General features: G+C 63.7%; 56 protein-coding genes and 1 tRNA gene (1 of these 57 running past the window's edge). 36 read left to right on the forward strand and 21 right to left on the reverse strand.

What is annotated here, in order from left to right; translation table 11 throughout:
- Window positions 1–386: 386 nt before the first annotated feature.
- The 3 genes from AC3WOH_RS14150 (at window position 387) to AC3WOH_RS14160 (ending at window position 3,750) form a co-directional block, all read left to right on the forward strand.
- Window positions 387–1,610, forward strand: a complete 1,224-nt coding sequence (locus AC3WOH_RS14150; protein ID WP_492229947.1) for a tyrosine-type recombinase/integrase — start codon at window positions 387–389, stop codon at window positions 1,608–1,610.
- 187 nt (window positions 1,611–1,797) lie between these two features.
- Window positions 1,798–2,949, forward strand: a complete 1,152-nt coding sequence (locus AC3WOH_RS14155; protein WP_492229948.1) for an AAA family ATPase — start codon at window positions 1,798–1,800, stop codon at window positions 2,947–2,949.
- 6 nt (window positions 2,950–2,955) lie between these two features.
- Window positions 2,956–3,750 (forward strand): DUF3226 domain-containing protein, encoded by a 795-nt coding sequence (locus tag AC3WOH_RS14160; protein WP_492229949.1) that lies wholly within the window; start codon window positions 2,956–2,958, stop codon window positions 3,748–3,750.
- A 276-nt stretch (window positions 3,751–4,026) separates the two neighbouring features.
- On the opposite strand, the gene AC3WOH_RS14165 is transcribed toward AC3WOH_RS14160, so the two are convergent.
- Window positions 4,027–5,226: a hypothetical protein gene (locus tag AC3WOH_RS14165; protein ID WP_492229950.1), complete on the reverse strand. Its 1,200-nt coding sequence runs from the start codon at window positions 5,224–5,226 to the stop codon at window positions 4,027–4,029.
- A 278-nt stretch (window positions 5,227–5,504) separates the two neighbouring features.
- Window positions 5,505–6,203 carry a helix-turn-helix transcriptional regulator gene (locus AC3WOH_RS14170; RefSeq protein ID WP_492229951.1) on the reverse strand — a complete coding sequence of 233 codons (699 nt, stop codon included), beginning with the start codon at window positions 6,201–6,203 and terminating at the stop codon, window positions 5,505–5,507.
- A gap of 117 nt (window positions 6,204–6,320) precedes the next feature.
- Between AC3WOH_RS14170 and AC3WOH_RS14175 the strand changes: the two genes are divergently transcribed.
- The 4 genes from AC3WOH_RS14175 (at window position 6,321) to AC3WOH_RS14190 (ending at window position 9,536) form a co-directional block, all read left to right on the forward strand.
- Window positions 6,321–7,292, forward strand: a complete 972-nt coding sequence (locus AC3WOH_RS14175; RefSeq protein WP_492229952.1) for a hypothetical protein — start codon at window positions 6,321–6,323, stop codon at window positions 7,290–7,292.
- Window positions 7,293–7,424: 132 nt separating this feature from the next.
- The gene (locus tag AC3WOH_RS14180; RefSeq protein ID WP_492229953.1) at window positions 7,425–8,207 is read left to right on the forward strand and encodes a hypothetical protein; all 783 of its coding nucleotides are present in this window, start codon (window positions 7,425–7,427) and stop codon (window positions 8,205–8,207) included.
- Between the two features lie 121 nt (window positions 8,208–8,328).
- Window positions 8,329–9,069, forward strand: a complete 741-nt coding sequence (locus tag AC3WOH_RS14185) for a hypothetical protein (RefSeq protein ID WP_492229954.1) — start codon at window positions 8,329–8,331, stop codon at window positions 9,067–9,069.
- Complete coding sequence (locus AC3WOH_RS14190) at window positions 9,066–9,536, forward strand: hypothetical protein (RefSeq protein ID WP_492229955.1); 471 nt, start codon at window positions 9,066–9,068, stop codon at window positions 9,534–9,536. The genes AC3WOH_RS14185 and AC3WOH_RS14190 overlap by 4 nt, the downstream gene beginning before the upstream one ends.
- A 12-nt stretch (window positions 9,537–9,548) precedes the next feature.
- On the opposite strand, the gene AC3WOH_RS14195 is transcribed toward AC3WOH_RS14190, so the two are convergent.
- Window positions 9,549–9,959, reverse strand: a complete 411-nt coding sequence (locus tag AC3WOH_RS14195; RefSeq protein WP_492229956.1) for a helix-turn-helix domain-containing protein — start codon at window positions 9,957–9,959, stop codon at window positions 9,549–9,551.
- 111 nt (window positions 9,960–10,070) lie between these two features.
- On the opposite strand from AC3WOH_RS14195, the gene AC3WOH_RS14200 reads away from it, so the two are divergent.
- Entirely contained in the window at window positions 10,071–11,210 is a 1,140-nt protein-coding gene (locus AC3WOH_RS14200; RefSeq protein WP_492229957.1) for a hypothetical protein, read from the forward strand.
- Between the two features lie 85 nt (window positions 11,211–11,295).
- On the forward strand, window positions 11,296–12,228 hold the full coding sequence (locus AC3WOH_RS14205) for an alpha/beta fold hydrolase (protein ID WP_492229958.1): 933 nt from the start codon (window positions 11,296–11,298) through the stop codon (window positions 12,226–12,228).
- Between the two features lie 192 nt (window positions 12,229–12,420).
- Here AC3WOH_RS14205 and AC3WOH_RS14210 read toward each other — a convergent pair.
- The 3 genes from AC3WOH_RS14210 to AC3WOH_RS14220 all read right to left on the reverse strand — a co-directional run bounded on the left by AC3WOH_RS14210 (window position 12,421) and on the right by AC3WOH_RS14220 (window position 13,984).
- Window positions 12,421–12,510 (reverse strand) — tRNA-Ser (locus tag AC3WOH_RS14210).
- Window positions 12,511–12,602: 92 nt separating this feature from the next.
- Window positions 12,603–13,526, reverse strand: coding sequence for an SPFH domain-containing protein (locus tag AC3WOH_RS14215; protein ID WP_492229959.1), 924 nt, complete (start codon window positions 13,524–13,526; stop codon window positions 12,603–12,605).
- Window positions 13,527–13,558: 32 nt separating this feature from the next.
- On the reverse strand, window positions 13,559–13,984 hold the full coding sequence (locus tag AC3WOH_RS14220) for an NfeD family protein (RefSeq protein WP_492229960.1): 426 nt from the start codon (window positions 13,982–13,984) through the stop codon (window positions 13,559–13,561).
- A gap of 186 nt (window positions 13,985–14,170) precedes the next feature.
- On the opposite strand from AC3WOH_RS14220, the gene AC3WOH_RS14225 reads away from it, so the two are divergent.
- Together AC3WOH_RS14225 and AC3WOH_RS14230 are read left to right on the forward strand one after the other, a co-directional pair.
- Complete coding sequence (locus tag AC3WOH_RS14225) at window positions 14,171–16,552, forward strand: Orn/Lys/Arg family decarboxylase (protein ID WP_492229961.1); 2,382 nt, start codon at window positions 14,171–14,173, stop codon at window positions 16,550–16,552.
- Between the two features lie 255 nt (window positions 16,553–16,807).
- A complete protein-coding gene (locus AC3WOH_RS14230; RefSeq protein WP_492229962.1) occupies window positions 16,808–17,392 on the forward strand; it encodes a fasciclin domain-containing protein in 585 nt (194 codons plus the stop codon).
- Window positions 17,393–18,193: 801 nt separating this feature from the next.
- Here AC3WOH_RS14230 and AC3WOH_RS14235 read toward each other — a convergent pair.
- Both AC3WOH_RS14235 and AC3WOH_RS14240 read right to left on the reverse strand, forming a co-directional pair.
- Window positions 18,194–18,985, reverse strand: a complete 792-nt coding sequence (locus AC3WOH_RS14235) for a GNAT family N-acetyltransferase (RefSeq protein WP_492229963.1) — start codon at window positions 18,983–18,985, stop codon at window positions 18,194–18,196.
- A 30-nt stretch (window positions 18,986–19,015) separates the two neighbouring features.
- The gene (locus AC3WOH_RS14240; protein ID WP_492229964.1) at window positions 19,016–19,870 is read right to left on the reverse strand and encodes an EamA family transporter; all 855 of its coding nucleotides are present in this window, start codon (window positions 19,868–19,870) and stop codon (window positions 19,016–19,018) included.
- A gap of 70 nt (window positions 19,871–19,940) precedes the next feature.
- Here AC3WOH_RS14240 and AC3WOH_RS14245 point away from each other — a divergent pair, with 70 nt between their 5' ends.
- Window positions 19,941–20,840, forward strand: coding sequence for a LysR family transcriptional regulator (locus AC3WOH_RS14245; protein ID WP_492229965.1), 900 nt, complete (start codon window positions 19,941–19,943; stop codon window positions 20,838–20,840).
- A 2-nt stretch (window positions 20,841–20,842) separates the two neighbouring features.
- Here AC3WOH_RS14245 and AC3WOH_RS14250 read toward each other — a convergent pair whose 3' ends face one another.
- Together AC3WOH_RS14250 and AC3WOH_RS14255 are read right to left on the reverse strand one after the other, a co-directional pair.
- Window positions 20,843–21,385 (reverse strand): GNAT family N-acetyltransferase, encoded by a 543-nt coding sequence (locus tag AC3WOH_RS14250; RefSeq protein ID WP_492229966.1) that lies wholly within the window; start codon window positions 21,383–21,385, stop codon window positions 20,843–20,845.
- The gene (locus AC3WOH_RS14255) at window positions 21,382–21,972 is read right to left on the reverse strand and encodes a helix-turn-helix domain-containing protein (protein WP_492229967.1); all 591 of its coding nucleotides are present in this window, start codon (window positions 21,970–21,972) and stop codon (window positions 21,382–21,384) included. Before AC3WOH_RS14255 ends, AC3WOH_RS14250 begins: the two co-directional genes overlap by 4 nt.
- 101 nt (window positions 21,973–22,073) lie before the next feature.
- On the opposite strand from AC3WOH_RS14255, the gene AC3WOH_RS14260 reads away from it, so the two are divergent.
- From AC3WOH_RS14260 to AC3WOH_RS14270, 3 genes are all read left to right on the forward strand, one after another.
- Window positions 22,074–23,165: a DUF6817 domain-containing protein gene (locus tag AC3WOH_RS14260; RefSeq protein ID WP_492229968.1), complete on the forward strand. Its 1,092-nt coding sequence runs from the start codon at window positions 22,074–22,076 to the stop codon at window positions 23,163–23,165.
- A gap of 111 nt (window positions 23,166–23,276) precedes the next feature.
- Window positions 23,277–24,074, forward strand: a complete 798-nt coding sequence (locus AC3WOH_RS14265) for a MetQ/NlpA family ABC transporter substrate-binding protein (RefSeq protein ID WP_184856226.1) — start codon at window positions 23,277–23,279, stop codon at window positions 24,072–24,074.
- A gap of 103 nt (window positions 24,075–24,177) precedes the next feature.
- On the forward strand, window positions 24,178–25,119 hold the full coding sequence (locus AC3WOH_RS14270) for a CysB family HTH-type transcriptional regulator (RefSeq protein ID WP_492229969.1): 942 nt from the start codon (window positions 24,178–24,180) through the stop codon (window positions 25,117–25,119).
- Between the two features lie 6 nt (window positions 25,120–25,125).
- Here AC3WOH_RS14270 and AC3WOH_RS14275 read toward each other — a convergent pair whose 3' ends face one another.
- Window positions 25,126–25,821, reverse strand: coding sequence for an NUDIX hydrolase (locus AC3WOH_RS14275; protein ID WP_492229970.1), 696 nt, complete (start codon window positions 25,819–25,821; stop codon window positions 25,126–25,128).
- An 89-nt stretch (window positions 25,822–25,910) separates the two neighbouring features.
- Between AC3WOH_RS14275 and AC3WOH_RS14280 the strand changes: the two genes are divergently transcribed.
- From AC3WOH_RS14280 to AC3WOH_RS14320, 9 genes are all read left to right on the forward strand, one after another.
- A complete protein-coding gene (locus tag AC3WOH_RS14280; RefSeq protein WP_492229971.1) occupies window positions 25,911–26,870 on the forward strand; it encodes an ADP-ribosylglycohydrolase family protein in 960 nt (319 codons plus the stop codon).
- Window positions 26,871–27,039: 169 nt separating this feature from the next.
- On the forward strand, window positions 27,040–28,191 hold the full coding sequence (locus tag AC3WOH_RS14285) for a hypothetical protein (RefSeq protein WP_492229972.1): 1,152 nt from the start codon (window positions 27,040–27,042) through the stop codon (window positions 28,189–28,191).
- A gap of 109 nt (window positions 28,192–28,300) precedes the next feature.
- Entirely contained in the window at window positions 28,301–29,512 is a 1,212-nt protein-coding gene (gene solA / locus AC3WOH_RS14290) for an N-methyl-L-tryptophan oxidase (protein WP_492229973.1), read from the forward strand.
- Between the two features lie 139 nt (window positions 29,513–29,651).
- Window positions 29,652–30,134 carry a rhodanese-like domain-containing protein gene (locus tag AC3WOH_RS14295; protein ID WP_492229974.1) on the forward strand — a complete coding sequence of 161 codons (483 nt, stop codon included), beginning with the start codon at window positions 29,652–29,654 and terminating at the stop codon, window positions 30,132–30,134.
- A gap of 49 nt (window positions 30,135–30,183) precedes the next feature.
- Window positions 30,184–31,119 carry a serine O-acetyltransferase EpsC gene (gene epsC / locus AC3WOH_RS14300; protein ID WP_492229975.1) on the forward strand — a complete coding sequence of 312 codons (936 nt, stop codon included), beginning with the start codon at window positions 30,184–30,186 and terminating at the stop codon, window positions 31,117–31,119.
- Window positions 31,116–31,388, forward strand: coding sequence for a helix-turn-helix domain-containing protein (locus AC3WOH_RS14305; RefSeq protein WP_492229977.1), 273 nt, complete (start codon window positions 31,116–31,118; stop codon window positions 31,386–31,388). The genes epsC and AC3WOH_RS14305 overlap by 4 nt, the downstream gene beginning before the upstream one ends.
- A 74-nt stretch (window positions 31,389–31,462) precedes the next feature.
- Complete coding sequence (locus AC3WOH_RS14310) at window positions 31,463–32,395, forward strand: family 2A encapsulin nanocompartment shell protein (RefSeq protein ID WP_492229978.1); 933 nt, start codon at window positions 31,463–31,465, stop codon at window positions 32,393–32,395.
- A 9-nt stretch (window positions 32,396–32,404) separates the two neighbouring features.
- The gene (locus AC3WOH_RS14315; RefSeq protein ID WP_492229979.1) at window positions 32,405–34,453 is read left to right on the forward strand and encodes a family 2A encapsulin nanocompartment cargo protein cysteine desulfurase; all 2,049 of its coding nucleotides are present in this window, start codon (window positions 32,405–32,407) and stop codon (window positions 34,451–34,453) included.
- 174 nt (window positions 34,454–34,627) lie between these two features.
- Complete coding sequence (locus AC3WOH_RS14320) at window positions 34,628–35,176, forward strand: NADPH-dependent FMN reductase (protein ID WP_492229980.1); 549 nt, start codon at window positions 34,628–34,630, stop codon at window positions 35,174–35,176.
- Window positions 35,177–35,245: 69 nt separating this feature from the next.
- Here AC3WOH_RS14320 and AC3WOH_RS14325 read toward each other — a convergent pair whose 3' ends face one another.
- Window positions 35,246–35,890, reverse strand: a complete 645-nt coding sequence (locus tag AC3WOH_RS14325; RefSeq protein WP_184856214.1) for an FMN-dependent NADH-azoreductase — start codon at window positions 35,888–35,890, stop codon at window positions 35,246–35,248.
- Window positions 35,891–36,016: 126 nt separating this feature from the next.
- On the opposite strand from AC3WOH_RS14325, the gene AC3WOH_RS14330 reads away from it, so the two are divergent.
- From AC3WOH_RS14330 to AC3WOH_RS14380, 11 genes are all read left to right on the forward strand, one after another.
- Entirely contained in the window at window positions 36,017–36,964 is a 948-nt protein-coding gene (locus AC3WOH_RS14330; protein WP_492230093.1) for a LysR substrate-binding domain-containing protein, read from the forward strand.
- A gap of 140 nt (window positions 36,965–37,104) precedes the next feature.
- Complete coding sequence (locus AC3WOH_RS14335; protein ID WP_492229981.1) at window positions 37,105–37,974, forward strand: HDOD domain-containing protein; 870 nt, start codon at window positions 37,105–37,107, stop codon at window positions 37,972–37,974.
- A gap of 28 nt (window positions 37,975–38,002) precedes the next feature.
- Window positions 38,003–38,734, forward strand: coding sequence for an AAA family ATPase (locus AC3WOH_RS14340; RefSeq protein WP_492229982.1), 732 nt, complete (start codon window positions 38,003–38,005; stop codon window positions 38,732–38,734).
- Window positions 38,735–38,847: 113 nt separating this feature from the next.
- Window positions 38,848–39,489 (forward strand): peroxiredoxin, encoded by a 642-nt coding sequence (locus tag AC3WOH_RS14345; RefSeq protein WP_492229983.1) that lies wholly within the window; start codon window positions 38,848–38,850, stop codon window positions 39,487–39,489.
- An 87-nt stretch (window positions 39,490–39,576) separates the two neighbouring features.
- The gene (locus AC3WOH_RS14350) at window positions 39,577–40,161 is read left to right on the forward strand and encodes an RBBP9/YdeN family alpha/beta hydrolase (protein ID WP_311773812.1); all 585 of its coding nucleotides are present in this window, start codon (window positions 39,577–39,579) and stop codon (window positions 40,159–40,161) included.
- Window positions 40,162–40,316: 155 nt separating this feature from the next.
- Window positions 40,317–41,321: a sulfate ABC transporter substrate-binding protein gene (locus tag AC3WOH_RS14355; RefSeq protein WP_184856208.1), complete on the forward strand. Its 1,005-nt coding sequence runs from the start codon at window positions 40,317–40,319 to the stop codon at window positions 41,319–41,321.
- 3 nt (window positions 41,322–41,324) lie between these two features.
- The gene (cysT, locus tag AC3WOH_RS14360) at window positions 41,325–42,215 is read left to right on the forward strand and encodes a sulfate ABC transporter permease subunit CysT (RefSeq protein WP_492229984.1); all 891 of its coding nucleotides are present in this window, start codon (window positions 41,325–41,327) and stop codon (window positions 42,213–42,215) included.
- Window positions 42,212–43,123, forward strand: a complete 912-nt coding sequence (gene cysW, locus AC3WOH_RS14365; RefSeq protein WP_184856206.1) for a sulfate ABC transporter permease subunit CysW — start codon at window positions 42,212–42,214, stop codon at window positions 43,121–43,123. Before cysT ends, cysW begins: the two co-directional genes overlap by 4 nt.
- Before the next feature lie 18 nt (window positions 43,124–43,141).
- Window positions 43,142–44,266, forward strand: a complete 1,125-nt coding sequence (locus AC3WOH_RS14370; RefSeq protein WP_492229985.1) for a sulfate/molybdate ABC transporter ATP-binding protein — start codon at window positions 43,142–43,144, stop codon at window positions 44,264–44,266.
- 69 nt (window positions 44,267–44,335) lie between these two features.
- Window positions 44,336–44,872, forward strand: coding sequence for a disulfide bond formation protein B (locus AC3WOH_RS14375; RefSeq protein WP_492230094.1), 537 nt, complete (start codon window positions 44,336–44,338; stop codon window positions 44,870–44,872).
- 235 nt (window positions 44,873–45,107) lie between these two features.
- Window positions 45,108–46,604, forward strand: a complete 1,497-nt coding sequence (locus AC3WOH_RS14380) for a leucine-rich repeat domain-containing protein (RefSeq protein ID WP_492229986.1) — start codon at window positions 45,108–45,110, stop codon at window positions 46,602–46,604.
- Window positions 46,605–46,673: 69 nt separating this feature from the next.
- Here the strand turns inward: AC3WOH_RS14380 and AC3WOH_RS14385 are convergent, their stop codons facing one another.
- From AC3WOH_RS14385 to AC3WOH_RS14415, 7 genes are all read right to left on the reverse strand, one after another.
- A complete protein-coding gene (locus tag AC3WOH_RS14385) occupies window positions 46,674–47,648 on the reverse strand; it encodes a Bug family tripartite tricarboxylate transporter substrate binding protein (protein WP_492229987.1) in 975 nt (324 codons plus the stop codon).
- Between the two features lie 51 nt (window positions 47,649–47,699).
- A complete protein-coding gene (locus AC3WOH_RS14390) occupies window positions 47,700–48,725 on the reverse strand; it encodes a Gfo/Idh/MocA family protein (protein ID WP_492229988.1) in 1,026 nt (341 codons plus the stop codon).
- Entirely contained in the window at window positions 48,722–49,747 is a 1,026-nt protein-coding gene (locus AC3WOH_RS14395; RefSeq protein ID WP_492229989.1) for a Gfo/Idh/MocA family protein, read from the reverse strand. The genes AC3WOH_RS14390 and AC3WOH_RS14395 overlap by 4 nt, the downstream gene beginning before the upstream one ends.
- Window positions 49,744–50,565: an NAD-dependent epimerase/dehydratase family protein gene (locus AC3WOH_RS14400; protein ID WP_492229990.1), complete on the reverse strand. Its 822-nt coding sequence runs from the start codon at window positions 50,563–50,565 to the stop codon at window positions 49,744–49,746. The genes AC3WOH_RS14395 and AC3WOH_RS14400 overlap by 4 nt, the downstream gene beginning before the upstream one ends.
- 114 nt (window positions 50,566–50,679) lie before the next feature.
- The gene (locus AC3WOH_RS14405) at window positions 50,680–51,570 is read right to left on the reverse strand and encodes a LysR substrate-binding domain-containing protein (RefSeq protein WP_492229991.1); all 891 of its coding nucleotides are present in this window, start codon (window positions 51,568–51,570) and stop codon (window positions 50,680–50,682) included.
- A 48-nt stretch (window positions 51,571–51,618) separates the two neighbouring features.
- The gene (locus AC3WOH_RS14410; protein ID WP_492229992.1) at window positions 51,619–52,080 is read right to left on the reverse strand and encodes a hypothetical protein; all 462 of its coding nucleotides are present in this window, start codon (window positions 52,078–52,080) and stop codon (window positions 51,619–51,621) included.
- An 11-nt stretch (window positions 52,081–52,091) separates the two neighbouring features.
- Complete coding sequence (locus tag AC3WOH_RS14415) at window positions 52,092–52,595, reverse strand: LysR family transcriptional regulator (protein WP_492229993.1); 504 nt, start codon at window positions 52,593–52,595, stop codon at window positions 52,092–52,094.
- A gap of 471 nt (window positions 52,596–53,066) precedes the next feature.
- Between AC3WOH_RS14415 and AC3WOH_RS14420 the strand changes: the two genes are divergently transcribed.
- A complete protein-coding gene (locus AC3WOH_RS14420) occupies window positions 53,067–53,906 on the forward strand; it encodes a hypothetical protein (protein WP_492229994.1) in 840 nt (279 codons plus the stop codon).
- A gap of 233 nt (window positions 53,907–54,139) precedes the next feature.
- On the opposite strand, the gene AC3WOH_RS14425 is transcribed toward AC3WOH_RS14420, so the two are convergent.
- Entirely contained in the window at window positions 54,140–54,352 is a 213-nt protein-coding gene (locus AC3WOH_RS14425; protein ID WP_492229995.1) for a hypothetical protein, read from the reverse strand.
- Between the two features lie 79 nt (window positions 54,353–54,431).
- On the reverse strand, window positions 54,432–54,743 hold the 3' portion of the coding sequence (locus tag AC3WOH_RS14430) for an H-NS histone family protein (RefSeq protein ID WP_492229996.1). Its footprint extends 12 nt past the window's final position; only the last 312 of its 324 coding nucleotides appear in the window; the start codon falls outside the window, past its right edge — the gene reads right to left on this strand; its stop codon occupies window positions 54,432–54,434.

The raw sequence follows: 54,743 nt of genomic DNA on the forward strand, positions 1-54,743 counted from the left end.
TTGAGGGAGTCGTCAGTATCTACAACGATGCTCTTGAACGCCAGGTTTTACGGGGATGAAATTCAACAGCCTGCTAAGGCCAGCGACGAGGCCAAGAAAAAACCCCAAGCAGCGTGAGCCACTTGGGGTTGTATCTTTGGCGGAGAGGGCGTCCGCCGGAAATGTCATCCAATAAAGTCCATCCATGTTGATGGATGTGTCATAAGCTATTGATTTGAATTGAAATTTCAGAATTTTTCGTCTATTTACGACGCGCTGTGTTGCGTGAAGTCCAGTCTGTTGAGAATTTTTATGGTAGAAACTATGGTGTAAGTAAACCAACCGCTCTTTGATGAGCTAGCTAACTTTCTTGGCTTGAATCAGGTTGGTCACCATGAATTCATCACATGCCAAAAAAAGCCAAAGACCTGTCGGCGCTTGAAGTCAGTCGCTTGACTGCGCCAGGCCACTATGCTGTCGGCGGCGTGGCCGGACTCTATCTCTACGTGCTCGATACCGGCGCGCGCTCCTGGGTGCTGCGCACCATGGTCGGGATAAAGCGCCGCCACATGGGTCTGGGCGGCTACCCCGACGTGCCGCTGGCGCAAGCCCGAGAAAAGGCGCGAGCCGCCAAGGGCGAAGTCAGCCAGGGCACAGACCCAATCGCGCAACGTGTCGCGTTGGCAAGCCAGTTGAGGGCGCAGCAGGCAACCCAAAAGACTTTCGAGGAAGCCGCCAAGGCATACATGGAAGCCCATGAGAAAGCCTGGAAGAACCCCAAGCACCGTGCCCAATGGGGCAGCACGCTCAAGACCTATGCGTATCCCCACATCGGATCGCTGCTGGTCAAGGATATTGACCAAGAGCATGTGATGAAGGTGCTGGAACCCATCTGGGCAACAAAGACCGAAACGGCCGTGCGACTGCGCGGACGGATCGAAAGCGTTCTGGATTGGGCCACTACACGCAAGTACCGCTCGGGCGAAAATCCAGCCCGCTGGAAAGGCCATCTGGATAACTTGCTACCCGCACCTTCCGACATTAAAAAGGTCGAAAGCCATAGGGCTGTAGGCTACAAAGACATGGCCCAGTTCATGGTCGGGCTGCGTACGAGGGAGGGGCTGGCGGCACGCGCCCTCGAATTCGCCATTCTGTGTGCGTCACGCAGTGGCGAGGTCCGTGGCGCACTCTGGGCAGAAATCAATCGGGAAGAAGCGATCTGGACCATTCCGGCCGAACGAATGAAGGCCGGCAAAGAGCACCGGGTTCCGCTGAGCACGCCAGCGGTCAAACTGCTGGAAGCGTTGCAACGCTCAGACAACAGCGATCTGGTTTTCGCGGGCTCCAAAGGCAAGCCACTGTCCGACATGGCGCTCACGGCAGTGATGCGGCGCATGGAGGTTGATGCGGTTCCCCACGGGTTCAGATCGACCTTCCGCGACTGGGTGGGCGACTGCACCAACCATCCAAAGGATGTAGCGGAATTTGCCCTAGCTCACACCCTGTCGAGCAAAGTGGAGGCGGCCTATCGTCGGGGTGATGCGCTGGAGAAGCGCCGCCAGATGATGGAGGACTGGGCGGGTTTCTGTGCGGGGCCCCAGGCGTTGGGCAGCCCAGGCGGAGCAAGCTGATCGAGAGAGAAGGCATTGTCTCTGCAGGCGGGCAAAGAGCGGTCGCACTCACGCAAGGACTTACCGTGGACGGCCCACGCAACTGCTGTGCCAGTCAAGGCCAGCGACTACACTAGCTAGCGTCAGGCCAGATGGCTTGAGTGCATTAAGGTTATTTACTATGTCATCGTTCCCATTCAGTCATGTCATGGTTGATGGCTTCCGGGGGCTTCGCGCTCTGGAGGTGGCGGATTTGCGCACCATCAATCTGCTGGTTGGTGGCAATAATTCCGGAAAAACAAGCGTTTTGGAAGCGATTGCTCTCATGGCTAGCCCAGCGACTGGCCGCGAGTGGCTGGAGATTGTTCGGCGTCGTGACTATGGTCGCCTGGATGAGTCCATAGTTATGTCCTTGCGCTGGTGCTTTGCTCAGAAGGCGATGGAGCTTGAACGTGAAATAGAAGATATTGAATTTCACTGCAATTTTGGGGCGAAAGGCGCACATCCGCTTCGCACTATGAATTCGGTTTATCGGGAGTTCTTTGCCGAGATTGATCCCAAAGAGCTTGAGATGACAAGGGCACGCTATCTCTCAATGAGGAATGAGCCGATTGAGGGCCCTGTCAGGACGTGTACGATAGATAGCTCTTTGGAACTGATTTCAGATAATTTCACGACCGAGCCTATTCAACAGTTAAATTTGCTTGAAATCCCATCGGCTGCAAGAAGGCTAAAGGTTAACGAGTTTTCGCCCATAATATCTTTTCGCCGGGAACCCGTGCACAGGGGGAAGTATGGCACGAACTATGCAGCGTTGCTTCCCTACTCTTATCAACTCAATAACTGGCAGGTAAGCAGCAGATCGGAGCAACTCTTTCAGAATGACAATTCTCTATTGCTAGACCTCATGAGGCAATTTGACGAAGATATTATGAATGTTGAGGTTGCCTCATTTACGAGTTATCGGCCAGCCATTTATATAAAACATCGCAAGTTGGGGGTGATGCCACTCTCAGTATTTGGCGATGCCATGCGCCGTTGTTTGCTGCTGGCAACTACCATGACGAATTTGGGCCGTGGTGGTGTATTGTTGCTAGATGAAGTAGAGGTGGGTATTCATACGGACGCCTTGCCGAAAGTTTTTAGATGGTTAGCAGATGCCGCACGTCAATTACAAGTGCAGGTAATTGCAACAACACATAGTCTAGAGGTTCTTGATGCGCTTTTGGAATCTGACCTCAGCGAAGATGAATTGGCTGCGTATCAACTAAGACAAGCTGAAGAGCATACGGAATGCAAGCGTTTTTCTGGCTCCGCTCTCAAACGGTTGCGCTATGAGCGTGGACTTGACATTCGCTGAGGTAATATGACAAGACGGCTGGGCTATTTAGTAGTTGAGGGGCCACACGATGTGGAGTTTTCGATCCGCCTTCTCAAGTCACGAGCACCATCGTTATCCCGCATACAAAAGATAGATGACTTGGATGAGGGATTTAAGAGGCTTGTACCCGACAAATTTCCGCATGGAGGCGACTTACTCAAGCGTGTGCCTGTACCTGTATTCTTACAGAGCGATGATCTTGCGATAGCCATACATGCAGCCGGCGGGGACTCACAGATTGCGACCTGTCTAGAGGATACCTCGTTGGTCCTTGAGCCTGGCGCACTCTCGGCTATTGGTGTAGTTCTCGATTCGGACTCAAGAGAAAGTCCAAGCATCCGACACAAAAAACTCTTGGCGAAAATTAATTCTTCAAATATTTCAATTCCAGATCATCCGGGCGAAATATCAAAAAATCAACCTACTACTGGCGTCTACGTTCTCCCGGATAATATTAATCAAGGGACCTTGGAGGATTTATTGCTGGAGTGTGGAGCGGTTGTCTACCCGGAGCAGCTACAGGCGGCTAGTGATTTTTTTAATAATATATTTGCAAGGTGCAATGGAAAGGAATTTTCCGATTTGCGCCTTCCTGCTGGCAGGGGCAAGGTGATTATTGGAGTCGCTGCGGAATTGCTAAAGCCAGGCAAGGCTGTGCAGGTATCTATTCAGGATAACAAGTGGCTGCAAGGACCTGCGTTGCAAATTGAGCGAATAAAAAAAGCAGCGGATTTTCTGGGTGAACTTTTCGGCTTGGCAGAAAATCAGGTGAAAGTTTGATTTGACTGCTGACACTGGTTACCGCCAACCGTAACCGAGTCGATACGACACCATTAAATCGGACATATTTGGACAGTTAATTGGTTTGTTGAGCCGATGATGGCAAAATCGGCCACCGAGCATGCCGCCAGAAGCCGCCAGAACGGTCATGGCTGCGTTTTTTTCATGAAGACATAGCTCGGTATGGCGTAACCGCCAAAGCGGCTCCACCGCGCGATTCTGAGCAGCGGTCTAGACGTTTGGCCAGATCGTCCAAACCACCACTCAGCCAGATTGTCAGCGGACGCCGGTGCGTTCCGTCAACTCTTCCATCAGTCGCAGGAATTTCCACGCCGCCGACTTCTTCAACGTCTCCAGCAGCGACGCCGCGTAATCCTCCGGCTTCCACCAGGGCGCAGCCATGCGGCCCAGGCGCGCCTCGAACTCAGCGATCTGCGCCATCACCTCACGGCCTTCACCGCACTGTGCCTTCCAATGCGCGCGCGCCCCGTGGACGCCACGCAGGCGGACACTGTCCACGTAGCCGCAGAAGCCAGGCTCCCATTTCTTGCCGCTCGCCTTGAGTTGCAGGATGCGGTACTTGCCAAACGGGGTCTTCAAATCCGCCAACCGTGCCAAGGTCACGGGATGGTCGAACACGCGGCGACTCTCCAACTGAATGCGGCCCTGCTTGCGCTCCAACTCCAGCACCAACTCTGCATCCTCGCGCATCTGGGTGCGGCTGGGCTTCTCGCCCACCAAGCGCTTGTACTGGTCGCTGGTGATCTGGTCATAGGCCACGCCATGATGGGCGGACTCGGTGCTACCCATGTAGATGGTCTGCATCTGCCCGTCCCGGTCGGTCTTTAGATAGACCTTGGCGCCGGACATGACGCCGTTCAACTCGATGATGAGATCCTCGATGGCCAGGCCCAGTTGAATGCACACGTCGATACGGCGGATCAGCATAGCGGCTGCGATCTCCCGTGCGTTCAACGGGAACAAGAGCTTGAACATTGCGATGAGATGCCGACAGTCACCGGGCTCCATCTGATTAGGGTTCAGCACCAACTGCATGGGCGCGCCCTTGTCCGGGTTGCTCTGCACCATATGAAAGCAGGCGACGGCTTTGCTGGGCAGTCTGAGAATGAAGATGTTTTTGTAGAACTTGCCCTTCTTCGAGCCCCTGCCCAATTGGCGGTCACGGTACAACTGCCGGGCACGCTCCAGGACGGATGCAAGTTCGTGCTCAGGCATTTGAATGTCCAGCACAAGCTTGTCGATGGCCATGGCACCGATGAGGGGCGCAGCCGCGTGATGTGCGCTTACATCAGTCGGCTTTTTCTTGAACTGGCTGATGGGCTTACTGGACTTGATGGGATTGCTTTTGACATTGGTCTTATTGGGACTATTAACCTCAATATCATCAACATCAGTCACATAGCTCTCACCATCATTACTGTGCTTATATACCATTGGCTTGGTGGTCTTGGTCATTGTCAAATATTTCAAAAAATGCGTTTAGTGCAATACGTTTAGCGTTGTGCGTGATTTCAGGAGCATCGGTGCAGGAGTTGCATGCGCCGAGGTGCCGTCGTTGGCTGTTTTTGAGTTGACGTGGCACTTTTGCGATGGTGCTGATCGCCACAATGAAGAAAAACCCGTAAATCACAGTGTTTTGGCGATTTCGCGCCTTGCTAGGTGCCACGTCTTTTCAATGCGCTGCCGTCGTTGGCTGTTTTTCAAATTAGCGAGCGCAACGACAGCAGCGGCGATTAAGAAGAGGCCTTCTTGGACGTTGCGGGCTGAGGCTTCCATTCGCCCTTGCGGTAAGCCTCGACCAGCGAGAACGGCCAGAAACTGCCGTGGCCGCGTTTGATGGGGTTCGGAAACTGGGGCGGCGTCAGCTTCATCTTGCGGTAGAGGTTGGCGCGAGACTCGCCCAGGTATGGCGCGATGAAGTCGATGCGCACATCCGGGTCCAGCCCGGCGTCCAGGCTCTGGCGGATGCGCTGAAGGTCCTGGCCATAGGTTTCACTGACCGGACGCTTCGCGGCCCGGCGACTCTGGGCTTTGGAGGCAGATGCTTTCGGCGTAGGCCCTGGTGCCTCGGCCGGGGCTGGCATGGCCTGAGGCTGGGCACCGACCGGCGGGACTTTGGGGTTGAACTGCTTCAACGTGCCCGTGAAGCGATACCAACGCTCGTTTTTCATATCCTGGCAAACGATCATCTCGTCCCTGGCCGCGTCAGGCTTGTAGCCGGGCACGACATGCGCCTGCTGATCCGCAAGAGGGCGACGATCTTCGCCACAGACCTCGACTTTGCCAATGCCCAGGTAGCACTGCTGGTCGCGGATGAGTTGCGCTTTGCCCGTCTTCGGGTTGTTGCAATGGAATTTGAACTCGCCCGGCGTTGCTTTGGCCTCGGTGGCGGATGGATCGAGAAGAGTTTGTTGAACTGCGTTGAGGGTCATACGACTAGCTCCAGAAAACACTAGTAAAGCTGCATGCACCACGCATGAAAGCCCTAGCCACCAGTCTTTACAGGGCCTCTGAAATCGCATTGAATGGAGGCATGGAAAGAGGTTTCTATGCCAAAGAATGCAAGCGCGTCTGCGAAGGAAATTTCAAAAATAGGAGGTACCAACGGAGGTTCTGGCTGGTCACAGCCCTGGAGCCGGGCTCAGGCATTGGCCGAACTCTGTGTCCCGCCCAAGGCATACGAGGCCGCCCAGAATCTGCGTCAGCGGATTGAGGTGGAGTTGGACGAAGCCTTGGCGGGGCAGACAGCGCGGCTGGGTGGAGATGGGGAGTTGGGCGAGCACAGGACACCGCTGCTTCAGACCGTCGCACTGGTGCGCCAGAGAATGGAAAAGATGGGGCTGAGTGCGATGCAACGCATGTACCCGGTGCTCTGGGTTCGGTTGCTGCGTAAAGCAGGAGTCAAGCTGGAAGGGCATGTCTACCAGCAGTTGGGCGAATGGCGCTTGCGCTGCGAAGCCGAGGGGGCGGTGGTGTTCGCCCTGGCAGCCCCTTCAGCGAAGAACCCCAGAGCGTTCCGTGAGATCGTTCAAGGGGAGCAGAACCTGGAATATGCCTGCACGGTCGAGGAGCTTTTGCTGCGGCCTACGGTGTGCAAAGGCAGTCCCTATACCCAGACCTGGGCGCTGCATGTGATCCCCAGGTTCCAGCCAGGGGCCGAGGCACCCCCTGCCAAGCCAGCCCCACTGAAGGCAGCAACCGCAGAGGTGAAGAAAAAGCTGCGCCGCAAGCCAAAGACCATGGAGCATTTCAAAAAAATTTGCGGGGCTGGGATTATGGAAAAGCTAGCTATCGCCTTAGAGAAAGAGGCCGGATCGAGCCGTGGCTTGGTAGTGGCCGAAGGCAACGGGCGCTATTTCACCGAATTATCGGCAGACAAACTGTGCAAAGCCCTCAAGCAGTATCAAGGGAAGGTACTGACTGGCTCCGATAGCACCTTGCGCAAAGCGCTGGGGGCATACGTTAAGCTTCCGCGCGGTCGGCCACCACGCCAAAAGCCACTCATCAGAAAACTGCGCTGACAGAAATCGTATTTTCCAGAAAGCCGACTATTCTTGCTGAGTATTGAAAAACTACAGCCAACACACATGCGGTATAATTAAATAAATTGTCGCAAACCGATTTAATGTCTTCATTGATCGAGATTTTCGGAATTGCAGAATCATTCCACGGCCAATAAACTGAGTCCAAGCAATTCAGCCATCGAAATGCTTGCATGTAATCCATATGGTCATGGCAATTCTGCGCATACCAGAGTTAATGCGACCTTTCGTCGCCATCATATGGGACGGCTATTGCATCGTATTGGAGCGCAACTGCCCCGATGGTTGGGTGGGCAAGCGCTAATCCGCGAAGGTCGGAGCATCGAGCGGCTTTGCTGGCATAACCTGGGATATGCAGAGCAGCCTATTTTTGAGGGCGATCTTCCAGCCTTTTTGATGGAGGATGAAAGCGGCGCTCCCCGCGATCTGATGATCCCCACGGTTCCGGTCGAGTTGGCCACCCGGATGGCGGCTGCGAGGCCCTCAGCATTGCCATCGTCTTCACCCCTCGGCACGAACCTGAGCACGATGGAGAGGCTGCTGAATCTCTCGGCGTTCGAGTCCCAATGGCTGACATGGGGGTGCTGTCTCCGGCGCTATGGGCATGCCATCCTGCCGGTGATTCCATTGCGTGATGACCGGCATGCCTGTGAGGTGCTGGCTGTGCTGTGCAAGGTGCCGATGCGCATGGTTCGGCAGGCCATATCATCGCGCAGGCTATACGCCTGGGGCTTTCTCGATGATGGTGGCGCTGAGGCTGCGATGCCGGTGCTCAGCGGCTGGCTGCTGGCCTCCGAGCAGTTTGTTGATTGGATCGAGCAGCCCTATGCCTCGGACGCCGATCTATTGATGGCGCTGTGCAAAGCGCGCGTTTCGTTGTCGGCCTCTTCCTGAGGCCCAGTCCCTTGCCGGCTGCTGCTCTGCGGCCGCGCTGATTTCTTTCTCCCGCGTTTTCTATCCGGTACCTGTTTGCGGAGGTCTACGCGCGTCCCTTGTTTTCTGAAAGTCTTTTACCATGACCAAAGCTGTTTCCTCGAAGCGCTCAGCGCCGTCCTATACGTTCCAGCGTGTCCATGCAGCGCTACAGCCCGGCGCCGTGCTCACGGTGCAGCAGAAGCGCCAGGAGCCCATGCCCTGCTTTATGCAGCAGTCGATGCTTGATGGCGCCTGTGGTGTCCACGTTCTCGCCATGGTGCTGGTGATCCTTGATCTGGCCAAGGCATCGGCTTTGCACAACATGAGCCGCCGCACCTACGGAACGGCCGCCCAGGTGCATCGCGCGTTTGAGCCGACCTATTTCACGGGAATTCATGCGCGCGAATGGACGGCGTTGGTGCAGGGGCTGAACCTACCGCTCGCGCTCAAAGCCAACCACGTCGCGGATGGTGGGGTGGATGGCGCGACCGTGGACTGGCTGATGCGTGGTGATCTGGTAGCTCTAGCCTTCGCGTCGGTCGAGCACCAGCGCACCAAGCATTGGGCTCTAGCGGTGGGTGTCGAAGGGGTTGTCTCAGGCCAGCGGCACCAGCCGCAGCGCATCCTGATGCTGGACCCGAGCGCGCCGGAGCCGGGGTTCCAGGCCGCCTTCAATGCGCTGCTGTCCCTGCCGCAAACTGGATTGGGTAGCCGCCGGGCCAAGTCCATGGAACGTGGCGAGCGGTCACGCAAACCCTGGCTCTGGCGCTATGAGTCCGAGGCATGGCGTCCTGAGACCGTCCATCTGCTCGCCGCCGTGCGGGTGCGGAGAACAGCATGACGATGAGCATGCACCGGCGCCAATGGCTGCAAATACTGGGCCTGGCATGTGTTCCCCATGCACCGATTTGCCTCACACGCCAAGTTCATGAAGACCTGCAGGCAGTCACGGAACCGGACGCCCTGCTGGCCATGGACTGGGGCGATATGGCTCGTATCCGCGAACACTGGGGCCTGTCGCCCTGGTATTGCTCGATTACGGCCCGCCATGGTGATCTGGGCGTCATGCTCACGGACTGCCGCGAAGCGGTGGGTCGGCATCAGCATGCGCGGGGTGCTGCTCCTGCCACGGCCGTCGTGGTGCTGCGCGGCAATGGCGCTGCATTCAGCCTCGTCAAGCACATGAAGGTCTTCGTTGCGGTCCGCAGCGCAGTGAAGGCGTCCACGGAACTGTGGTTCGGCGCGGCGCATGACCCGGCCCTGGTGGAAGCATTGCGGGTGACGGTGGTCATGGATGCCAACACTTGACCGCCCACGTGCTTACGGATTCCCTGGCTTGGCGGTGCCCATGGCGCGCTTGCTGACCTGGGGTTTCTTGTCGAGCACGGCTTGGTTCGCTCGGCGCGGCGTTCCGCCCTCCGTGGTCGGCGGGTGCGCCAGCCGAATGTCTGCGAACAGATCGGCCAGCGTGATGCCCAGCACATGGCAAATGGTGGCGAGCGTCAAAACGCTGGGGTTCACCAAGCCCAACTCCAATTTGGACACCCGAGTTCGCTCCACCTCGGCTGTCATCGCCAATTCCAGTTGCGTCATCCCACGTTCCTCGCGGAAGTGCCGCAGGTTCTTGCCGATGGCCTGGGTGATGGTGTTCGGCATGTGCCGCACCTTGCGGCGGCGCTGAACCAGCGGTTCGCTGGTGGCGTCTTTTTTCTGTGGAGCAGTCTGTGACATGCTCCGCAGGCTCTCGAAATGTGCCTACCAGGGAAACGTCTTAAAAGGGGCATTACATGCCAGAATGTTCCTTGAGAGGCACAACTACTTACAACCCTTAGGAAGAGAAAAATGAGCCATCGGAGAAGTTTTGCAGTGACATTGACCGCAGCCCTTGCAGCCATAGTGGCGGGCTGCGGCGACAAGACGCCCTCTTGCGCGGACCCGGCTACCGTGTCACTCGTCCAGCAGATTTACCAGCAGAGTTTCGACAAGGAACATGTCAGCATGAGCCCGGAGCGGCAGCGCCGTGTGCAGTTCACCAGCAAAGACACCAAAGTCACCCTGGAGACCATCACGACCGCCAGCACTGATGAAGCGACGGGCAAGAAGACATGCGCTGCGGTGTTGACGACGGTGATGCCGCAAGACGCAATCCCCACCGATCAACGCATGCTCAACCATCTGCGCGGCACCTATGAACCGCAAGGGGCCGGGCTGGATGGCAACACGATCAAAGGCAACGTGACCTACACCGTGCAGCGCACGGAAGACAGCAAGGATGTTTTGGTCAAGCTCACAGGGCATCTGCCGTTCATGGGCTTGTTCCACGATCTGGCGATGCTCAGGGTGTTCGACAAGAGCGATGCAGAGTTTGACCAAATGGCTGGTGCTGCACCGAAAGCCATGGAGGCAAAGACCGCAGGCTCGCCGCCGCCCGAACCGGCGCCAATCTCGCAACAGGCTCCGAGCGTTGCGCCACCCGCTGCATCCGTTGCCGCTCCGGTCGTGCAGCCAGCCGCCGCACAGGCACCTGCCGCTGTTGTCGCTGCTGCCCCCTCAGTCAACGTGCCGCACCTGTGCACGGGTTCAGAGACGCCAATCTTTGCTTGCTCTACCGGGAAGAAGCGCGCGTCGGTCTGCAGCAGCCATGGCGGGACGGTACAGCAGTTGGTGTACCGGATCGCACCGCTGGAGGGAGCACCAGAGATGGAGTATCCCAATGCGGGCGCCGCTGCAGGGGCTGCATTCCAGTACGGTGCGCAAGCTACGCCGGATGGCAAACCCATACCCTTCCTGTCATTCGACAAGGGCAACTACCGCTATGTGGTCTATGCCGGTGGCGCGCAGCGCCAGGGCATCGTGGTTGAGCAGCAAGGCAAGCGCATTGCCGACCTACGTTGCCAAGGTGATGCGATGGCAGCATTTGATCCTGCCGCATGGCAGCGCACGGGGATCACGCTAGACGGAAGAGAACTTCAATTGCCGTGACCGCTGCTGCAGCCTTGCTGATCCATTGATACCCATACCCCCCACAAAACCCAGAACTAACCACACCACAGAGAAGAATCGAGTTATGCCCGTCTACAAAAATGCCCTTTTGGTTGCCATTGGCTTGCTGGTTGTGCAACCACTTCTTGTGCAGAGCGCCCATGCCCAGCAAAGTCGCCAAGTGCCGGCTTACGACAAGGCCCAGACCCGGACTGTGCTTGACCGCAGCGTGTTCTATCTCCCGCTGTTCGGTGCGGTGTACCGTGACAAATTCACCGCGTTGTTGCCTCGCCACCCCAGCTTGCGCGGGCTCGTTATCCACAACCACGGCTGCGGCGGCATGTGGGGTTGGGAAACCACGGTGGCGCAGTTCTACTACCGAGAAGGCTTCGCAGTCATCACGCCCGAATTCGTAACCCGCGAGGGGAACAAGCTTGGTTGTCCTGGCGGCACGTCTGAGGAAATGCTCAAGCGCGCGGCCGAGCGCGCCCGCGAGGGCGTGTACCAAGCGATCAACCCGGCACGGCTTGACGCGCGGGGCGATGACATTGCGGAAGTCATCCGCTGGTTCAAGGCCTACTCGAATCTGCCAATTTTTCTGAGCGGCCATAGCGAGGGTTGCCGCACGACCTACCACTGGGACCGTGCCGATCCCCAGGTCGCTGGCGGCATCTGCCACAAGCAGAGCGTGAACAAGCAGTATGAGCACCTGTGGAAATGGGACACGCGGCTACCCATGTGGTCGTCCATCGAAGACGAAGACCCCTGGGCCGGTGGCAGCAAGCAGCGGCCTGCCGTGGGGTTCCAGGAAAAATTCAAGGACCACCCCGACAACCTCACCGAGTTCCGCTACCCCGGCAACAGCCACGATCCGCTGGTGCGCCAGGGCGAAGGGCAAAGCTTGCGTGAGTGGCTCAACAAGCGGGTGACCGCTCCGGCGCAGAAGACGCAGAACGGGTTCAACTACGAAGATGTGTTGCCTGCGGTGCAGGAAGCGGTGAGCCGGTCGGCGCGCTGATCGCGTAGAGTCTTTGCGCCAAGAAAAGTCGCCGAGACTCACCGGGTCTTCGCGGTGGCGCAGTTCCCATCTTCTATGCTGGAATGTCCAATGATGTTCCACCGCGTCCAGTCCAACCGCAAACCGGATGGTAGAAATGATGGTAGATAAAAACAAAAAAGCGCCCCGAGAGGCGCTTGTTTGCTTGCTTACTGGCGGAGAGGGCGGGATTCGAACCCGCGGTGGGGATTAGCCCACACACGCTTTCCAGGCGTGCGACTTAAACCGCTCATCCACCTCTCCGAAGCCCTCGATTATAGCCACAGGTTTTGGCTGTTTTGGAGAAAAGGGCCGATTCGATCAAAAAATCTGCATCGGGTGATGGCCTGCAGCCATCAGGCTGGCTTTTGCAGCTGCACCATCTTCATGGCCGAGCCGATCAGGGCCGAGACCTCGGTCATGTTGCTGGGCACGATGAGGGTGGTGTTGGCATCGGCGGCCACCTTGCCGTAGGCCTCCACAGCCTTTTCTGCCACCTTGAGCTGCACGGCCTGCTCGCCCCCGGGCTGGCGGATGGCGGCGGCCACGCGCTCGATGGCCTGGGCCGTGGCCTCGGCCACGGCCATGATGGCAGCGGCCTCGCCCTGGGCGTTGTTGATCTGGGCCTGCTTCTCGCCTTCGGAGCGCGCGATGTAGGCTTCGCGCTCACCGGTGGCAATGTTGATCTGTTCCTGGCGGCGGCCTTCCGATGCCGCGATCAGCGCGCGTTTCTCGCGCTCGGCGGTGATCTGGGCCTGCATGGAGCGCAGGATTTCGGCCGGCGGCGTCAGGTCCTTGATCTCATAGCGCAGCACCTTCACGCCCCAGTTGAGGGCTGCCTCGTCGATGGCCTGCACCACCTGGGCGTTGATGATGTCGCGCTCCTCGAAGGTCTTGTCCAATTCGAGCTTGCCGATCACCGAGCGCAGCGAGGTCTGCGCCAGCTGCGTCACGGCCATGATGTAGTTGGACGAACCGTAGCTGGCGCGCATGGGGTCGGTCACCTGGAAGTACAGGATGCCGTCCACCTGCAACTGGGTGTTGTCGCGCGTGATGCAGACCTGGCTGGGCACATCGAGCGGGATTTCCTTCAGGCTGTGCTTGTAGGCCACCTTGTCGATGAACGGGATGATGAGTTTGAGCCCTGGGGCCAGCGTGCTGTGGTATTTGCCCAGCCGCTCCACCACCCAGGCGTTCTGCTGGGGAACCTGCTTGAAGCTGCGGATGATGAACACCGCCACGATGACGATGATGACGAGTGCAATGTAGGTTTTGTCCATGGACGACTTTCAGTGTTCTTGAACGTTGGGGTTTACATGGGATCGACCAGCAGGCGGTTGCCCACCAGCTCGGCGACCCGGTGCATGCCGGTGGACGGCGTGACCCCGGGGCGATGGATGGCCGTCCAGGTAGCACCTCGGTACTTCACGGTGGTGGTGCCGTCGGCATTCCAGCCCTCGATGAGGATGGTTTCACCGACGTCCAGATTCACGCTGCGGTCGGCGCGTGGCGAGGGATCGCCTGGACGCTTGCGCCGGGCAAAGTGCCAGATCACCACGGCCCCGCCGCCGACCAGCGCGGCGACGGTGATCTGCAGGGCCGAGGACGCACCCATGTGGGCCGCCAGCGCTGCGGCCACCAGGCCCACCGCCATCATGAGCAGGTAGAACGTGCCTGTGAGCATTTCTGCCACCACGACGATCCCCGCCACCAGCCACCAGATGGTGGATTCCTCCATACCGACCTCCTCCTCATGTTGTTTGTTGTTCAGATCCTAAACAACCTGTGTGTCGGTTGTTCTTAATCCACCACATTCTGGGTCAAAAGCCCCCCAGTTCAAAGGCCGGTCAAGGTTATTCCTTACACTTCGCGCCTATTTCGTTTTTTGGTTGGCCGGCAGGGCACGGTTTCACGGAGGCTGCGCATGAAGTTTCGTTTTCCCATCATCATCATCGATGAGGACTATCGTTCCGAGAACACCTCGGGTCTGGGTATCCGCGCGCTGGCGCAGGCCATCGAGGCCGAGGGCTTCGAGGTGGTGGGTGTCACCAGTTATGGCGACCTGTCGCAGTTCGCGCAGCAGCAAAGCCGCGCCAGCGCGTTCATCCTGTCCATCGACGACGAGGAGTTCACCCTCGGCGAGGGCCTGGACCCGGTGGTGCTGAGCCTGCGCACCTTCATCGGCGAAGTGCGGCGCAAGAACGCCGAGGTGCCGATCTACGTGCACGGCGAGACCAAGACCAGCCGCCACCTGCCCAACGACATCCTGCGCGAGCTGCACGGCTTCATCCACATGTTCGAGGACACGCCCGAGTTCGTGGCGCGCCACATCATCCGCGAGGCCAAGAGCTACCTGGAGAGCGTGCAGCCGCCATTCTTCAAGGCGCTGCTCGATTACGCCGAAGACGGCTCCTACAGCTGGCACTGCCCCGGCCACTCGGGCGGTGTGGCCTTCCTCAAGAGCCCTGTGGGCCAGATGTACCACCAGTTCTACGGCGAGAACATGCTGCGCGCCGACGTGTGCAACGCGGTGGAAGAACTCGGCCAGCTGCTGGACCACAACGGCGCCATCGGCGAGAGCGAGCGCAATGCCGCGCGCATCTTCAATGCCGACCACTGCTTCTTCGTGACCAACGGCACCAGCACCTCGAACAAGATGGTGTGGCACCACACCGTGGCGCCGGGCGACGTGGTGGTGGTGGACCGCAACTGCCACAAGTCCATCCTGCACAGCATCATCATGACCGGGGCCATCCCGGTGTTCATGAAGCCCACGCGCAACCACTTCGGCATCATCGGCCCGATCCCGCAAAGCGAGTTCGAGCCCGAGGCCATCCAGGCCAAGATCCGTGCCAACCCCCTGCTCAAGGGCGTGGATGCCAAGAAGGTCAAGCCGCGCGTGCTGACCCTCACGCAATCGACCTACGACGGCGTGCTCTACAACACCGAGACCATCAAGGGCATGCTCGATGGCTACGTGGACAACCTGCACTTCGACGAGGCCTGGCTGCCGCACGCCGCCTTCCACCCGTTCTATGGCACCTACCACGCCATGGGCAAGAAGCGCACGCGCCCCAAGCACTCGGTGACCTACGCCACGCAGTCCATCCACAAGCTGCTGGCCGGCATCAGCCAGGCCAGCCACGTGCTGGTGCAGGACTCGCAGACCGCCAAGCTGGACCGCCACCTCTTCAACGAGGCCTACCTGATGCACACCAGCACCAGCCCGCAGTACAGCATCATCGCCAGCTGCGACGTGGCCGCCGCGATGATGGAGCCGCCCGGCGGCACCGCGCTGGTGGAGGAGAGCATCCTGGAGGCGCTGGACTTCCGCCGCGCCATGCGCCAGATCGAAGACGACTTCGGCAAGAACGACTGGTGGTTCAAGGTCTGGGGCCCGGACAAGCTGGTCGACGAAGGCATCGGCCGTGCCGAGGACTGGATCATCCGCAGCGACGCCAAGGGCAAGAAGGCCGGCACCAAGTGGCACGGCTTCGGCCAACTGGCCGACGGCTTCAACATGCTGGACCCGATCAAGTCCACCATCGTCACACCGGGCCTGAACCTGGACGGCAAGTTCGACAAGAAGGGCATCCCCGCGTCCATCGTCACCAAGTACCTGGCCGAGCACGGCGTGGTGGTCGAGAAGACGGGCCTGTACAGCTTCTTCGTGATGTTCACCATCGGCATCACCAAGGGCCGTTGGAACACGCTGCTCACCGCGCTGCAGCAGTTCAAGGACGACTACGAGAAGAACCAGCCCATGTGGCGCATCCTTCCCGAGTTCTGCCAGCAGCACAAGCGCTACGAGCGCATGGGCCTGCAGGACCTGTGCCAGCACGTGCACGAGATGTACGCCAAGTACGACATCGCGCGCCTGACGACCGAGATGTATTTGTCGGACCTCACGCCCGCCATGAAGCCCTCGGACGCGTATGCGCACATCGCCCACCGCAAGACCGAGCGCGTGGAGATCGACCAGCTCGAAGGCCGCATCACCGTGGGCCTGGTCACGCCGTACCCGCCGGGCATTCCGCTGCTGATCCCCGGTGAAGTCTTCAACAAGAAGATCGTGGACTACCTCAAGTTCGCCCGCGAATTCGCCAAGCTGTGCCCGGGCTTCGAGACCGATATCCACGGCCTGGTGGAGGTGGAGGACGAGAACGGCAATGTGCGCTACTACGCGGACTGCGTGGCCGAGGAAGTGCCGGCCAAGCCTGCTGGCAAGAAGAACCCCAAGCCGCTGGCCACGGAGAAGAACCTGGTGCAGGTCGGCTCGGACGGCCCCTTCGGCCGCACGATCTGAAGGCTATTTGGTAAGCAAAGGTAGGGCTGGCCCGCGCGGGCCGGGCCCTCGCCAGCACCGCCGCTCCCCTGGGGAACGCGCTGCCATCGCCCCGGGGCTTGCGCCTGCGGGGCGATTTTTTTGGGGCGGCGTCGGCGCGGCCTCTGCATCCAGTCCATGGCAGTCCCCGTATTGATGGTCAGCCGCGTGATGTCCATGCGGTCACAACCACAACGGCCCATCGCTGGTTCATCCCAGGGGCCGCAGGAGATTTCCATGACCAAGACCGCCTTGCGTTTGAATGCCCGCCTTGCATCCCTCGGCCTGGCAGCCGCCCTGGTAGCCGCTGCCGCCACTGCAGCACTGCCCGCCCGCGCTGCCGATGTGATGGTGGGCGGCGCGCCCATGCTGCCCAGCAAGGACATCATCGACAACGCCGTGAACTCCAAGGACCACACCACGCTGGTGGCTGCGGTCAAGGCCGCAGGCCTGGTCGATACCCTGAAGGGCCCGGGCCCCTTCACCGTGTTTGCACCGACCAACGCCGCGTTTGCCGCGCTGCCCGCAGGCACCGTGGACAACCTGCTCAAGCCCGAGAACAAGGCCACGCTGACCACGGTGCTGACCTACCACGTGGTGGCGGGCAAGTGGGATGCTGCGGCGCTCTCCAAGATGATTGCCGATGGCAAGGGCATGGCCAGCATCAAGACGGTAGCGGGGGGCACGCTCACGGCCAAGGCCAGTGGCAAGACCATCATGCTGACCGATGAAAAGGGCGGTACGGCGAATGTGACGATTGCGGATGTGTACCAGTCCAATGGGGTGATTCACGTGGTGGACAAGGTGCTGTTGCCGAAGTGATTTTGTTGTCCGGGTCGTTGTCTGGGGTGTCGCTTCGCTTTGATCCGGTGTGCCTTTGTTGAGTGCGGAGGCCGGGATGTGCGCCCGGCGGCGCAGTAACTTTCTCTTGGTCCGCCAAGAGAAAGTCACCAAAGAGAAGGCGGCCCCCAGTCTGCGTCCCCCATCGCCCGGAGGGCGATGGGGGCAACCTGTGATGCTCGGATCTGGGGTGGACGTCGATGAACTCGCTTCGGTCTTCGAACTCCGCTCAGACAGCATCGACGAGCCAGACGACGAAGTGCATGTGTCCTTCGGCACATGCACCCACCCCAGCTCCTGCGCTTCTCGGCGCAGCCAGAAGGGGTGGGGAGCGGGTACCACCCGGCTGCTGCTTTCGCAGCTGCGCCAGGTGTCGGGTCGCGCTGCGCGCTGCCGACGCCACTGGCGCGATCGCTCTCCAAGGCCAAGCGTAGCGAGGCAGATCGGGCCGAGCGAAGCAATGGCCCGTGTTGGTATCCACCCCCTTCTGACCGTGCCGAGAAGCGCAGGGCCTGGGGTGAGCGCGTGCCGAAGGACACGCGCCTCGTCATCTAGCTCGCCGAAGCTGTTTGACCGGAGCTGCCTCGCAGAGGCAGCGCAGGGAGTTCTTCGGCGCCACCCCAGGACAGAGCATCGCAGGCTGCCCGCAGCGAAGCGAAGGGACACGGGCAGCGGGGTCGCCTTTCTTTGGGGTACGTTTCTTTGGCGACGCAAAGAAAGGTACCTCGGCTGCCGGGCCGAGACCCGGCCTCCGACCTCAACAACGGCACACAGCAACCATCATCAGCTTTTCAACGGCGGAATCCGGTAGTGGTACCCATACACCTCGGCAAACCCCAACCCCGCATACAGGCGCCGAGCCACCTCATTGACCGCCCGCACCTGCAGATACGCCGACCCCGCTCCCGCCTCACGCCCCCAATGCAGCAGCGCACGGACAAGCTCTCGCCCATGCCCCTGTCCGCGAAAGGCAGGATCGACCACGATGTCATACAGCCCGATGGCCCCGCGCTCCAGCACGGCCAGGCCAAAGCCGATGGTCTGGCCCGTGCCATCGCGCAGGCTTGCAAACGCACAGGGCAGGGCGATAGCGTGCACCATGCCGTGGTGGATGGCGTGGTACTGCGCCCGCACCCCATTGGCCGCGGCAAAGCCATCGAGCCAGGTGGCCGAAGGCGTCGCGTCGATCTGCACGCCAGCATGGGCCCGGGCTGCCTCCAGCCCGGTGCTGGCCATCACCAGCGAGGGGTCGAAATGGGTGTAGCCGGCCTCGGCCAGTTCCCGGTCGGCATCGGGGTGGGCCAGGGGCGAGATGCGGAACACGGCCGGCAGGCCATGGCGCGCATACAGGGCCTCGGCCGCGGCGCGCACGCCGCGGAAGGAGGCCCCGGCCTCGATGGCATTGGCCGAATTGGCGCGCTTGGTGAAGCCGCCCGACAGGCGGAACACCCAGCCGCCCTGCAGCACGCTCTGGCGCGCGGGCCAGGCATTGAAGGCGCGTTCTTCAAGGATGCGGATGGTCGCCTCGGGCGTGTCGGGGGTGGTCAGGGCAGAAGGTGCGGCAACAAAGGGCATTCCTGTTTATACCAACCGCCTGCGGCAGGGCTATGAACCCAAGCGGATGCCCGCAATGCCTGCGAACACCAGCACGGCCGCCACGATGCGCCCCGGCCCCACGCGCTCCTTGAGCACCCAGGCCGAAACCAGCGCCACCAGCAGCACGCTGGTCTCGCGCAGGGCCGACACCTGGCCCATGGGCGCGCGCGCCAGGGCCCACACGGCGGTCCAATAGGCGCCCATCTGCATGGCGCCGGCGGCCGCGCACAGCTGCAGCGCCCGGCGGTCGACGGCGAAGGCACGCGGCCCCTTCCACCACAGCACGATGAGCGCTGTGGCAATGCCATCGCCCAGCGTGACAAGCACCGCGAAGCCGATGGCGGCACCGGACTGCCGGGCGCCGAGCGCGTCCACCACGGTGTAGGCCGCGATCAATGCGCCGGTCAGCAGCGCATAGCCCACGGCCTTGCGGTGGTGCCCGTGCGGGCCGGCCTTTTTGAGCAAGGCAAGAGACAGCACACCGGCGCACAGGCACAGCACCCCCAGCAGGCTGCCGGCACCCGGCCATTCACCGGCGAGCAGTGCGCCGCCCGCCATCACCATCACGGGCGCAGAGCCGCGCGCGATGGGGTAGACCTGCCCCAGGTCGCCATGGTTGTAGGCCAGCGGCAGCGCGAAGTGATAGGCCGTGTGGATGGCGATGGACAGCGCCAGCAGCCCCCAGGCCGATGCCATGGAAGGCAGCGCCACCCAGGGCAGGGCCAGCAGCGACAGGGCGCTGCCGACCAAGGTGGTGAGGGCCATGGCGGTGGTGCGGTCGCCACCGATCTTGATGGCGCTGTTCCAGCCCGCGTTGAGCACGGCGGACAGCAGCACGATGAAAAAAACGTCGTTGGTCAGCATGCGGGAATGGTGTTTTCCGTGCAGACATCTGTAAAGTTGAATTCAATGACGGCTGGATTCAGGATTTCTGATGCGTAATCTCAACCTCGACCAGGTGCAGACCCTGGTCGCCATTGCCGACCTGGGCACCCTGGCCGCCGCAGCGCAGGCGCTGCACCTGGCGCCGCCCACGGTGAGCCTGCACATCAGCGAGCTGGAGTCGCGCCTCGACGCCCAACTGGTGGTGCGCGGGCGTCGCCAGGCCAGCCTGACCCCGGCTGGCGAGGCCCTGGTGGCAGGCGGCCGCCGGCTGCTGGCCGGCGCCGATGAGGTGGCGGAGCAGGTGCGCCGCCGCGCCCGGGGCCTGGAAGGCCTGGTGCGCCTGGGCACCACGGCCGGCGTCAGCCCGCACCTGCTGCCGCGGCTGGTGGAGATGCTGGCGCGCCACACCCCGGGCGTGGACGTGCGGCTCGACGTGCTCGGTTCGGCCGAGGCCATGGCGCGCCTGGCGGCGGGCACGCTGGACCTGGCCATCGTGGCCTTGCCGCAGGCCGCCACCGGGCAGGTACAGGTGCAGCAATGGCGCAGCGACCCGATGGTGGCGCTGCTGCCCCCGGGCTGGAAGGCACCCCGGCGCATCACGGCCGAGTGGCTGGCCGAACACCCCTGGATGTCGTTCGGCCCCGCCACGCAGATGCACCGCCTGATTGCCGCCTGGTTCGCCCAGGCCGGGCTGCACGGGCGCCCGCGCATGGAGCTCAACCACCCATTGGCCTTGCGCAGCCTGGTGGCCGCAGGGCAGGGCGCGGCCCTGCTGCCACTGGAGCAGCCCGAGGTCCGCAGTGACGACCCGGACAACGCAGGCCTGCAGGTGCGCCCGCTGCACCCGCCGCTGCTGCGCGAATTGGGCCTGGCCTACCGCATGGACCAGGCGCACGGTGCGGCCACGCGTGCGGTGCTGGAGGCGCTGCAGGCCCTGTCAGCCCGTTGACATCAGAGGTGTTTGTAGAAAAAGGTGGTGCCGCAGAACGCACCGTCGGGCATCAGCGCATAGCGCGGCACCGTGCCCACGCGCTGCCAGCCCGCGCGCTCGTACAGGAGCTCGGCGTCGCCGCCGGTCACCGTGTCCAGCACCAGCACGCTCTTGCCTTCGCTGCGTGCCGCGTCGTCCAGCGCGGCCATCAGGCGCTGGGCCACGCCCTGGCGGCGCGCCTTGCGGTGCACCAGCATCTTGGCCACGTCGGCGCGGTGGGGCTGGTTGTCGGGCATGGCGGTGATGAGCTGCACCGTGCCCACGATGCCCTCTGCCGCATCCTCGGCCACCAGCAGCACGCGCTCGTTTCGCGCCACGCCCTCGGCCACGCTGCGCCAGAAGGCCAGCGCCTTGTCGTGCGACAAGGGCGCCATGAAGCTCACCGAGGCACCGCCGTGCACACAGTCGATCAGTACCTCGGCCAAAGCCTCGGCACTGGCGGCGGCTTCGTTGGCGCCCAGGCGGCGGACGGTGATCGTGGAATCTGCGGCAATTGCGTTCATGGCGTTCTCCGGGTGGGTGTGAAGGGCAGGGTGGCCAGCGCCACCAGGTAGCGTGCGTCCTGGCGGGTGGGGTTGTGGAACACGATGGGTTGCGACAGGCGCATGGCCAGGCAGTCACCGGCCTGCAGCTGCCAGGTGGTTGCACCCACCGTGAGCTCCATGGTGCCCTCGATCAGCCAGACCTGCTGGTGGATGTCGGCGTCGTGCACGGCCGAATCCAGTGCCACGCGCTGCCCTGCAGGGAAGACCACCTCCACCAATTGCAACGGCGACGGCGCGGGCGGCGACAGCCGGCGCCGCACATAGCCCGAGGCCGGGTCCTGCCACAGGGGCTGATCGGCCGCGCGGATGAAGGGCGAGGGCGGCTCGGCGGCCGGGGTGCCATCATCGAAGAACGAGGCCAGCGCCACGCCCAGGCCGATGGCCAGCTTGTCGAGCACCGCCGCCGTGGGGCTGCTCTGGCCGCGCTCGATCAATGAGATATTGGAGCGGCTCACGCCGCTGCGCTCGGCCAGCGCTTCCAGGGAGTAGCCGCGCGCGTCGCGCAGTTCGCGCAATCGCTGGGCAATGCGGGTGTGGATGTCCATGAATCCAGTTTACTGGATTTTTAATCCAGTATGTTGGATTGATGTGCAAGCATGCCTTCCCGGCGATACTTGCGCACAACACATACCCATAAGGAGACACCGTGACGACGCCGCTGCCACTGCAACCACTCAATGCCGACCTGCTGGCCCGTGCACTGCCCCTGCTCGACGAAGAGTGGCTGGCCCGCGATGCCGACCTGGCGCCCGTGCTGCCCGTGGTGCTGGCGCGCAATGTGGGGCAGGACTGGCACAAGGCCGGTACCTTCCGCCACCACCTGGTGGGCGTGGCGCGCTCGCTGGCCATGTGGGAGCAGCCGCGCGATGTGCGCCTGTTGGGCCTGCTGCACAGCGTCTACGGCAATGCCTTCGTAGACCTGGTGAAGTTCGACCCCGCCAAGGAACGCGCCCGGGTGCGCGAGATCGCCGGCGAATCGGCCGAGCACCTCGTGTACCTGTTCTGCACCCAGTCGCGCACCCAGTTCGTGCAGCGCGTGCTGGCCGGCGCGCTCGAATCCGATGGCAGCCTGGTGCTGGAGAAGGACGGCAAGCCCCATACGCTCACGCCCTACGAGGTGGCGGCCTTCACCATCGTCAGCATGGCCGACACCATCGAGCAGTGGTTCAGCTGGCAGGACGACATCTACTCGCGCTTCCCCACCGTGCAGCGCCGCCCGCAGGCCGTGCACTGGGCGGCGTCGCTGTGGCCCGGCCCCATGCGCCCCAGCGGCCGCATGGTCAGCCAGATCAATGCGCTGGGCCGGGCGCTGCAGCACCCGGGCCTCAAGGGTCTGCTGCCCATGCCGCCGGTGTTCGACAACTGCACGGCCGAACTGTCGGCCACCGACGAGGCGGCGGCCACCTCGCTGTACTGGTCGGTGATCCAGCAGGACCAGCCCCTCGCCGACCTGGACGTGGCCACCGCCGTGCTGGAAAGCGCCGTGCGCCACAACCCCTGGGTGGGCGAGCCGCAGATGGTGCTGGCCCAGCTCTACCTGTCGGCCGGCCGCAATGCCGAAGCCGCCACGGCTGCGGCCAGCGCGCTGCAGCAGTTCAGCGCCTGGGGCAATTCATGGGACAAGCGCGTGCAGTGGGATGCCTGGGTGGCGTGGACACGCATCCTGCAGCAATCGGCGAGCGAGGGCACCTGGCCTGAGCGGCTGGACAAGCTCAACAACGTCGCACTGCGCAGTTGATGCAGGAATTCTCTTTATATCCAATCGACTTAAGGTAATTAAAAGTTATTCTTTTGAGTTTTAAAGGGCAAACCCTATAGTGGAAACATCTCATAACGAAAGGTGTTTTCCGTGAACAAGCGCTCCCTCCTGCAATCCGTCCTCGCCCTGGCCCTGGCCTCCGGTTTCGCCACGGGTGCCATGGCGCAGGACAAGCCCATCAAGATCGGCGTGACGGGCGGCCCGCATGCCCAGATCTTCGAGGTGGTCAAGAAGATCGCCGACAAGGAAGGCCTCAAGATCCAGGTCATCGAGTTCAGCGACTACGTGCAGCCCAACGCGGCCCTGGCGGCGGGCGATCTCGACGGCAACAGCTACCAGCACCAGCCCTACCTGGACAACCAGGTCAAAGACCGCGGCTACAAGTTCGTCTCGGTGGCCCAGACCGTCAACTTCCCGATCGGCCTGTACTCCAAGAAGGTCAAGAAGCTCGAAGACTTGAAGGAAGGCGCCAAGTTCGGCATTCCCAACGACCCGACCAACGGCGGCCGCGTGCTGCTGGTGCTGCAGGACAAGGGTCTGATCAAGCTGCGCGACGGCGTGGGCCTCAAGGCCACGCCGCTGGACGTGGTGAGCAACCCCAAGAAGCTCAAGTTCGTGGAACTCGACGCGGCCCAACTGCCCCGTTCGCTCGACGACCTCGATGCCTCGGCCATCAACACCAACTTCGCGCTGTCGGCCGGCCTGAACCCCGGCAAGGATGCCATCACGCAAGAGAACGCCAAGAGCCCGTACGTCAACGTGCTCGTGGTGCGCGAGGCCGACAAGGGCAAGCCCTGGGTAAACCAGCTGGTCAAGATCTACCACTCGGAAGAAGTGCGCAAGTTCATCCAGACCGAGTTCAAGGGCTCGGTGCTGCCAGGCTTCTGATCCTGGACGGCAAAAGGGCGGCGGCATGCCGCCCTTTTTCATTGGCGAGCAGACCGGCCGGCGAGGGCGACGGCCAGGCCGGCACAATTTTTCGAGACACACCATGAACTTCCAGCAACTGCGGTCCGTGCGCGAGACCGTGCGCAGCGGCTTCAACCTGACCGAGGTGGCCAACATCCTCTACACCTCGCAGCCAGGCGTGAGCCGCCAGATCCGCGAGCTGGAGGAGGAGTTGGGCATCGAGATCTTCGTGCGCGCCGGCAAGCGCCTTACCGGCCTCACACCCCCGGGCGCGGCCGTGCTGCCCATCGTGGAGCGCCTGCTGCACGATGCCGACAACCTGCGCCGCGCGGGGCAGGACTACAGCGCCAGCCACGAGGGGCGCCTTGCCATTGCCGCCACCCACTCACAGGCGCGCTACGCACTGCCGCAGGTGGTGCGCGACTTCCGCGCCATGTTCCCGCAGGTCTCGCTGCACCTGCACCAGGGCTCGCCCAAGCAGGTGGCCGAGATGCTGCTCAGCGGCGAGGCCGACATCGGCGTGGCGACCGAGGCGCTAGCCCACTACGAGGCCCTGGTGACCCTGCCGTGCTACCGCTGGACGCACAGCATCGTCGTGCCGCCCGAGCACCCGCTGCTGGCGCTGACCGAGCCGGTCACGCTGCAACAGCTCACCGAGTACCCCATCATCACCTATGAGCTGGGTTACACCGGCCGCGCCCACATCGACGAAGCCTTCGCGCGCGAGGGGCTGCGCCCCGACGTGGTGCTCTCGGCCATGGACGCCGATGTGATCAAGACCTATGTGGAGCTGGGCATGGGCGTGGGCATCGTGGCCTCCATCGCCGTCGACCCCGAGCGCGACCGCCAGCTGCGCGCGCTCGATGCGCGCCACCTGTTCGAGGTCAATGTCACCCGCCTGGCCGTGCGCAAGGGCACCTGGCTGCGCGGCTATGCCTACAGCTTCATCGAGACCTTTGCGCCCACGCTGCAGCGCGAGGCGGTGGAAAAGGCCGTGCGCGCCACGGGCACGCCACTGGAGTGAACACGCTCAGGAATTGATTCCGCGGGGTACGACAGAGAGGGCACGCCGGTAGCCCTCGCGCAACCGGTACATCTGGGCCGGGCGGTGCGCGGCGCCGCTCGTGAGCTCGCCCTCGATGGGTTCGAGCATGCCCAGTTCGTCGATCTTGCGCCGAAAGCTCACCTTGTTGATGGGCTCGCCCAGCACTGCCTCGTACACCGCCTGCAGGCGCGGCAGGGTCATGCGCTCGCCGCACAGGTAGACCGGCAGCGACGAGTACTGGCTCTTGGAGCGCACGCGCTCCACCGCCAGCGCCACGATCTCGCCATGGTCGAAGGGCAGGGCCGGCAGCGCAGCCACCGGCGCCAGCAGCAAGCCCTCGCGCCCCTCGGGCAGCAGCTCCTCGGAGATCAGCGCGTAGTAGACGATGGAGGCCGACCAGCCCCGCGGGTCACGGTCGGCGCCCGAGTAGGTGGCCAGCTGCTCCAGGTACGGGCTCACGATGCCGGTCTTGTCGCGCAGCACGCGTGCGGCCGCATCCCAGGCCGTGCGGTCCTCCTGCGCGTGGATGTAGCCACCGGGCAGGGCCGGCGCGTTCGCGAACGGGGCGTTCTTGCGCGTGAGCAGCACCACGTGCAGGGCATCGTCCTTGAGCGTCATCAGCACCACGTCCACCGTGCAGATCACGGTGGGAAATGAAGGCTCGGCAGAGGGCTTGGGCATGGCGTGTTTCCGTGGCTGAAGGTTGTTGACTTAGTATTTTAATGAAACTATCATAAGTTCATCAATTAAACTAAGTGATTGGAGGCCCCATGGACACACTTTCTTCCCCTCTCGCCGATGGCCTCGAAAACCGCTATCGGGGCTGCCTGCTGGGCCTGGCCTGTGGCGATGCCGTGGGCACCTCCGTGGAATTCAGCCCGCGCGGCAGCTTCGCGCCGCTGACCGACATGGTGGGTGGCGGCCCGTTCCGCCTGGCGCCGGGGCAGTGGACGGACGACACCTCCATGGCCATCTGCCTGGCGCAGAGCCTGCTGCACCGCGGCGGCTTCGGTGCCGAGGACCAGATGCGCCGCTATGCCAACTGGTGGCGGTGGGGCTACCCCAGCCCCACGGGCACCTGCTTTGACATCGGCATCACCGTGCGCGATGCGCTCTCGCGCTTTCTGGCCGATGGCGAGCCCATGGCCGGCTCCACCGATCCGCAGACCGCCGGCAATGGCTCGCTGATGCGGCTGGCGCCCGTGGTGCTGCGGTATTTCCCTGACATGGCGGCCATGCTGCGCCAGGCGCGCCTGAGTTCGCAGACCACGCACTGCGCGGCCGAGGCGGTGGAATGCTGCAGCCTGCTGGCCGAAGTGATCGCCAATGCCCTGCAAGGCGATCCGGCGCGGGGCGAATCCGCCCGGCGGGAGGTGCTGGTCGTGCGGCAGGCGGGGCTGGCCTGCCCTGCGGTGCAGGCCATCGCCGCAGGCCGCTACCAGGGCAAACCGCGCGAGCAGATCCGCGGCAGCGGCTACTGCGTGGCCTCGCTGGAGGCAGCGCTGTGGTGCTTCTCCACCACGGAATCGTTCGCCGAGGCCGTGCTGGCCGCCGCCAATCTGGGCGACGATGCCGACACCACGGCCGCCATCACCGGGCAGGTGGCGGGCGCGTTCTACGGCATCGAGGGCATTCCCGCGCACTGGCGCGCCATGCTGTTCATGGGCGAGGAGATCGGCGACATGGCGACAGGCCTGCTGCACCGGGACGCGCGCGCCGTGCCGGTGTAGCGATGAGCGGCCCTGCCGTGCCGCTTATCGGGGCATCGCCTGGACAGGCGCGAGATACGCTACGGATGGGGGCCAAGCCGTGCCCCGGCGGCCTGCGCAAGACCGCCTCTGCAGTGTCTTTTGTTCCTTTTTGTCCTTGTCCGTTGTCCTTTTTTTCTGGATCCATCCCATGCGGTACCTCGCTGTTCTCCTCCTGGCTGCGGCTGCGCCCCTGGCCCAGGCCGCCAATTTCGTCTCGCTGCACCAGTCGGCCCTCAAGATCGCCCTGCCTCCGCCTGCGGGCTCCTACAGCTACAAGTTCGATACCAGGATCGGCTTCAAGCAGCAGTACGCGCCGCAAGGAGTCACGGGCTGTGCCATCGGCTATGCCACGGGCGGCTGCGCCTTTCCGGGCGGTGGCTCGCTGGCACTGCCCGAGTTCACCGGCTACCAGCTGCAGTACAAGGAGTTCAAGGTCTTCATCCCTGCGGGCACACGCTCCTTCATGTTCTCGGGCTATGCACCGCAGCGCACGCAATCGGCCTTTGTGCTGCGCTATGGTTCTGCGCCCGTGCGCGAGGCGGCCCTGAGTGGCGCGGAGTACCAGAACGCCCAGACCGGCGAGCGCATCGACAGCTCGTTTGCACGGCTGGTCAATGAGCGCACCGAGCAGTTCGTGGTGCACGACGGCGGCGGCACCGTGCGCTTCGTGGGCGGCCAGCTCGACGCCAACCGCGGCAGCACCAAGGAAGGCAACTGGCTCTATGTGCGCCAGCTCAGCGGCAGCCCGCTGTACGACGTGCAGGGCGCCATCGACGTGGACATGGCCCAGTACGCGGCCGGCTACGCCAAGATTGTCTGGACCACCAGCACCTACCCCGACCCGGTGGATGCGCCGAGCGCGGGTGGCGGCACGGGCACGGTCACCCCGCCGGACAATGCGGCGACCCTGCCCGTCCCGGCCACGGTGTCCACCTCGGTGGTGTCCGCGGCCGGCCAGCCGCTGCGGCTCGAGATCAACCTGGCGCAGGCCGCTTCCGATATCGCGGCCAACCCCAGGATCAGCGCTTGGGTGGCGGCGCTCATCCCGGCCAACGGCACCTCGTTCCCGGCGGACACCTGGTTCTTCCGCCTGGCCAATGGCTCCTGGGCCAGCCAGGTGCCTGCCGACATCGAGGGCATCGCCTTCGCCAGCCAGGTGGCCAACGCCGCCAGCCTGAAGTTCGCGCCCTCGCTGGACTTCACCGAGGCCGAGCTGCGCGCGTTCAATGTGCAGGTCCATTTCGGCTACAAGACCAGCACCGGCAGCTTCGTGAGCAAGGGCAAGGTCTGGCCGCAATAAGGGGCGTTCGCCGCTGGGTGGATTTCGGCATGAGCTCATGCGGAATGCGGCGTTGGAAGAGGGCGGCCCGGCCTTTAAGCTCTGGCCCTGTCTTCCCGTCCGATTCCGCATGCCGCACCACTTCGACACCATCGTCATCGGCCTGGGCGCCGTAGGCTCCGCCACCCTGTACCAGCTGGCCCGGCGGGGCGCCAGTGTCCTGGGCCTGGACCAGTACGAGCCGCCCCACAGCATGGGCTCCTCGCACGGCCAGACCCGCATCACCCGGCTGGCCGTGGGGGAGGGCGACGAATACGTGCCCCTGGTGCGCCGCTCGCACGAGATCTGGCGCGAACTGGAGGCCGCCACGGGCCAGTCCATCTACACCCGCACGCACGGCCTGGTGCTCGGGCCGCGCGACGGCGCACCGCTGCACCAGGGGCGCCGCCTCGACTTCGTGCACAACACCATCGACATCGCGCGCCGCCACGGCATAGACCACGAAGTGCTCGACCATGCCGACCTGCGCCGGCGCTACCCGCAGTTCCAGCTGCACGACCACGAGTTCGCCTACTGGGAGCGCGATGCGGGCTTTGTGCGGCCCGAGGCCGCCATCGGCGCCCAGTTGCAACAGGCCCAGGTGCATGGCGCCACAGTGCAGACCGGGGTGCGCGTGACCGGCCTTGCGCGCGAAGGCGGGCACCTGCGCGTGGACACCCCCCAGGGCAGCTACCGCGCAGAGCAGGTGGTGCTGGCTGCGGGCCCCTGGCTCCCGGGCCTGCTGGGGCAGGAGTTGCAGCACGCCTGGGCCCCGCAGCTGGCGGTCTACCGCCAGGTGATGTTCTGGTTCGACGTGGGGGTGGCCACGCCATCGTTCGAGCCCGGGGCGTTCCCGGTCTTCATCTGGACCTTCCGCGAGGGGCCCGACGACTCGATCTATGGCTTTCCCATCGCAGAAGCGGGCTCCTCCGCCTTCAAGATCGCCACCGCGCAGTACCTGGAGGCCACCACGCCCAACACCGTGGACCGGGCGGTGGCCGCTGGTGAGAAAGACCGCATGCGGCGCCACCATGTGCTGCCGCGCTTTCAGGCCCCGGGCGCGCGCTGCACCGATGCCCGGACCTGCTTGTACACGGTGACACCCGACCACGGCTTCGTGGTCGACCAGTTGCCGGGCTGGCCGGGCGTGCATGTCGCCTCGGCCTGCTCGGGCCATGGCTTCAAGCATTCGGCTGCCGTGGGCGAGGCCCTGGCCCAGCAGGTGCTCGACCTGCCGGAGCGCCTGGATCTGCGGCCCTTTGGCCATGCCCTGCACGGCCTGGCAACGGCGGACACCGCCTGACCCCGGCAAGGATGTTTTGGTTTTATAGAAACCAAATTTTATTCTTTTGGGTTTTATGGGAAGGGTTCTAGAGTGGACCCATGTGCATAGCAGCCCCACCTATGAGGGCTGCAATCCCCTCACCTCAAGGACCCCTGCCATGTCTTCATCCGATACCCAGGACACTGTGCTCGCACAGGAATTGGAATCCGCCCGCTCGGTCGCCCTGGCCTCCGGCCTGCCCTATGCGGGCGGCGTTGCGCCCACCGTGGCGTGGAAACTCGTCTCGGCCGGCGATGCCGTGCTGGTGGACGTGCGCTCCGCCGAAGAGCTGAAATTCGTCGGCCAGGTGCCGGACAGCCTGCACGTGCCATGGGCCACGGGCACGGCGCTGCAGCGCAACCCGCGCTTCGTGCGCGAGTTGGAGGCCCGCCTGGCCAGCCACGGCGGGAAGGAGGCCACGGTGCTGCTGCTGTGCCGCAGCGGCAAGCGCTCGGCCCTGGCGGCCGAGGCGGCGGCCAAGGCCGGCTTCACGCGCGTCTTCAATGTGCTTGAAGGCTTCGAAGGCGAGATCGATGGCCACAAGCAACGCGGCCATGCCGATGGCTGGCGCTTTCACAACCTTCCCTGGATCCAGGACTAGCCCCGGGCACGGCCTGCCTCCACGACTGAACCACAGCTTCCCTTTCCCCATGGCCGTCTTCAACATCGAACCCATCGTGCAGTCGCTGCACGCCGTGCGCCGCGACTGGCGCAGCCTGCAAAAACGCTCGCAGGAGCCGGGCGGGCGCGAGTTCCCCTCGCGCGACGCGCTGGCCGACATCGTCGAACAGCTCAAGGGCGTGCTCTTTCCCATGCGCCTGGGCCCGCCGGACCTGCGCCAGGAGAGCGAAGACTTCTACGTGGGCCACACGCTGGACGCGGCACTGCATGCGCTGCTGGCGCAGATCCGGCTGGAGCTGCGCTACGTGCTGCGCCACCAGCCGGTGGAAGAGCAGAACATCGAAAAGCGCGCCGTGCAGGCGGCGCGCAGCTTCGCGGCATCGCTGCCCGAAACACGCAGCCTGCTCGACAGCGACGTGCTGGCCGCCTACCACGGCGACCCGGCTGCGCGCAGCGTGGACGAGGTGCTGCTGTGCTACCCCGGCATCCTGGCCATGATCCACCACCGCCTGGCGCACACGCTGTACCAGCTGGAACTGCCCCTGCTGGCGCGCATCGTGGCCGAGCAGGCCCATGCACAGACCGGCATCGACATCCACCCCGGCGCGCTGATCGGCGCGGGCTTCTTCATCGACCACGGCACCGGTGTGGTGATCGGCGAAACGGCCGTCATCGGCGAGCGCGTGCGCGTCTACCAGGCCGTCACCCTGGGCGCCAAGCGCTTTCCCACCGACGAGGAGGGGCACCTGCAAAAAGGCCTGCCGCGCCACCCAGTGGTGGAAGACGACGTGGTCATCTATGCCGGCGCCACGGTGCTCGGCCGCGTCACGCTCGGCAAAGGTGCCACCATTGGCGGCAATGTCTGGATCACGCACGACGTGCCCGCAGGCGGCAATGTGACCCAGGCCCTGTCGCGCCACAACGGCCACCACGAGGCCCAGCAGTCCGGAGTGGCCGCTGCATGAGCGAGGTACTGGTACGCAGTTTCGGCACCGCCGTGCGGCGCCTGCGCGAGGCGCGTGGCTGGTCGCAGGAGCAACTGGCCGAGCACGCCGACCTCAACCGCTCCTACGTGGGCGAAATCGAGCGCGGCCGCGCCATCGCATCGCTGGTCACCATCGACAAGCTTTCGCAGGCCTTTGGCGTGCGCAGCGCCACGCTGCTCGGGCACTGCGACGAGCTGAACGATGCGAACGCGCTCAAAGGCACGCGATTGGCGGCTATAGCATGTTGAAGCACTGAGGCCACCGTCGGAAACTGGCTGGGAGTTTCTTTTTCCATCCCACCTTTTCTGATACGGAGCCTCACATGACGGCAACAGTGGGCGGCACGACCGCCCTGGGCGACAACGCAGCACGGCAACTTGCCAACGCGACCAAGACCACCGCACAACTCTCGACCATCTCGCCACGCTGGCTCACGCACCTGCTGCAGTGGGTGCCGGTGGAGGCAGGCATCTACCGCCTCAACAAGGTCAAGAACCCCGAGCTCATCAAGGTCACCTGCACCGCCCGCGAGGAAGAGAACCAGCTGCCACGCACCTTCGTGGACTACGAAGAGAACCCGCGCGAGTACTTCCTCAACGCCGTGAGCACCGTGCTCGACGTGCACACCCGCATCTCCGACCTGTACAGCAGCCCGCACGACCAGATCAAGGAACAGCTGCGCCTGACGATCGAGACGATCAAGGAGAACCAGGAGAGCGAGCTCATCAACAACCCCGACTACGGCCTGCTGGCCCAGGTGACCGAAGAGCAGCGCGTGTTCCCGCTCACCGGCGCGCCCACGCCCGACGACCTCGATGAGCTGCTCACCAAGGTCTGGAAGGAACCCGCCTTCTTCCTGGCCCACCCGTTGGCGATTGCCGCCTTCGGCCGCGAAGCCACGCGCCGCGGCACGCCGCCGCCCACGGTGAGCCTGTTCGGCTCGCAGTTCATCACCTGGCGCGGCATTCCTCTGATCCCTTCGGACAAGGTGCCCGTGGCCGACGGCAAGAGCAAGATCCTGCTCTTGCGCGTGGGCGACAAGCGCCAGGGCGTGGTCGGCCTGTTCCAGCCCGGCCTGCCGGGCGAGCAGAGCCCGGGCCTGTCGGTGCGCTTCATGGGCATCAACAACCATGCCATCGCGTCTTACCTGATCTCGCTGTACTGCTCGCTGGCCGTGCTCACGCCCGATGCCCTGGCCGTGCTGGACGACGTGGAGATCAACAAGTACCACGACTACCCCGACACCTACAAGTAAAGCGGCCGCGTGGTGACCACTCCATCCTCCCTTCCTGCCGGCGTGCCCGCCACGCTGCAGCCGCCCATCGACCCGGCGCTGCTGGCCGGGCTGGCGACGGCCCTGTTCGCGGCCCGGCCCGGTGAAGAGCCGCGCCTGGCCGGGCCGGCCGCTGGCCTGCCGTCCACGCCACCGGGCTCGCTGCCCGGGGCGGGGCAGGGCACGCCCTGGCCGCCCGGTGTGCAGGCACCCGTCAACATCGCGCCGGCCGGCTCGCCCCTGGTGAGCCCGGCCGGCTTCGGCCCCGGCGTGCCTGGCACGCCCATCCCGCAAGGGCTGGTGCCCGGTGCCAACCTGGTGCCGGCATCGCCCACGCCGCTGGCCTCGCAGGCACACCGTGCGCCGGCCCTGCTGCCGCATGCGGTGGCCGGCAATGGCGTGCCCGACTCGGTGATCAGCACCTTGCCGGCCTACGAGCCGCGCTTTGGCAGCGGTGTGCTGGGTGTACCCGAGGCGGCGCAGCCTTCCACACCGCCTGCCCCAGCGGCGGCATCGCCGTACTACTTTCTCGGTGAACGCCATGCCCATCCGCTGGCGGCGGAGCGTGCGCCCTTGCCCGACGGGCATGGTGCTGCCCCCGGCGGGCTCGATGCCTTGGCGCGCCTGCCGTTCGCGGTGCCCGAGGTGCCGCGCGTGAGCTCGCCCACGGCCGGCACCGGCGTGCCCAGCACCGTGCCGTCGGCCGAGCCGCGCTTTTACTTTGCCGATGCCGTGGTGCTGCCCGGTGGCTACACCACGCCCGGCCGTGCCCCGGCTGCCGGCAGCGTCCCGCAGGCCGACCCCAGCGCCCACCCGGCATTCGACGTGCATGCGGTGCGCCGCGATTTTCCGGTGCTGCAGGAGCGCGTGAACGGCCGTCAGCTGGTCTGGTTCGACAACGCCGCCACCACGCACAAGCCGCAGTCGGTCATCGACCGCATCAGTTACTTCTACGCGCACGAGAACTCCAACATCCACCGTGCGGCGCACGAGTTGGCCGCGCGCGCCACGGACGCCTATGAGGGCGCACGCCAGCGCGTGCAGCGCTTCATCAACGCGCCCGATGTGAACGAGGTGATCTTCGTGCGCGGCACCACCGAGGCCATCAACCTGGTGGCCAAGAGCTGGGGCGCGCAACACGTGGGCGAGGGCGACGAAATCATCGTCAGCAACCTGGAGCACCACGCCAACATCGTGCCCTGGCAGCAACTGGCCGCCGCCAAGGGCGCGCGCCTGCGCGTGATCCCGGTGGACGACTCGGGCCAGGTGCTGCTCGATGAATACCAGAAACTCCTGAACGACCGCACCAAGATCGTGGCTGTGACCCAGGTCTCCAACGCCCTGGGCACCGTGGTGCCGGTCAAAGAGATCGTGGCTCTGGCCAAGCGGGCGGGCGCCACGACCCTGGTCGACGGCGCCCAGTCGGTCTCGCACATGCTGGTGGACGTGCAGGATCTGGGGGCCGACTTCTTCGTGTTCTCGGGCCACAAGGTATTCGGCCCCACCGGCATCGGCGTGGTCTGGGGCAAGCGTGCGGTGCTCGAAGACATGCCGCCCTGGCAGGGCGGCGGCAACATGATTGCCGATGTGACCTTCGAGAAGACGGTGTTCCAGCCCATCCCGAACAAGTTCGAGGCCGGCACCGGCAACATCGCCGACGCCGTGGGCCTGGGCGCCGCGATCGACTACGTGAACCGCGTGGGCATCGAGAACATCGCACGCTACGAGCATGAGCTGCTGGTCTACGGCATGCGCCACCTGGGCTCGATCCGCGGCGTGCGCCTGATCGGCACGGCCGACGACAAGGCCAGCGTGATGTCCTTCGTGCTCGCCGGTTACAGCACCGAAGAGGTGGGCAAGGCGCTCAACGAGGAGGGCATTGCCGTGCGCACCGGCCACCACTGCGCCCAGCCCATCCTGCGCCGCTTCGGCGTGGAGACCACGGTGCGGCCGTCACTGGCGTTCTACAACACCTTCGACGAGATCGATCGCCTGGTGGCCGTGGTGCAGCGCCTTGCCGGGCAGCGCCGGGCGGGCTGACGCCTGCCGCTGCCACCCCGCGCAATGCGCTATACAAAATATAGCAATTGCGCCGGGCAGGCAGGCCACGGCGTCACGGTCTGTGGCTATCATGACGCGTGCTTCGTGCTGCCGGGGCTGTAGACAGGCCCTGCAGCGCTTTTCTCCGTGTCGTTCCCTTCACAAGGAGTTTCCATGAGCAAGATCCAGATCGCCGTCATCGTCGGCAGCCTCCGCAAGGATTCGTTCAACCGCAAGCTGGCCACCGCCATCGAGCGCCTGGCCCCGGCGGACTTCCAATTCACCCAGTTGCGCATCGACGACCTGCCCCTGTACAGCCAGGACGACGACGGCAACCAGGCCGCCTCGGTGCTGCGCTTGAAGAGCGAGGTCAAGTCCGCCCAGGGCCTGCTGTTCGTGACGCCCGAGTACAACCGCTCCATCCCCGGCGTGCTCAAGAACGCGCTGGACCACGCCTCGCGCCCCTATGGCCAGAGCGCCTGGGGCGGCAAGCCCGCGGGTGTGATCGGCGCCTCGGTGGGCGCCATCGGCACGGCGCTGGCGCAGCAGCACCTGCGCAATGTGCTGGGCTACCTCGATGTGCCCACCCTGGGCCAGCCCGAGGGCTTCATCCACGCCAAGGAGGGTTTGTTCGACGCCGACGGCAATGTGGGCGAGGGCAGCAAGAAGTTTCTGCAGGCTTGGGTCGATGCCTATGTGGCATGGGTCAAGAAGCACATCTGAGTTTCTGACGGCTCCATGAAAAACGCCGCCCCGAAGGGCGGCGTTTTCCTTGGGGGACCGGAGGCCGGATCAGGCGACCTGTGCGATCTGCGGTTGGTTCGCAGGCACGCTGGTGTGCGCCTGGATGTCCTTGTCGGCGCTGGCAATGGCCAGGGCCTTGGCGTCGGGGCCCATGCCCACGCCTTCGGCGCGCACGAAGCGCACGTCGGTGATGCCGAAGAAGCCGAACACCACCTTCAGGTAGCTCTCCTGGTGCTCCATGGCCTGGCCGCCTTCGCTGGTGGAGTACACGCCGCCGCGGGTCGAGGCCACGATCACCGTCTTGCCGCCGGCCAGGCCCACGGGGCCCTTGTCGGTGTACTTGAAGGTGCGGCCGGTTTGGGCGATGCGGTCGATCCAGGCCTTGAGCTGGCTGGGGATGGTGAAGTTGTACAGCGGGGCGCCGATCACGATCACGTCGGAGGCCAGGAACTGGCTCACCAGGGCTTCGGACAGGGCGTTTTCCTGGCGCTGCACTTCGGTGGCAGCGGCCTGGCCGGTGCGAAAGCCCAGCGCGTCGGCGCTCAGGTGGGCCGGGGCCTGTGCGGCCAGGTCCAGGTGCTGCACCGTGGTGTTGGGGTGGCCGGCCTTCCAGGCGGCGACGATGCGCTGGGTGAGTTCGCGGGAGACGGATTGTTCACCGGTGATGGCCGAGTCGATGTGAAGCAGTTGCATGATGAGGTTCTCCTTGGGTGGGTAGCCACAGCGTGTGGCCATGGACTGAATTGTGGAGACGCACTCGTTTGTTGATAAGGCATGGAACTTGCGATAGATTGTCCTATCAGTAGAACGATGTACTTTATGCAAGACCTCAACGACATGCTGTATTTTGCGGAGGTGGTCGAGCGCGGCGGCTTCGCCGCCGCCGGCCGGGCCCTGGGCATCCCCAAGTCGCGCCTGTCGCGCCGGGTGTCGGACCTGGAGACCGAACTCGGGGTGCGCCTCTTGCAGCGCACCACGCGCAAGCTCTCGCTCACCGAGGTGGGCGAGGCCTACCTGCGCCACTGCCAGGCCATGCGCGAATCGGCCCAGGCGGCGGCCGACACGGTGGCCCAGGTGCAGACGGCGCCGCGCGGCACCATCCGCGTGAGTTGCCCGGTGACGCTGGCGCAGACCGTGCTGGCCGAGATGATGCCGCCCTTCCTCTCGCGCTACCCCGAGGTGCGGGTGGACATGGTGGTCAGCAACCGCGTGGTCAATGTGGTGGAGGAGGGCATCGACGTGGCGCTGCGCGTGCGCCCCACGCTGGAGGACAGTGGCTCCATGGTGGTCAAGCGCCTCGATACCACCACCCAGATCCTCGTGGCCAGCCCCGAGCTGCTGATACGCCAGGGCACACCCACCACGCTGGACGACCTGGCCCGCCTGGACAGCGTGGCCATGTCGGCGCCTGACGGCCGCGCCACCTGGAACCTGATGGGCCCGGGCGGCGCCCACCAGGTGGTGCACCACACGCCGCGCTATGTGGCCGACGACCTGCTGACCCTGAAGTTCGCGGTGCTGGCCGGTATCGGCATGGGCTGGATGCCCGACTACATGTGCCACGAGGAAATGCGCGAGCGCCGCCTGGTGCGTGTGCTGCCCGAATGGGTGCCGCCACCGGCCATCGTGCATGCGGTGTTCCCCTCGCGGCGCGGGCTGTCGCCCGCTGTGCGCGCCTTTCTGGACTACCTGGGCGATGCCATGCCGGGCCGCAACAGCCTGGCCACGCGCGATGGCGGGGCGGGGCTGGACGGCGCGGGCATATAGCACGGGCGTCCGCCGCTGGGCGAGAAAGCCGAAGACCCGCCCGGGTCTCTGCCGGCCGGCGAATTTCACGCCACAATGCAACCAGTTGAAACTGAACGGTCGGCCTGCGCGAATGGAGCGCGGGCAGGCCGGGGCATGCCGTGAAGAACCCCCACCCCGTCGATACCCAGCTCCAGCAGGCCCGCACGCACCCCTCCGTGCGTGCCATCGTGATCCCGCCGTGCCCGGAGTCGCTGCTGCGCCTGCAGCAGATCGTGGCCGCGCCCGAGCTCGATTCGGGCGCGCTGGAGCAACTGGTCGCGTCCGACGTGGCCATGGCCGCCTTGCTAATCCGCCAGGCCAACAGCCCGCTGTTCGGGCTGGCCCAGCCGGTGCAGACCATCGGCATGGCGCTCACCGTGCTCGGGCTCAACCCCACGGTGGAACTGCTCTCGGCCTTCATCACGCGCAATGCGCTCATGGTGCGCTCGCCGCTGCTCGAGCATTTCTGGGAGAGCTCGCAGCGACGTGCCATCGCCTGCGAGCACATCGGCCGCCAGCTCTACAGCTTCGACCCCGGCCTGGGCTACGGCTTCGGCCTGTTCTGCCACGTGGGCATGCCGGTGCTGGTCAAGGCCGTGCGCGGCTATGGCTCCACCGTGACCGAGGCCCTGGCCCGCAAGGACCGCACCTTCACCCAGACCGAGAACGCCAACCACAAGACCGACCACGCCGTGATGGGCGCCATCGTGGCGCGCACCTGGCACCTGCCGGGCGACGTGGCCCAGGCCATCTGGCTGCACCACGATTTCACCTGCCTGGGTGACGAGCGCTTCAACCCCACCGTGCGCCACCTGGTGGCCCTGGGCCTCTTGGCCGAGTACCTGGTGAACCAGCACGACAACCTGCAGCCCACGCGCGAATGGCTGCAGCACGGCCAGGCCTGCATGGACCACCTGGCCGTGTCGGAAGAAGAGCTGGACCACTGGGTGGACGAGTTGCACCCCGCCTTCGAGGCTGTGCGCTTCTGACCCGTGCGGGCCGTTAGCATGGCACCCCATGCTGCCCGCCAAACCCTATCTGCAAAGCGTCTGCATCCGCCCCGATGCCGAGGTGGACTACGACACCTATCCCTACAACATCCCCGCCATCCGGGAAATGGGCCTGGTGGAGTTCCACGCGGACGTGACCTTTCTGGTGGGGGAAAACGGCTCGGGCAAGTCCACGCTGCTGGAAGCCATTGCCGTGGCCCTGGGCTACAGCCCGCAGGGCGGCACCCGCGACTTCTCGGTGGGTGGCACCGACTCGGTATCGCCCCTGCACGAGGTGCTGCGGCTGGCGCGCAGCTTCCGCCAACCCAAGGATGGGTACTTCCTCAGGGCTGAAAGCTTTTTCAATGTCGCCACCTTTGTGGACGATGTCGGTGTGCCCGACGCCTACGGCACCCATTCGCTGCATGGCATCTCGCACGGCGAGGCCTTCATGTCCCTGCTCGCCCACAAGTTCCGCGGCAAAGGCCTGTACCTGCTCGACGAGCCCGAGGCAGCACTCTCGCCCAACCGCCAGCTGGCCGCGTTGTCGGCCATCCACCAGCTGGTCGAGGACAAGTCGCAGTTCATCATCGCCACGCACTCGCCCATCCTGCTGTCCTACCCCCACGCCAAGATCGTGCTGTTCGACGGCACGGGCCTGTCGGAAGTGGCGTATGAGGACACCGAACACTATGCGGTGACGCATGACTTCCTGAACAACTACCGCGAACGGCTGGACCGCCTGCTGGACCAGGACTGAACTTTCGACGCTCTGATAGACGTTTTTGCGATTAAGTCAGAACAATATATTCGTTTGGGTTTTAAAGCCCGGCTCGCAGAATGCCTCCATCAGACATTGAAGGAGCATTCTCCATGGCCACCTTGCGACTCGGCGACACCGCCCCCGACTTCACCCAGGAATCCACCGCCGGCCCCATCCATTTCCATGAATGGGCAGGCGATTCGTGGGTGGTGCTGTTCTCGCACCCCGCCGACTTCACCCCCGTGTGCACCACAGAGCTGGGCAAGACGGCCGCCCTGGCCACCGAATTCGCCAAGCGCAAGGTCAAGCCCATCGCCGTGAGCGTGGACCCCGTGGATTCGCACAACCGCTGGGTGGGCGACATCAACGAGACGCAGAACACCACCGTCAACTTCCCCATCCTGGCCGATGCGGACAAGAAGGTGGCCGACCTGTACGACATGATCCACCCCAACGCATCGACCACGGTCACGGTGCGCAGCGTGTTCATCATCGACCCCAAGAAGACCATCCGCACCACCTTCACCTACCCTGCGAGCACGGGCCGCAACTTCGACGAGATCCTGCGCGTGATCGACTCGCTGCAGCTGACCGACAGCCACAAGGTGGCCACGCCCGCCAACTGGAAAGACGGCGACGACGTGATCATCGTCCCCAGCCTGCAGGACCCGGCCGAGATCGCCCAGCGCTTCCCCAAGGGCTTCAAGGCCGTGCGCCCCTACCTGCGCATCACGCCCCAGCCCAACAAGTAAGTCAGCAAGCCAGCCTGGCCGGGCTCCGGGCGCGCGCTCCTGCCGCAAGGGCAGGGCGCTGCCGGGGCCCTGCCAGGCGCCAACAACGTGAACCCCACTTCCATCATCATCGTCCCCGGCTGGCGTGACTCCGGCCCCGGCCACTGGCAAAGCCTGTGGGCCGAGCGGCTGCCCAATGCGCGCCGCGTGGTGCAGGACGACTGGATCACCCCCACCCGCAATGCCTGGGTCGGCACGCTCGAGAAGACCATTCTGGCCGCACCCCACCCGGTGGTGATCGTGGCGCACAGCCTGGGCTGCATCGCCACGACCCACATCGGGCCCGAGGCGGCGGCACGCATCCAGGGCGCGCTGCTGGTGGCCCCGGCCGACCCCGAGCGCCGCGCCATCCTGAGCGACTTCGCGCCCGTACCCTATGCCGCGCTGCCCTACCGCAGCGTGGTGGTGGCCAGCAGCAACGACCCCTACTGCCCCATCCGCCTGGCCGGTGCCTATGCCCGTGCCTGGGGCAGCGAGTTCGTGCGCATGCAGCAGGCCGGCCACATCAACATCGAGTCGGGCCATGGCGAATGGCCCCTGGGCTGGGCGCTGCTGCAGTCGCTCACGGGCGAGCAGGGCGCCGTGCCAGGCGCTGCACCCGCACCAGCCCAAGCCGCGCAGGCCTCTGCCTGAGCCGCGCCCGCCCCTGAGCGGGCAGGCGCGCAGCTGCCTACATCTTGTTTCTTTATTCCAAAACCCGATTAATTAACAAGAATGTATTCTTTTGAGTTTTAAGGCGCTGTGCGCACAATGTGGCATCTTCCGCTTTTCCTTACAGGCTACGCCACATGACTTCTTTGAAACTCAAGACACTCCTGGCTTCTCTGGCACTGACCGCCAGCGGCATGGCGCTGGCCCAGGATTCGCTGCTCAACGTGTCGTACGACGTGGCCCGTGAGTTCTACAAGGACTACAACGCCGCGTTCTCGGCCCACTACAAGAAGACCACGGGCAAGGACGTGAAGATCGACCAGTCGCACGCCGGCTCCAGCGCCCAGGCGCGCGCCGTGAACGACGGCCTGGCGGCCGACGTGGTCACCATGAACACGACCACCGACGTGCAGTTCCTCGCCGACAACGGCGTGGTGGCCAAGGACTGGGCCAAGAAGTTCCCGCACGACGCATCGCCCACCACCTCGACCATGCTGTTCCTGGTGCGCAACGGAAACCCCAAGGGCATCAAGGACTGGGACGACCTGATCAAGCCCGGCGTGCAGGTCATCGTGGTCAACCCCAAGACCGGCGGCAACGGCCGCTACGCCTACCTGGCTGCCTGGGGCGCCGTGCGTGAAAAGGGCGGCACCGAAGCGCAGGCCGCCGAATTCGTGGGCAAGCTCTACAAGAACGTGCCCATCCTGGCCAAGGGCGGGCGCGATGCCACCGCCACGTTCCTGCAGCGCAACCAGGGCGATGTGCTGATCACCTTCGAATCCGAAGTGGTCTCCATCGACCGCGAGTTCGGCACCGGCAAGGTCGATGCCGTCTACCCGTCGGTCAGCGTGGTGGCCGAGAACCCCGTGGCCGTGGTTGAACGCACCGTGGCCAAGAAGGGCACGACCGCACTGGCCAAGGCCTACCTCGATTACCTGTACTCCGAAGAAGCCCAGGAGATCGCTGCCAAGCACGCCATCCGCCCACGTTCGGAAACCGTGCTCAAGAAGTACGCCGACACCTTCAAGCCCATCAAGCAGTTCACCGTGGCCAAGTACTTCGGCTCGCTCAGCGATGCCCAGAAGGTGCACTTCAACGACGGCGGCCAGTTCGACAAGCTCTACACGCCTGGCGCCAAGTAAACCATGACCGCTGCGACCTCCGTGGCCGCGCAGGGTGCCATCGCGTCCCCTGCGCCGGCCGGCCGGCGCACGTCCAAGCGGGTACTGCCCGGCTTTGGGCTCACGCTGGGCTATACGCTGTTCTACCTGAGCATCATCGTGCTGATCCCGCTGTCGGCACTGATCTTCAAGACCTTTTCGCTCACCTGGGAGCAGTTCTGGACGGCCATCAGCGCACCGCGCGTGGTGGCCTCGTACCGGCTGACCTTTGGTGCCTCGTTCATCGCGGCCATCGTCAACCTGTTCTTCGGCCTCTTGATCGCCTGGGTGCTGGTGCGCTACAAGTTTCCCGGCAAGAAGATCGTCGACGCGCTGGTGGACCTGCCTTTTGCGCTGCCCACGGCCGTGGCCGGCATCTCGCTGACGGCCCTTTTGGCCGGCAACGGCTGGGTGGGGCAGTACCTGGAGCCGCTGGGTATCCAGCTGGCCTTCAAGCCCGCGGGCATCGTGATCGCGCTGATCTTCATCGGCCTGCCCTTCGTGGTGCGCACGGTGCAGCCGGTGCTCGAAGACGCCGAGAAAGAGCTCGAAGAAGCCGCCACCTGCCTGGGCGCCACGCGCTGGCAGACCTTCACCAAGGTCATCCTGCCCTCCATCACCCCCGCGCTGCTCACCGGCTTTGCCATGGCGTTCGCGCGCGCGGTGGGCGAGTACGGCTCGGTCATCTTCATCGCCGGCAACATGCCCATGGTGTCTGAAATCACGCCGCTCATCATCATCGGCAAGCTCGAGCAGTACGACTACGCCGGTGCCACCGCCGTGGCGGTGGTGATGCTGGTGATCTCGTTCATCCTGCTCTTGGTCATCAATGCGCTGCAGGCCTGGCAGCGCCGCCACGCGGGAGCACCGGCATGAGCGCAACGACCAACTCCCGCACGGTGCGCCGTGCGCGCGCCGGCACCACCGAGGCGCCCTGGGTGCGCTACACCCTGATCACGGTGGCGCTGCTGTTCATGCTGCTGTTCCTGGTGCTGCCGCTGGCCGCGGTGTTCGCTGAGGCGCTGCGCAAGGGCTTTGGCGCCTACCTCGAAGGCCTGCGCGAGCCCGATGCCTGGGCCGCGATCAAGCTCACGCTGATCACGGCCCTCATCGCCGTGCCGCTGAACCTGGTGTTCGGCGTGGCCGCGGCCTGGTGCATCGCCAAGTACGAGTTCAAGGGCAAGGCCTTTCTCACCACGCTGGTGGACCTGCCGTTCTCGGTGTCCCCCGTGGTGGCCGGCCTGGTCTATGTGCTGGTGTTTGGCGCACAGGGCTGGTTCGGCCCCTGGCTGCAGGCGCATGACATCAAGATCATCTTTGCCGTGCCCGGCATCGTGCTGGCCACCGTGTTCGTGACCTTCCCCTTCATCGCGCGCGAGCTGATCCCGCTGATGCAGGCCCAGGGCAACGACGAAGAGCAGGCCGCCATCGTGCTTGGCGCCACCGGCTGGCAGACCTTCTGGTACGTGACCCTGCCCAATATCAAGTGGGGCCTGCTGTACGGCGTGATCCTGTGCAACGCACGCGCCATGGGCGAGTTCGGCGCGGTGTCGGTGGTCTCGGGCCACATCCGCGGCCAGACCAACACCATCCCGCTGCACGTGGAAATCCTCTACAACGAGTACCAGTCGGTCGCGGCCTTCGCCGCCGCCTCGCTGCTGGCCTTGCTGGCACTGGTCACCCTGGTCATCAAGTCGATCGCCGAATGGCGCAACGAGCAGGACATGAAGGCCGCGGCCGAGCTGCCGCCCGAGCGCCCCGCGCCCGCACCGTCTGCGCGCTGAAGCAAGAGAAAGCACACCATGAGTATCGAAATTCGCAACGTCAGCAAGCAGTTCGGCGACTTCCATGCGCTGCGCGACGTGAGCCTGGACATCGCCTCGGGCGAGCTGATCGCGCTGCTCGGCCCCTCGGGCTGCGGCAAGACCACGCTCTTGCGCATCATCGCCGGCCTGGAGACGGCCGACGTGGGCACCATCCACTTCTCGGGCGAGGACACGACCGACGTGCACGTGCGAGAGCGCAACGTGGGCTTCGTGTTCCAGCACTATGCGCTGTTCCGCCACATGACGGTGTTCGAGAACGTGGCCTTCGGCCTGCGCGTCAAGCCGCGCAGCGAGCGCCCGAGCGAGGCCCAGATCAAGAAGAAGGTGATGGACCTGCTCAAGCTGGTGCAGCTCGACTGGCTGGCCGAGCGCTACCCCTCGCAGTTGTCGGGCGGGCAGCGCCAGCGCATTGCGCTGGCCCGCGCCCTGGCGGTGGAGCCCAAGGTGCTGCTGCTCGACGAGCCTTTTGGCGCCCTGGACGCCAAGGTGCGCAAGGAACTGCGCCGCTGGCTGCGCCGCCTGCACGACGAACTGCACGTGACCAGCATTTTCGTGACCCACGACCAGGAAGAAGCCCTGGAAGTGGCCGACCGCGTGGTGGTCATCAACCAGGGCCGCATCGAACAGAGCGGCTCGCCCCAGCAGGTGTGGGACCACCCGGCCAGCCCGTTTGTCTACGGCTTCCTGGGCGATGTGAACCTGTTCCAGGGCCGCGCCCACGAGGGCCTGGTGCACCTGGAGGGCATGCAGATCGACTCGCCCGAGCATGCCGACACGCAGAACACCAAGGCCTTCGCCTATGTGCGCCCGCACGACCTCGACGTGCAGCGCTACTCGCCGGGCGAGGGCATCGACGCCTCGGGCCGCCCGCGCGGCATCGTGGCACAGTTGAGCCGCGCCATTGTGGTCGGCCCCATCGCGCGGCTGGAACTTATTCCGTCCGATGATCACAAACCAGCCGACAATTCGAGTTCCGAGACGCTGATCGAGGCCCAGATCCCCGCGCAGCAGTTCAAGGAGCTGGATTTCAAGGAAGGCGAGACGCTGGTGGTGACACCACGCCGCGCCAAGGTTTTTCTGGACCACGCCGCCAACATCTGACGCTTGCCTTGTGGCCCCTGTGGGCACCCGGGGCGAACCGGGTGCAGGGCGGCCACAAGGATAAGAATGATGGTGTTGAACTGGATAGACAATGCGCCGCGCCGCATCCTCGGGCTGATCAGCCTGGCCTGTGTGGGCATGCTGGCCTTTGGCATGTATCTGCAGCATGTGGTGGGGCTGGAGCCATGCCCCATGTGCATCGTGCAGCGCTATGCGCTGATCGGCGTGGCCATCTTCACGGGCCTGGCGGCCGCACGCGATTCGCGCGGCTGGTGGATGTCGCTGGCCGGTGTGGCCGTGCTCATCGCCGGCTTTGGTGCCTTCGTGGCCGCGCGCCAGAGCTGGCTGCAGTGGTACCCGCCCGAGATCGCCACCTGCGGGCGCGACTTCTACGGCATGATCGAGAACTACCCCATCAGCCGCGCCATCCCCATGATCTTCCGCGGCTCGGGCGACTGCACGGCCATCGACTGGACCTTCCTGGGCGGCTCCATCGCCAACTGGTCCTTCATCTGCTTCGTGGGCTTTGGCCTCGTGATGCTGGTGCTGCTGGCCCGCCACCTCAAGGGCGGCCGCCGCGGCGGGGCAGGGTACTCGATGGCTTGAAACCCGCTGGCCATCACGCAAAAGGCGCTCCGAGGAGCGCCTTTTTTGTTTGTGCGGGCGGCTGGCTTGTTCAAGCTTCAGGGCCTTCTCTTCGGCTTGCCCGTCTGGGGTCACCAACTGGACAACCTGTCCAGCAAGCCCGCGAGCGCGCCCCTATGATGCACCCGCTGGGCGCTGGTGGCGACGTTGCCATGCCAATGCGCCCACCTCGAATCGACCCTCCAGGCCCTACACCATGGCAACCCAAAAATCCAAATGGACCAATGACGATGACTACCCTGTCCGTGTGCTCAACCACTCGAGCAAGCTGAGGCTGGATCGCTTCCAAAGCGAGGACCTGGACCACATTGCAGGCTGCGATGATGTGGACATGCTGCGCCTGACCAACAGCAAGATGGCCGAGCCCGTGGATCTGGCACGCATAGCCCACGTCACCGGCCTGAGGACACTGTGGCTGGAAAATGTGAAGTTCACCAACCTCGCCGCTCTGCGCGCGCTGCCCCACCTGCGGACGCTGCGCATCGAGCGCTGCCGATTCTCTGATTCCGAGGCGCTCAATGGCTTTCAGGCGCTGACCCACCTCACTCTGCGGTACAACAAGAAGGCGGTGCTTCCTGCAGGGCTGGACCTGCCGCAGCTCCAGTCCCTGGAACTCTCGCGCAACGGCATCTCGGACCTGGGCTTCGTGCAGGGCTACGCTCAAAGCTATCCCGGACTGGTCAAGCTGGACCTCTCGGGCAACCCGCTCAGCGACCTGTCACCCCTGGTCGCGTGCACCCAGGTGACGGACCTGGACCTGAGCTTCAACGAGATCAGCGACTTGTCGCCGCTGGCGGCATGCCCTCAGATCGTGAAGCTGAACGTGGCGTACAACCCCATCAGCACGCTGGCGCCGCTGGCGGGCCGCAAGTTCGTTCACTTTCATGCCAGCGCGCCGCAGCTTGAGGAGCGGCTCGCCCTGAGGTTGGATCTGCCGCCCCAACCGCCCCCGGTACACAACGACGCAGAGGACGCAGAGGCCTTGCGTGTGGCTGGCCTGATACGGGCCAAGGACTGGCCTGCGGTCTACGCCATCACCGACCTGGCGCTGCTGGGCAAGGCCTTCTCCCGCTTTGTACTTGGGAACTTCGACGAAGAAACCCTGCGCGGCGCGCTGGCCCACCCGGCCGATGGCGCCTTCCACGCCATGGTGGCCAACGGTCTGCGTCCGTACCACGTAGATGAGATGAATTTGCTGATCGACGTGCTCAGCAGCTTCGGCGAGCGCGTCATCGCACCCATGACCGAGTGCTTTCACACGGCAATGGCGCAGCACCCTTTCATGCAGGAATTCGAGGTCGGCAAGCTCAAGGTCGAGCACTTCACGATCATGTACGTCCTGCGCAAGATGGCCAGCCCGGCTTGCACCGACCTCTTCCTCGCCTTCCTCAACGACCGGGAAAGGTTTTCGCTCGCCCACCTGGGCAACTACAAAGGCCTGCTCGACGTGGCCGGCAAGACCCAGTCATCGCAACTGGTGGAGCCCATCATGGACCTGCTGCGTTTTGAGCGGCAGATCATCGGCGGCGACCCCGCCTTCATGAAAAAGATATTCAAGGCCATCGGCCAACTGGGCAGCAAAAGCGATGCGGCCGTGCTGGCCAGCCGGTTCGACGCCGCCGCCGAAACCCGGCCGGAGGTGCTGCAAGCGTATGAGGCGGCGCTGGCGCGTTTGGAGAAGAAAAAGGCGTGATCCGATAGCCGCAGCCTGGCCGCCCACCGCAGATGCCTGTCGAGATGGAGAGCGGCCAGCTGCTTGCGCCTATTCCGCCTTGATCCCTGCGTCCTCGATCACCTTCTTCCAACGCGCCGCCTCCACCTTGGCGAAGGACATGGCCTCTTCGGCCGTGCCGCCGGCGGGCTTGATGCTCAGCTCAGCCAGCTTGTCGGTGGTCTGCTTTTCCTTGAGCACGGCGTTCAGCGAGGCATTGAGCTTGGCCACCACGTCCTTGGGCGTGCCCGCAGGCGCCAGCAGCGTGTACCAGACCACCAGCTCGAAGTCCTTGATGCCTTGCTCCGACGCCGTGGGCAGGTCGGGGAACATAGGCGAGCGCTGCTGCGTGGTGATGGCCAGGTTGCGCAGCTTGCCCGACTTGACCAGCGGCATGGCCTCGGGCGCCAGGATCAGCATGAACTGCACCTGCCCGGCCATGACATCCTGCACGGCCGGCGCGCCACCCTTGTAGGGCACGTGCAGGGCTTCGACGCCAGCGGCGCGCTTGAACAGCTCGGTCGCCAGGTGGTTGGGCGTGCCGTTGCCGGGCGAGGCATAGCTCTTGTCCGGGTTGGCCTTGAGGTAGCGCTGGAACTCGGGCAAGGTGTTGGCCGGTACGCCAGGGTTCACCACGATCATGGCCGGCACATCGGCCACGCGGCCAATGGCCGTCAGCTCTTTGGTCGCGTCGAACGACAGCTTGGGAAACAGCGTGGGGTTGATGGCCTGGGTGGTCATGGTCGACAACAGCAGGGTGTAGCCGTCGGCCGGGGCCTTGGCCACCAGGCCGGCGCCCACGGCTTCGGCCGCACCGGGCTTGTTGTCCACCACGACCGACTGGCCCAGGTTGTCGGCCAGGCGCTGCCCGATGAAGCGGGCCAGCACGTCCGTGGTGCCGCCGGGCGCATAGGGCACGACGATCTTGACGGGCTTGGTGGGGAAGTCGGCGCCGTGCGCGGGCAGGGCGGCTGCGCACAGCGCCGCCAGGGCCAGTGCGATCTGGGGGAACACTTTCTTCTTCATGGCTCTTGTCTCCTTGTGGTAATTGCTTTGATTTGCTTGGCTTGCTCTGCTTCAGGCGGCTCTTTCTTTTCCTTGCCGCACGATCTGGTCGATGAGCCGGTGCGTGGCCAGCGCCTCGGCGCCCGTCACCGTGGGCGGGCGGCCCTCGGCCACAGCGCCAAAGAAGTCGCGGTGCAGGGCGATGTGCGCATCGGGCGAAAAGTCCATGATCGAATCGCCGCTGCCTGACTTCGCCTCGCCTTCGACCGTTTCAGAGCGCCCGTCGTGGTACTGCACCCGCAGGGTGCCGCCTTCCAGCGTGGCCGTGGCATGGCGGCACACCAGCTCCAGCACCTCGGCCCGGCCCGGGTACATCGCGGTGGTAGCGACCAGCACACCCGGCGCGCCGTTGCCCAGGGTGAGCAGCGCGCTGGCAAAGTCTTCGGTCTCCATCTCATGGATGGCCGTGGTCGCAATCTGCGAGGCAACCACCGTGCGCACCCCCACCAGGCTGCGGAAAAGGTCGATCGCATGGATGGCCTGGGTCAGCAACACCCCCCCGCCATCGCGCGCCAGCGTGCCGCGCCCGGCCTTGGCGTAGTAGCCCTCTTGCGAGCGCCACCAGGGCACCTGCAGCACGGCGCTCTGCACAGCACCCAGCGTGCCAGCGTCCAGCAGTTGCTTCAGGCGCTGCGCGCCAGGCCGAAAGCGGTGCTGCAGCACCACGCCCAGGTGTACGCCCTGTGCCGTGGCCCGGCCCACCAGCTCCTCGGCCCGGGCCAGGGTCACGTCCAGCGGCTTTTCCACCAGGGTGTGCTTGCCGGCTGCGAGTGCGGCCGCAGCAATCTCCAGGTGCGTATAGGCCGGCGTCGCCACGATGACGGCCTCCACCAGCGGGTCGGCCAGAATCTCCTGCAGGTCGGCCGTCACCCGCGTGGTGGGCGGCACCGCCGCCCGGGCCTTGTCGGGGTTGCTGCGGGCCAGGGCCCAGCGCAGGTCCACGCGGTCGGCCAGCGTGGCCAGGCTCTGCAGGTGCGGCTCGGACCCCGGGCCCACGCCCAGCAGGGCAATGCCCAGTTTCTTGGTGCTTGTCGTCATGCGGCGGCCCCCTTCCGGGTGGCCAAGGCATCGGCCTCCAGCGCCAGCCGGCTCACGGCAAACACATGGTCCTGCGGCACGGCCTTGTCCGTGCGGTTCTGCACATCGGCCACCAGATCGCGGAAGAAGGTGATGGGCTCCCGGCTGCAGTCGATGTGCCGCGTGCCGGTGCGGTCGCACAGAAACAGGTGCTCGCCGCCAGCGCGCCCTTCGATGTCCACATACTTGCGGATCTCGATGGAACCCTCGGTGCCGCCAATGAACAGGCGCCCATCGCCCCAGGTGGGCAGCCCATCCGGCGTGAACCAGTCCACGCGGATATAGCCGCGCGCCGCATTGCTGCGCGAGGCCAGCGCAATCTCGCCAAAGTCCTGAAAACTGGCCGCCGTGGCCTGCCCGATGTGCGAGTGCACGGCATGGGCCACCGTGGCATCGGTCGAGCCCGTGAGCACCAAAAACTGGTCGATCTGGTGCGAGGCAATGTCCACCAGAATGCCGCCGTAGGTCGCCTTGTCGAAGAACCAGGCCGGCCGCGTGGCCGCGTTCAGCCGGTGCGGGCCCATGCTCAGGGTGTGGAACACCTGGCCCAGCGCGCCTTGCTGCACCAGCTTGTGCGCCATGGCCACCGAGGGCACGATGTGCCGCTCCGAAAAGCAGATCGCAAACAGGCGCCCCGTCTCGCGCACCGCCGCCTGCACAGCCGCCAGTTGATCGAAGCTGGTCACGCCCGGCTTGTCGGTCAGCACATCCTTGCCGCGCCGCATGGCCTCCACCGCCAGTGGGGCGCGCAGCGAGGGCACATCCGCCGTCACGATCAACTGGACGGAATCGTCATCGAGCAACGCCTCAGCCGAATCCACCGCCTTCAGGGTTGGAAAGCGCGATTGCACGCCCTGCAGCACCAGCGGATCAGAGCGCGACGTGGCATACCCGGCGCAGGTGGCACCTGCGTCCAGCAGGCCCTGGATGAGGTGGTACACATGGCGGTGCTCGATACCCACCACGCCAAAGCGGACCGTCATGGCGCCACCTCGGGCAGGGTTTCAAACGGGCCGCGGGTCACGAACGACCCGCCCTGAAAGCGCGCCTCCGGCGAGCCGGGCAGGGCGGCCGGCAGCGCGCTGGAGCCCTCGAACGACGCAGACGTGTCCTGCGGCTCAAACCCCAGGCGCGCCGCCTTGGCATTGCTCCACCACACCGAGGGGTTGGCCGACATGCCGTAGGCGATCAAGTGCCCCACCTCCGGCGCCAGCAGCGAGCGGCCGACCAGCGCCTCCAGGTCGCCAAAGCTCAGCCAGGTCGACAGCATGCGCTGGTCCTTGGGCGCGGCATAGGCGCTGCCGATGCGCAGGCACACCGTCTCAATGCCATAGCGGTCAAAGTAAAAGCGCGACAGGTCTTCGCCGAAGGCCTTGGAGATGCCGTAGTAGCCATCGGGCCGGCGCTCGCAGTCGGTCTGCAGATGCTCGCTCTGCGGGTGGAAGCCCACCACATGGTTCGAGCTGGCAAACACCACCCGCTTCACGCCATGCCGGCGCGCGCCTTCGTACAGGTGAAAGGTACCGCGGATGTTCGACTCGATGATCTCCTCGAACGGCCGCTCCACCGAAATGCCGCCCAGGTGCACGATGGCATCGCAGCCTGCCACCAGCGCATCGGTGCCCGCCTTGTCGGCCAGGTCGCAGACAACGACCTCATCGTTGCCTGACGCCTCCTCCATGGGCTGGATATCTGAAACCCGCAGGACCGAGGCATGGCCCCGCATGGCCGGCCGCAGCACGCGGCCGAGCGCGCCGGCTGCGCCCGTCAACAGCAGGCGCTTGAATGGACGTGAACTCAATGTTGTCTCCGTGTTCTTGTGTGACCTGCATCGCAGTGTTCACCGACACACGAGAAACGTCCATTCCCAATTTCGTTGAACTCCATACCTTTTCGGTAAGGAGTTTTCTAAGGGTCAATCTGCGCCAGCGGCGCTATAAGTTCGCACCGTTTCCAGCATGCGTGCGAGCAACGGCGATGCCTCGTCCTTGCGGTAAAAGCAGTACAGGTCCATGGTCGCTTCGCCCCGCGCCGCCACCAGCGGCACATAGCGCACGCCAGGGAACTGCACGCTCAGCATGGAGTAGGGCACCACCGTCAGGCAGTTGCTGAAGGCGGTCAGCATCGTGGCCATGACCACATCGCTGGTCTGCGTGGCGATCTGCGGCTCAAAGCCTTCCTCAGCGCACAGCCGCAGCAGCGTGGCCGTGGCCGAAGGGGACGAGCCCACCGCCAGCGCGTGGTTGCGCAGCAGGGACACAGGCACCTTCTTGCGCCGCGCCAGCGGATGATTGTCTGACATGGCCACCCACAGCGGCTCGCTGGCCACACGCTCCACCTGCAGGTCACTGTCGGCCGGTAACAACCGCTCGAACACGATCAGCACCCGGCCCTGCCGCAGGGCAGTCACCTGCTGCGGCGTCTGCGCGTGGTACAGCGCAATCTCCACATCAGGGTTCTCGCGCGAGAAACGTGCAAGGATGTTCGGCACGATACCGAAGATCGCCGAGCCATACACCCCCACATCCAGCCGCCCCAGCTTGCCGCGCGCCGCCCGGTGCGCCCGGTCCGCCGCCTGGTCCACCATGCCGAAGATGGCTTTGGCATCGCGCAGCAGGGTCTCGCCCGCGTGGGTCAGCACCATGCCGCGCGGGGTGCGCTCGAAGAGCTGGGCGCCGACTTCGGCCTCCAGGGCCTTGATCTGGCGGGTGAGCGGCGGTTGGGAGAGGTGCAGGCGCTCGGCGGCACGGCCGAGGTGGCGTTCTTCCGCTACGGCTACGAAATAAGTCAGGCGGCGGAGGTCCATGGGCGTTAACTCGGCAAGACGTCAAAGCATGGCGGCTTCACGGTAGTGCTAGTCACCACGGCGCTCATAGAAAAGGACTTGGTATTCGCGCAGATCATCCGATGAGCCTTCGATGAACTCCACCGCAAATTTCCGGCCAGGGAAGTCGATTTCCAGTTTCGCAGCCCATGAGGCCTGAAGCGTTTTACCCAGGAACTTCAACTGAGTCTCTGTTGCCTCCGACCAGATGCCTGGATGCTGAATGTCAAGAAGATGAAGGTGGTTGATTGTGGCCTCGACCGCTCTTTCGTGGCGGGCCGTGTGGGCCAGCCAATCCTCCACATCTGACTCGGTGACGCCCTCCAGGAACACCATTCCCCGCACCTCCACGAACCTTGGCCAAACAAGGCTTGCATATCCAACTGCGTGCGAGAAGGTGCCCATGCAACTGGCCCACCCTTCCGGGGACTGCTCGCCTCCATTGTGGGCATCCCACTCTTTCAGTTCTGGGACCAATTCATAGCGATTCATAACTTAGTGGTTCATTTCAGCTGTTGGCAACTGGACGAATATGCCATCTTCCAGCAGGAAGACATTGCGTTGCATAGCGCAATCTCCACACCCGGGTTCTCGCGCGAAAAGCGCGCCAGGATGCTTGGCACGATATCAAAGATCACCGAGCCATACACCCCCACATCCAGCCGCCCCAGCTTGCCGCGCCCCGCCCGGTGCGCCCGGTCCGCCGCCTGGTCCGCCATGCCGAAGATGGCTTTGGCATCGCGCAGCAGGGTCTCACCCGCATGGGTCAACACCATGCCACGGGGCGTGCGCTCACGGAACTGCGCGCCGACTTCGGCCTCCAGAGCCTTGATCTGGCGGGTGAACGGGGGTTGGGACAGGTGCAGGCGCTCGGTGGCACGGCCGAGGTGGCGCTCTTCCGCTACGGCTACGAAATAGATCGGCGGAGGTCCATAGGGAATACAAGCGGCAAGATGTTGCCACATTCTCACACCAAGAAAAAGCGCTATCTCTTTGACGTGGAACATTGTGCCTTGATAGCGGATTACTACTCGTAGGGCGCGACTCGGCTACAGTGATATACGACGAAGATCGTCAGCTCAGCCCGGCAATAACATCGTTTATAAGTCAACAAGCTACGATGCTATACGCTGAAATTCCGATGTGTTGGAGGGCCCCATCATCTACAGCAGCGACGCCTACTCATGGTCGAGACTGGCTCCATCAGCGGTGGCATTCCGATGATTCTTGTTAGGCTGGGTGATATAAATTTCAGTGCGCCAGTTGCACTTGACTGCGCAGGCAGTTGCTACATAAATTTTTGCCCTTCAGGCATAGTATCATTCCCTTCTGAAAAGTGATATCTTGGTCGGTTGACTGTTGCGCTGATTTATTTCAATAGCCTGGAAGGCCAGGCTTGTCCGTTAGTGGGTTTTCGCTTAACTGCAATTTTCAATAAATGTAGTTGAGGAGAAATTTTAATTTCCTGGATGTACTCTATGCAATTTTTTGAAAAAATAAGAATATTCATTGTTGATTTTATGTCGATTTCATTAAGAATCCGACTTTTAATTGGAATTTTCTTTGCAGCGCTCGGTAGTTCAACGCTCATTGGATTCGTGGCAGAACTTGGCGCCGCTAATTATGCTCTTGCCTACGGTGCGCGCCTCCCGACAGAGGGCGTCCCCTATTTGAGGCATGCTGCAGCGGCCATTAGCCTTTCTGTATTTTTGATTGCATTTGCAATACTTGGCTTGTTAAATATAATGATCGTAATCTCTATTCGGCAGTTCATGTCCATGTCCATGTCCATGCCTGCGGATGATTCACGAGCAAATTGGGAATCTATGGGTGGAATTCCTTTGAAGATTTATATAATCAAAGGGGCGATTCCGGCATTTGCGGCAACGCAAGGGTTGACGCAATTTTTTTATCTTTTTGCTCCGTTAAAATCCATTTCTCAATGGATCCTTCCCGCATTCTCTCTTGCTGCAACGCTGATGGTTCTCTTTTTGGCTAGAAAGCCGAATTTGGTAAAGTGGCTGGTTGTTTTTGTATTCACGATTTCGGTTGGTGCCTTTTTTGCATTTGCTTTTACCCCTTCCCTATACGGCCAAGCGCTTGGGTTCGCACGATTGGGTGGTGGCGTCCCCATTCGACTGGAAATTAACTGCGAAAGCAAGTCGAAATGTGATTCTGAGGTGGTTGGCAATCTATTTTTGAGGACAACTGAATCTTTTTTGCTGCGCGACGCGAAGACTCAAGAATATAGGGAAATTCCAAATCGACTGGTCGATTCAGTGCGATACGTTGGGGTTGAGAGATGGGGAACAAAATGAACACCTTTTCAAGCCTAATCGCTATGTATATGAAACCACCCGGTTTCGCTACTTGAAGGCCCACCTTGGGTTCGAAGCAGGAGTACCGCGCCACCTGCGAAAAAGCGCTTCTCAGAGCGCCTTTCTTTCATGCAAGCCGGTAGGTTACCGCTCAAACGCCGCCTGCAACTCCGCCTTGCTGGCCTTCCACTGGTGCAGCATCAGCATGAGCAACTGCCGCGTCTTCTAGGGATTCAGCTCGCCCGCCAGCACCGCACTAGCCTCGAAAGTTGCCTTGCCGCCGCCCTGAAAGCCATACAGCGGGTAGGTGCGGCCTTGTGCACGCGGGTGGAGATGACCACCTGCACGCCCTTGGACAGGGCGTACTTCACTGCCTCGAACATCGAGATATTCATGTTGCCCATGCCCACGGCTTGCACCACGATGCCCTTGGCGCACTGGTCCACGGCTTAAAGCGGCTAACAGGGGTAACCTCGGTTTTCGTGCAAATCCAGAATTCGATTGCCCGAATTTCTTTGGCGACAACTACTTAGCGTTTCGAAGATGACTTTTCCGAGGCATGAAATCTTCAAGGCGTTTGCCCTGCTCCAATGCTTCGCTCAACCACTTGGGACGGCGGCCCTTACCCGCCCATGTGTTGCCCAGTGCGTCTCGATACATGCTCGCCTCGCCACTTGACGGTGGATCTACTCGAGACATCTTTCGAATAGCCACTCTGGATTCAGACGTACTTGTGTCAAACAAGTCGTCAGGCACGAGTTCAAACCTGGCGATCACCGCTTTTATCAGCGGAATGATCTCCTCGGCTTCATGGACCTCATTCATCGCTTCTTCGAG

The organism is Acidovorax sp. FW305-C-20-28 (assembly GCF_058783375.1).

What these genes read in the sequence shown, in the direction of transcription:
- AC3WOH_RS14235 (WP_492229963.1), bottom strand. Translation starts at nt 18,985, where the DNA reads ATGCCCTTTGTTGCCGCACCTTCTGCCCTGACCACCCCCGACACGCCC.
- AC3WOH_RS14250 (WP_492229966.1), bottom strand. Translation starts at nt 21,385, where the DNA reads ATGAACGCAATTGCCGCAGATTCCACGATCACCGTCCGCCGCCTGGGC.
- AC3WOH_RS14165 (WP_492229950.1), bottom strand. Translation starts at nt 5,226, where the DNA reads ATGACCAAGACCACCAAGCCAATGGTATATAAGCACAGTAATGATGGT.
- AC3WOH_RS14355 (WP_184856208.1), top strand. Translation starts at nt 40,317, where the DNA reads ATGACTTCTTTGAAACTCAAGACACTCCTGGCTTCTCTGGCACTGACC.
- epsC (WP_492229975.1), top strand. Translation starts at nt 30,184, where the DNA reads ATGGCCGTCTTCAACATCGAACCCATCGTGCAGTCGCTGCACGCCGTG.
- AC3WOH_RS14270 (WP_492229969.1), top strand. Translation starts at nt 24,178, where the DNA reads ATGAACTTCCAGCAACTGCGGTCCGTGCGCGAGACCGTGCGCAGCGGC.
- AC3WOH_RS14220 (WP_492229960.1), bottom strand. Translation starts at nt 13,984, where the DNA reads ATGGAGGAATCCACCATCTGGTGGCTGGTGGCGGGGATCGTCGTGGTG.
- solA (WP_492229973.1), top strand. Translation starts at nt 28,301, where the DNA reads ATGCCGCACCACTTCGACACCATCGTCATCGGCCTGGGCGCCGTAGGC.
- AC3WOH_RS14330 (WP_492230093.1), top strand. Translation starts at nt 36,017, where the DNA reads ATGCAAGACCTCAACGACATGCTGTATTTTGCGGAGGTGGTCGAGCGC.
- AC3WOH_RS14375 (WP_492230094.1), top strand. Translation starts at nt 44,336, where the DNA reads ATGGTGTTGAACTGGATAGACAATGCGCCGCGCCGCATCCTCGGGCTG.
- AC3WOH_RS14200 (WP_492229957.1), top strand. Translation starts at nt 10,071, where the DNA reads ATGAGCCATCGGAGAAGTTTTGCAGTGACATTGACCGCAGCCCTTGCA.
- AC3WOH_RS14395 (WP_492229989.1), bottom strand. Translation starts at nt 49,747, where the DNA reads ATGACGGTCCGCTTTGGCGTGGTGGGTATCGAGCACCGCCATGTGTAC.
- cysT (WP_492229984.1), top strand. Translation starts at nt 41,325, where the DNA reads ATGACCGCTGCGACCTCCGTGGCCGCGCAGGGTGCCATCGCGTCCCCT.
- AC3WOH_RS14370 (WP_492229985.1), top strand. Translation starts at nt 43,142, where the DNA reads ATGAGTATCGAAATTCGCAACGTCAGCAAGCAGTTCGGCGACTTCCAT.
- AC3WOH_RS14190 (WP_492229955.1), top strand. Translation starts at nt 9,066, where the DNA reads ATGACGATGAGCATGCACCGGCGCCAATGGCTGCAAATACTGGGCCTG.
- AC3WOH_RS14415 (WP_492229993.1), bottom strand. Translation starts at nt 52,595, where the DNA reads ATGTTCCACGTCAAAGAGATAGCGCTTTTTCTTGGTGTGAGAATGTGG.
- AC3WOH_RS14295 (WP_492229974.1), top strand. Translation starts at nt 29,652, where the DNA reads ATGTCTTCATCCGATACCCAGGACACTGTGCTCGCACAGGAATTGGAA.
- AC3WOH_RS14245 (WP_492229965.1), top strand. Translation starts at nt 19,941, where the DNA reads ATGCGTAATCTCAACCTCGACCAGGTGCAGACCCTGGTCGCCATTGCC.
- AC3WOH_RS14255 (WP_492229967.1), bottom strand. Translation starts at nt 21,972, where the DNA reads ATGGACATCCACACCCGCATTGCCCAGCGATTGCGCGAACTGCGCGAC.
- AC3WOH_RS14310 (WP_492229978.1), top strand. Translation starts at nt 31,463, where the DNA reads ATGACGGCAACAGTGGGCGGCACGACCGCCCTGGGCGACAACGCAGCA.
- AC3WOH_RS14185 (WP_492229954.1), top strand. Translation starts at nt 8,329, where the DNA reads ATGACCAAAGCTGTTTCCTCGAAGCGCTCAGCGCCGTCCTATACGTTC.
- AC3WOH_RS14225 (WP_492229961.1), top strand. Translation starts at nt 14,171, where the DNA reads ATGAAGTTTCGTTTTCCCATCATCATCATCGATGAGGACTATCGTTCC.
- AC3WOH_RS14175 (WP_492229952.1), top strand. Translation starts at nt 6,321, where the DNA reads ATGCCAAAGAATGCAAGCGCGTCTGCGAAGGAAATTTCAAAAATAGGA.
- AC3WOH_RS14150 (WP_492229947.1), top strand. Translation starts at nt 387, where the DNA reads ATGCCAAAAAAAGCCAAAGACCTGTCGGCGCTTGAAGTCAGTCGCTTG.
- AC3WOH_RS14215 (WP_492229959.1), bottom strand. Translation starts at nt 13,526, where the DNA reads ATGGACAAAACCTACATTGCACTCGTCATCATCGTCATCGTGGCGGTG.
- AC3WOH_RS14390 (WP_492229988.1), bottom strand. Translation starts at nt 48,725, where the DNA reads ATGACGACAAGCACCAAGAAACTGGGCATTGCCCTGCTGGGCGTGGGC.
- AC3WOH_RS14230 (WP_492229962.1), top strand. Translation starts at nt 16,808, where the DNA reads ATGACCAAGACCGCCTTGCGTTTGAATGCCCGCCTTGCATCCCTCGGC.
- AC3WOH_RS14155 (WP_492229948.1), top strand. Translation starts at nt 1,798, where the DNA reads ATGGTTGATGGCTTCCGGGGGCTTCGCGCTCTGGAGGTGGCGGATTTG.
- AC3WOH_RS14345 (WP_492229983.1), top strand. Translation starts at nt 38,848, where the DNA reads ATGGCCACCTTGCGACTCGGCGACACCGCCCCCGACTTCACCCAGGAA.
- AC3WOH_RS14420 (WP_492229994.1), top strand. Translation starts at nt 53,067, where the DNA reads ATGCAATTTTTTGAAAAAATAAGAATATTCATTGTTGATTTTATGTCG.
- AC3WOH_RS14170 (WP_492229951.1), bottom strand. Translation starts at nt 6,203, where the DNA reads ATGACCCTCAACGCAGTTCAACAAACTCTTCTCGATCCATCCGCCACC.
- AC3WOH_RS14275 (WP_492229970.1), bottom strand. Translation starts at nt 25,821, where the DNA reads ATGCCCAAGCCCTCTGCCGAGCCTTCATTTCCCACCGTGATCTGCACG.
- AC3WOH_RS14380 (WP_492229986.1), top strand. Translation starts at nt 45,108, where the DNA reads ATGGCAACCCAAAAATCCAAATGGACCAATGACGATGACTACCCTGTC.
- AC3WOH_RS14240 (WP_492229964.1), bottom strand. Translation starts at nt 19,870, where the DNA reads ATGCTGACCAACGACGTTTTTTTCATCGTGCTGCTGTCCGCCGTGCTC.
- AC3WOH_RS14325 (WP_184856214.1), bottom strand. Translation starts at nt 35,890, where the DNA reads ATGCAACTGCTTCACATCGACTCGGCCATCACCGGTGAACAATCCGTC.
- AC3WOH_RS14205 (WP_492229958.1), top strand. Translation starts at nt 11,296, where the DNA reads ATGCCCGTCTACAAAAATGCCCTTTTGGTTGCCATTGGCTTGCTGGTT.
- AC3WOH_RS14285 (WP_492229972.1), top strand. Translation starts at nt 27,040, where the DNA reads ATGCGGTACCTCGCTGTTCTCCTCCTGGCTGCGGCTGCGCCCCTGGCC.
- AC3WOH_RS14160 (WP_492229949.1), top strand. Translation starts at nt 2,956, where the DNA reads ATGACAAGACGGCTGGGCTATTTAGTAGTTGAGGGGCCACACGATGTG.
- AC3WOH_RS14195 (WP_492229956.1), bottom strand. Translation starts at nt 9,959, where the DNA reads ATGTCACAGACTGCTCCACAGAAAAAAGACGCCACCAGCGAACCGCTG.
- AC3WOH_RS14405 (WP_492229991.1), bottom strand. Translation starts at nt 51,570, where the DNA reads ATGGACCTCCGCCGCCTGACTTATTTCGTAGCCGTAGCGGAAGAACGC.
- AC3WOH_RS14280 (WP_492229971.1), top strand. Translation starts at nt 25,911, where the DNA reads ATGGACACACTTTCTTCCCCTCTCGCCGATGGCCTCGAAAACCGCTAT.
- AC3WOH_RS14385 (WP_492229987.1), bottom strand. Translation starts at nt 47,648, where the DNA reads ATGAAGAAGAAAGTGTTCCCCCAGATCGCACTGGCCCTGGCGGCGCTG.
- AC3WOH_RS14320 (WP_492229980.1), top strand. Translation starts at nt 34,628, where the DNA reads ATGAGCAAGATCCAGATCGCCGTCATCGTCGGCAGCCTCCGCAAGGAT.
- cysW (WP_184856206.1), top strand. Translation starts at nt 42,212, where the DNA reads ATGAGCGCAACGACCAACTCCCGCACGGTGCGCCGTGCGCGCGCCGGC.
- AC3WOH_RS14340 (WP_492229982.1), top strand. Translation starts at nt 38,003, where the DNA reads ATGCTGCCCGCCAAACCCTATCTGCAAAGCGTCTGCATCCGCCCCGAT.
- AC3WOH_RS14410 (WP_492229992.1), bottom strand. Translation starts at nt 52,080, where the DNA reads ATGAATCGCTATGAATTGGTCCCAGAACTGAAAGAGTGGGATGCCCAC.
- AC3WOH_RS14305 (WP_492229977.1), top strand. Translation starts at nt 31,116, where the DNA reads ATGAGCGAGGTACTGGTACGCAGTTTCGGCACCGCCGTGCGGCGCCTG.